The sequence below is a fragment of the Pseudomonas sp. GW821-FHT01A09 genome (assembly GCF_058986725.1).
In genome coordinates this window covers 171,458-229,128 of sequence record NZ_JBYSWB010000007.1, presented here as the reverse complement: position 1 = coordinate 229,128, position 57,671 = coordinate 171,458, and the positions used below count along the sequence as shown (strand labels likewise).

Here is a 57,671-nt window from a genome sequence, read left to right as displayed (position 1 = left end):
GGTGCCGACCAGTTGCAAGCAGTTCACCGTCACCTTGCAGCACCCGGGCGAGATGCCCAAGAACGTCATGGGCCACAACTGGGTGCTGACCAGGGAAGCGGACATGCAAGCGGTCACCGAGGCCGGTGCCAAGGCCGGTGAGGCCGACGACTATATAGAGAAGGGTGACAAGCGCGTGCTGGCCCATACCCGACTGATCGGCGGCGGCGAGGAAGACTCGGTGACGCTGGATACCGCGACGCTGAAAAAGGCCGATGGGCCGCTGGTGTTCTTCTGCTCGTATCCGTTCCATTCAACGATGATGAAGGGAACGCTAACCCTAGGCGGCTAATACCCTGTAGCGAGGGGGCTTGCCCCCGAAAAATCGTGTCAGCAACAGCACCTTGGCTGACACACCGCAATCGGGGGCAAGCCCCCTCGCTAAAGGGAACGGCTACTTCAACTCCAAGACCTCACTTCCACCATCGGCCTCGATCTGCGCCGGTGTAAAGGGCAACGAGCGCCATTGCTGCGCCGAGAACAACTGCGTCTGGTCCTTGAAGTGCCTGGACGCCGGGTCGCTGGACTGGGAAAACGCCAATAGCCCCTGGGCCACCGGACCTGCCTGATCGAAGCTGACCAGCTGGATATAACTGCTGCCGCCATCGACATCGAAACCCCGCCCGTCCGGCGTGGTGGTGATCGCGTTGTAGATCCCCAGCTTGCCGTCACCGCCGGGGATGGCGATACGCTGCTCGCCACGGCGCACGGTCTGCAATTCACCCCAGCGGGTATCCGCCGGCAAGCCCATGGCCGCAACCCGCGCCTGGGCATCGGTCAGGCTCTGCGCCAGGCGCTTGGCGACATCGGCGCGCTCCCAGGCGATGCCACGCGGCGTATGGATCGGGTCGCTGGCCGAGAACGGCTGGCGCCAAGGTTCATGACCTTTCTGCAGGGCGGCCATGGTCAGCTGGAAATACACCAGCCCCAGGCCGCTGTCGACCTGTGCGCGACGGTCCCAGCGGCCCAACGCCGTGCAGGCCGGGCGCAACGCGCTGCCGCGCTGGGCACGGCAGAAGGCGAGGATGTCGTCCAATGCCAGATCCGCCAGATGCACCTGGTTGCCCTTCACCAACCCCGCCAGAAACGCCCCGCTCAGCGGACCGCCCGCGTGCTGTTGCAACTGGCTCAGGGCAAAGCGCGCGCGCAGCCCCAAGGGCCGATCGCTGCGGCTGATCAAGGGCGAAAAACCCACCAGCGCAGCGGCGGGCTGAGTCATCCAGGCGCTGTCGTTGGAGTTCTGCAACACATCGCTGCGCAGCAGTTGCGGCAGATGCTGCGCGGCGACGATGCCCTTCTGACGCGCGCCGGGGTCATCCTGCCAATTGCATTCGCTGCGGCTGCCGTCCAGCCCCGGCAAACCGGCCTTCAGCAACTCGGGATCGGCACATTGGGCCAACTGTGTGGTGGGCACGTTGGGGATGACCGAGGCGTTCATGTACAGCGCATCGCCCTGATCGTCGACCGCCAGGGTGTTGACCCAGGGGATGCCCTGGATCGAGGCAACCACCTGCTGTAGCTCCCTGACGCTGTGGGCGCGGTTCATCGCATCCCATTGCGTGAGGATTCGATCGTTACCCAGGTTGACGTCCTGCAGCGCATAGGCGCGCTGCCGGTCCCACGGCAACAGGCCGGGGATGGTCACCAGCGGCCCGAAGCGCGACTCGTACAGGTCGTGGCTGACCGTTATGACCTTGCCATCGGCGCCCCGGACCTGCACCTGCAGGCTGCGCTTTTTCAGGGCCTCACGTTGACCGTCGACGCTGTAGCTCAGAGCGTCCCGAGGGTCCAGTTCGAGGCGATGCAAGGTGAAGTGGCTGGACTGGTCGACCGTGTGCGTCCAGGCCAGATGCTGGTTGAAGCCGATGTTCACCAGCGGCAAACCCGGTAGCGCCGCGCCCATCACATCCAACTGGCCGGGCAGCGTCAGGTGCATCTGGTAAAAGCGCAGGCCGCCGCTCCAGGGAAAGTGCGGATTGCCCAGCAGCAGGCCCTTGCCGTTGTCGCTGCGGGCGCCGCCGACCGCAATGGCGTTGCTGCCGTGGGTGGCGGCAAAGGCGTTGAACTCGGCCAGATAGCGCGTGGCCAGGCGGCCTGGTGCCGAGGGCGACAAGGCTGCCATGGGCCGGGCCGCGGCCGGTGGCGCCGCGCCGACCATGGCCGAGGCGAATCGGCCTATGCCGCCTTCGACCAGCAAGCGCCGCGCCAGGCGCACCACGTCCTCGGTCTGCAGCGGGCGCAGCCAGCCGGCATTGCGACACAAGGCCGGCTGCTGGCTGACTGGGGTCTGCGCCAGGTAACGATTGAAACCGGCGACGTAGCCGCTGATGCGCTGCTGCATGGCGGGCGACTGCGCACGCCAGAACGCTTGCACCTGCTCATCGCTGTTGAGCCAGTGGAAAAAGATATCCGAGGTCAGGTTGTCCAGTCCGGTGGAGGAATGACCCGCACGGCCCTGTATCAGCGAGCGCTGACCACTGACGGTCAGCACCTCATCGGCCAGCAGGCACAGGTTGTCCCGGGCGTAGGCATAGCCAATGCCGTAGCCCAGGCCATGTTCATCGGCGGCCTCGACATGCGGTACCCCCAGTGACGACCAGCTGATGCGGGAAATGCTCGGTGCATCGGCAGCACAGGCGGATACCGCCAGCAGGCAGCCAGCGAGGCCGGCCACGGCCCGTAGGGGAATCGGATGCACAGCGGCTCCTTGAATGGAATCGAAAATCGTTGTTGAACAAACGCATGGCCAAGGCGGGAATTTAGTCGCCGGCGACACCGGGAGCACCGCGACCAGATTCAAGCGTTCAAAAACATTCTGGTCGATACCCTCAACACCGCTGTTTTACTGGGCCAAGGTTACTTTTTGTCACTAAAAATGCACTCTTTTAGAGCAAAAAAACGCACAGATAGAACAAATTCTCATTTGACAATGATAATCAACAAACCTATTGTCCACGCCGTCGAAAGGAACCAAACCCTCTGTCAACCCCGGCCGCATAGGTATCTCCATGCAGGAATCAGGCACCACAGACCTCCACCTCAATGGATTTCCGTCCCTTCTCCAGACCTTGATCAACAACCGCGCCGGCCTGATCAAAGCCGCCGCCAGAATCACAGGTTGTTACAGTCGTGCCGAAGATGTCGTCCAGGATGCCTACCTGCGCGTCTCGAACATGCAGGTCGATACACTGCCCTTCAATGCGCGCCTCAACTACATCTTCCGCATCGTGCGCAACCTGGCGATCGACCACTACCGCAAGCAGTCGATGGAGCAGAAGTATTTCGTCAGCGATGACAACGACCTGAACTCAGCGCCGCAACTGTCCAACCCGGAATCGATCAATGTCGATCGTCAGACACTGGGCAGCGTCAACGACGCGCTGCTGCAGCTGCCGGAGCGCACGCGCTATGCGTTCATCATGTATCGCGTGCACGGCAAGCAGCAGAAGGACATTGCCGCAGAATTGGGGGTCTCACCCACGCTGGTGAACTTCATGATTCGTGACGCGCTGGTGCACTGCAAGAATTCGCTGGGTGCTCAGTTGCATTGAGCCAGGGGGCGTCTATCGGGGCATGGCCTTGTCGGGGGCGAGCCCCCTCGCTACAGGGACTTTGTCCAGCCGCTGAGTTGATGGCACCTAGACATCGGCCGGCCTTGATGAGCTACACTAGGCAGCATGATCAATTCTTATCCGCATTGAACGATCTTCACAGCAGCGCCCAAGACTGCTGCATAAAATGCCCAGCTCAGCCCGACCGGTAGCCCGTGATGTCCAGCCCCAGCGCCCCCGATCCATCCAGCTCGCGCCTCAGTGATGAAGCGGCGCATTGGTGCATGCGGCTGCATGAAGAGGACTTCGCCGACGAAGAACGCGCGCAGTTCGATGCCTGGCTCAAGTGCGATCCGGCCCATCAACGCGAGTTCGACGCGATGATGGAAATCTGGGCCCTGAGCGCCTATCTGCCCACCCCCGCGCCCCCCGTACCGATTGCCAGACGCCGCTCCCGGCGTCCGCTGCTGGCCGCAGCGCTGCTGGTACTGGGCTTGCCGCTGGCAGGTTTCATCGGCTGGCAGCTAAGCTGGATCCCGGACAGCTATCACCGCTACCAAAGCGATGCCAGCGTCAGCAGCGTCACCCTCCCGGATGGCTCCAAGGTGCAGCTCAACCTCGCCACGCGCCTGTCGTTCGCCAACTTCAAGGACCGGCGCAGCGTGACCCTGAGCCGGGGCGAGGCGTATTTCGAGGTCAGCCACGACGCCAGGCATCCGTTTCTGGTCGACGCCGGGCGCGGGCAGATCCGCGTGACCGGGACGCACTTCAACGTGTGGACGTATCAGGATCAGGTGGTGGTGACGCTGACCGAAGGCTCGGTCAAGGTCATCAACGACCGCGGCCGCCCCGATCAGGTCGCCTACCTGACGCCGGGGATGCAGGCCCGCTACGACGCCCAGAGCGACCTGGCGCAAGTCAGCCTCGCCGCCCCCACCACGGCCCTGGCCTGGCGCGATGGCAAGTTGATCCTCGACGACCTGCCCCTCGGCGAGGCCCTGCCACGGATCAATGCCTATCTCGAATCCCCGGTGCACCTGGCGGATCGCAAAACGGCGCAGCTGCGCATCGGCGGTATCTACAACACCGGCGAGATCGCCGGGCTGGTGCAGAACCTGCCCAAGGTGCTGCCGGTGCTGTTGAGTCGCAACGATGAGGGCGCCACGGTGATCCGCGGCAAACCGCGCTACGCGCGCTGATCTTGCGCCAGGGCTTCGGCCTGCCACTTCTGCATGCGTACACGACAGTGCTTCATGGCATTGACGATGTGCTTTTCGACCATGTGCAGGGAGACGTCCAGCCGCGCGGAAATTTCCGGATGCGACAGGCCTTCGAGCTTGCGCAGCAAAAAGCACTGGCGACAGGGCTCGCTTAGCTCGGCCAGAGCCCGTTGCAGCAGGTCGAGATTCTCGTCATGGCTCGAGCGCGTGTAAGTGGGCGCCTGGAAGAAGCGCTCGTCGCGGTCGAGGATATCCAGCGACTCATTGCGACGCACGCGGTTGCGCCGGTGGCCGTCGACGATCAGGTTGATCGCGGTGCGGTACAGGAACGCCCGAGGGTGGGTCACCTGCGTGTCCTCGCGCAGCTCCAGTACGCGCACATAGGCATCGTGGGCGACGTCCTCGGCGGCGTGGCGGCTGCCCATGCGAGCACTGAGATAGCCCACCAACTCACGGTAGTAATGTTCGAACAGGACACCGGGGGCAGCCATCGACGACGCCTTCCTTGCAGTAGAGATCCATGGGGTGAATGCAGTGCAGGCGAAATGATAGCGCCGCAATGAAGCTAAATTATAATAATTATCATCAAGTTTAAAGCCGTCGTTACATTTTTACCGGAACCGGCCCCCTCGCGCGTCTTGATCCCGTGCCTAAATTTGCGCGCTTTACCCTCGTCTACTCGACAGCCTCCCGCGCTGCTCCGAGCAGACGGCGTTACCCTCCACCGGCCGGAACCCTGCATGACTTCCCCTCGCCTGACTCGCCGCATTGCAACCGCCGTACTGTGCCTGATCCCCGTGGCCGCGCTGGCGGCCTGGCGGTTGCTGCCGGATGACGCTGCGCAACGGCCCTTCGTCAGTGTCACCCGCGGCGATATCGAATCCAGCGTGACCGCCCTCGGTACCCTGCAGCCGCGCCAGTACGTCGATGTCGGCGCCCAGGCGTCGGGGCAGATCCGTACCCTGCATGTCGAAGTCGGCGACACGGTCAAGCAAGGCCAACTGCTGGTGGAGATTGACCCCTCCACCCAGCAGGCCACTCTGGATGCCGGGCGGTACGCCATCGACACCCTCAAGGCGCAGGTCAAGCAGCAGCGCGCCGAACACCTGCTGGCCGAACAACAGCTGCGCCGCCAGCAACGCATGGCCAGCGACGGCGCGACCCGCGATGAAGACGTCCAGACCGCCCAGGCCAAGGTGCTCACCACCCAGGCGCAGATCGACATGTTCCAGGCGCAGATTCTCCAGGCCCAGGCCAACCTGCGCAGCGCGCAAGCGGAACTTGGCTACACGCGCATCTACGCGCCCATGAGCGGCACCGTGGTCGCCCTCGATGCGCGCGAGGGCCAGACCCTCAACGCCCAGCAGCGCACACCGCTGATACTGCGCATCGCCAGGCTGTCGCCGATGACCGTCTGGGCCGAGGTCTCGGAGGCCGATATCGGCCAGGTCAAGGCTGGCATGCAGGCGTACTTCACCACCTTGAGTGGCGGCGCACGGCGCTGGACCAGCACCGTGCGGCAGATCCTGCCGATCCCGCCCAAGCCCCTCGAGCAACTCAGCCAGGGCGGTGGCAGCCCGGCGGCTGCCAGTGGCAGTTCGGGCAATGGCGCAAGCAGCAGCGGCAGTGGCCGCGTGGTGCTCTATACCGTGCTGCTGGATGTCGACAACGCCGACAACGCGCTGATGGCGGACATGACCGCACAGGTGTTCTTCGTGCACGCCAGTGCCCAAAACGTGCTGACCGCGCCCATCGCCGCCTTCGCAGGCCCTGGCAATGCCGAGGGCAGGCAGCAGGTGCAAGTCCTCGCCGCCAATGGCCAAGTGGAACACCGCCAGGTGCACACCGGTATGAGCGACCGCCTGCGCATCCAGATACTCGACGGCCTGACCGAGGGTGACAAGTTGCTGGTCAACCCTGCCGGCAGCGGTGGCTGAATGAATATCCCGCTGATCGAACTGCGCGGCATCCGCAAATCCTATGGCGGCGGCGACAGCCCGCAGGTCGATGTGCTGCGCGGCATCGACCTGGCCATCCATGCCGGGGAATTCATCGCCATCGTCGGCACCTCGGGTTCGGGCAAATCGACGCTGATGAACATCCTCGGCTGCCTCGACCGCCCCAGCGCCGGCCAGTACCGCTTCGCCGGCGAAGACGTGGCCGGCTTCAACGGCGACGAACTGGCCTGGCTGCGCCGCGAGGCGTTCGGCTTCGTGTTTCAGGGCTACCACCTGATCCCCTCGGCCTCGGCCCAGGAAAACGTCGAGATGCCCGCCATCTATGCCGGCCTGCCCGCCGGTCCGCGTGCCGAACGGGCCTGCGCCCTGCTGCAGCGCCTGGGGCTGGGCGAGCGCACCGGCAATCGGCCGCGGCAGTTGTCCGGCGGCCAGCAACAGCGGGTGTCGATCGCTCGCGCGTTGATCAACGGCGGCCACATCATCCTCGCCGACGAGCCCACCGGTGCGCTGGACAGCCACAGCGGCGCCGAGGTGATGAACCTGCTCGACGAACTCGCCAGCCAGGGCCATGTGGTGATATTGATCACCCACGACCGCGACGTCGCCGCCCGCGCCCAGCGCATCATCGAGGTCCGCGATGGCGAAGTGATCAGCGACAGCGGCGCCGCGCAAACCGACCAGCCGCCACCCCACGGCGCTCTGCAGGCCACCGATCTGCGCCAGCGCCTGAGCGGCGCCAACAGCGATCGCGGCGATTGGCTCGGCGAGACCCGCGACGCCTTGCATGCCGCCTGGCGAGTGATGTGGAGCAATCGCATGCGCACCGCCCTGACCCTGCTGGGGATCATCATCGGCGTGGCCTCGGTGGTGGTGATGCTGGCCGTCGGCGAAGGTAGCAAGCGCCAGGTGATGGCGCAGATGGGCGCGTTCGGTTCCAACATCATCTACATGAACGGCGCGCCGCCGACGCCCCGCGCCCCCCCAGGCAATATCCGCCTCAGTGATGTGGCGGCGCTGGCCGAGCTGCCCCAGGTGAAGAACATCATGCCAGCCATGACCGTGTCGGCGCAGGTGCGCTACGGCAACCGTGACATGACCTCCACCATCGGCGGCTACAACCCGCAGTTCCCGACCCTGCTCAACTGGCCGGTGACCGAGGGCAGCTTCTTCACCAACGCCGACATGACCACAGGCGCCGCCGTGGCGGTGATCGGTTCAGAGGTGCGCAAAAAGCTGTTCATCGACGGCCAGGACCCGATCGGCCAGTACATCCTGGTCGAGAACGTGCCCTTCCAGGTGATCGGCGTGCTGGCCAGCAAGGGCTCCAGCGGCGCCAACCAACGCAACGACCTGCGCATCGCCATCCCCTACTCGGCTGCCAGCATTCGCCTGGCCGGCACCGAATACCCCGAGTACGTGATCATCGGCGCCGCCGACAGCACTTTGGTCCATGAGGCGGAACAGGCGATCCGCAATTTGATGCTGCGCCTGCACAACGGCGTGCATGATTTTGAAATCGACAACAGCGCGGCGATGATCCAGGCCGAGGCCCATACCCGCAATGGCCTGTCGTTGATGCTCGGCGCCATCGCGGCGATCTCGCTGCTGGTGGGCGGGATCGGCGTGATGAACGTGATGCTCATGACCGTGCGCGAACGCACCCGCGAGATCGGTATTCGTATCGCCACCGGGGCTCGGCAGCGCGACATTCTGCGCCAGTTCCTTACCGAAGCCGTGGTGCTGTCGCTGGTCGGCGGTGTGATCGGCGTCGTCCTGGCGCTGTTGATTGGCGGCGCCTTGAAGCTGGGCAATATCGCCGTGGTGTTTTCCGCGCTGGCGATCCTCGGCGCCTTTGCCTGCTCGGTCGCCACCGGGGTGATCTTCGGCTTCATGCCCGCCCGCAAAGCCGCCCGCCTCGACCCCGTCGCCGCCCTGACCAGTGAATGACCATGACTAAAGCCCCCTTGCTTGCTCTGCTTGTATTGGTCAGCGCCTGCAGCCAGACGCCTGTGCGGCTCGACAGCGGCATCGCCGCGCCGCCGCATTGGCAGCATTGCCAGTGCGCAGATGGCGGTGATCATGCCGGCCCCTTCGCGGGCAAGCCTTGCTCCCACAGCAAAGCCAACGCCGAACACCTGTGGGAGCAGGGCTTGCCCGCGAAGAGGCCAGCCCAGTCAACGCAAAACACACAATGGTGGACCGCCTTCAATAGCCCACAGCTCGTACAGCTCATCGACCAGGCGCGCCAGGGCAGTTACGACCTCAAGGCCGCCATGGCCCGCATCCGCCAGGCCCGCGCCGAGGTGCGCATCGCCGGCGGCACACTATTGCCCCGACTCGACGGCGGCGCCGACGCCTACCACGAGCGCCTGCTCAGGGGCCAGGGCTACAGCGAGCAGGACGCCACCAGCAGTGAGCGCACCTACAAGTATTTCGACACCAGCCTGACCGCCAGCTACGAGGTGGACTTCTGGGGTGGCAACGCCGCCGCCCGCGACAGCGCGCGACTGGGCCTGAACGCCACGGCCTTCGATCGCGACACCCTCGAGCTGAGCCTGCTGGGCAGTGTCGCCGACACCTACGTCAGCGCCCTCGCCGCCCGCGAGCAGGCGCGCATCGCCGAGCTCAATCTGCGCAACGCCGATAACGTGCTCAAACTGGTGCGCAACCGCTACCAGGCCGGCTCCGCCACGGCGCTCGAGCTGGCCCAGCAGCAGAGCCTGGTGGCCAATCAACAACGGCAACTGCCGCGCTACCGACAGCAAACCCGTGACGCGCTCATCGCCCTGGCCACCCTGCTCGGTCAACCGGTCGAGCAACTGACGCTCAGCGAGCAACCCTTCGAGCAACTGCAAGGCCCCAGTATCGACGCCGGTGTCCCCAGCCAACTGCTGACCCGCCGCCCGGATATCGCCAGCGCCGAAGCGCGCCTGGCAGCGGCGCAGGCGGATGTCGGCGTGGCCCGCGCGGCGCTGTTCCCGCAGTTGACCTTGACCGCGGCCCTGGGCACCGGCGATGCGCGCGCCATCAACCTGCTGCGCAACCCGGTGCTCAATGTCGGCGCCGGCCTCACCGCGCCGATCTTCAACAACGGCCAGCTGCGCGCCGAACGGGACAAGGCAGTGGCACGCCAGGACGAGCTGCTGGAGACTTACCGCGGCGTGCTGATCAACAGTTTCGCTGAAGTGGAAAAGGCCCTGAACAGTGTCGATGGACTTGATCAGCAGACCCGTTGGCAGAGTGAGGAGCTGAACCAGGCGCAACGGGCGTTCGATCTGGCGCAGAGTCGCTATCGGGCTGGTGCCGAGGATTTGCTCACCGTGCTGGAGGCGCAACGCAGCCTGTATGGCGCGCAGGCCGAACGGGTGCAGTTGCGCCAGCAGCGGCTGCAGGCGAGCGTGGCGCTGTACAAGGCGCTGGGGGGTGGGTGGGCCAGCGAGGCGAGGTGACTGGCGCTCCGCCGAGCTGGGGCATGCCAGGTGGCGAGGGGGCTTGCTCCCGATGCGGTGTATCTGACGGAACAATTGCGTCTGAAAGTCCGTATCGGGGGCAAGCCCCCTCGCTACAGGAACATAGCTGCAATACAGGCTTGTCAGAGTGGATGTGTTCGCTTCACAAATGCTCCCTGGTCGGCCCGGCCGCCAGATGCCGGCCATACTGGTGGCGAGGGGGCTTGCTCCCGATGCGGTGTATCTGACGGAACAATTGCGGCTGAAAGTCCGTATCGGGAGCAAGCCCCCTCGCTACAGGGACATAGCTGCAATACAGGCTTGTCAGAGTGGATGTGTTCGCTTCACAAATGCGCCCTGGTCGGCCCAGCCGCCAGATGCCGGCCATACCAAGGCCGGCGCGGCGCCCGACCGGCCAAGCGATCCGCCTCTTCGTCAGGGCTGAAGATCACCTCCAGCGCCAGCTTCATCGTCTCCACGTCCAGCCGCTCACCGCCGCCGCCATTGCCCATCCCCCAAGCCCCACACCCTTGCTTCGACGGCCCCAGCCACGGCTCGGCCACCCGCACCCAAGGCCCCGGCGCAAACCACGGAATGCCGTTCACGGTCTTGGGTTTCACCTCCCCGGGATGCGCCTGCTGATGGGCCAGGAACCAGTCATCCAGGCGATCGTCGATCCAGCCATGAAAGGCCCAGAACACCGGGTTCACATGGGACGAAAACGGATCCCCCAAAAAGTCGTTGTCAGCGCGAAACCAGCGCTCGGCAAAATCATCAGGGCGCCGCGCATACACCATCGGATAGCCAGCGTCCGGGTCGCGCCCCAGCGCCGCCCAGCGCATGTGCAGCCAATCATGAATCCCCAGCTCGATCCGCGAACCCAACTCGCCCAGGCACAGCGTGCTGAGATACTGCGGATCGTGCAGCTGCGCTTCCCACAGCTGAAAATTCGCGTATAGCCCGTCGGCACTCTTGATGTAGTAGAGCCACTGATTGAAATGCTCGTCGTCCTCGGCCACCCAACTGGGCGGCACGCTGTAGCCGCTGCGATTGCTGAGGTAATCGACAAAGGCCGGCACCCCCTGGGCGATGGCCGGACGCGGCGGCGGAATGCTCGCCCACGAACGCAGATCCTGCACCTGCCGCACGCCATGCAGCATGTGCCGATGCATGAACAGAAAATCCTCCCCCGAGCCATTGCGGTGACGGTCATGACCGCGGGCGTTGCGCTCCTTGCCCGGGGTGCCGACCTGCCAGCCCAGGGCGCGAATGGACTGACGCCGCGACTCGTCGATGCGGTGCCAGCGATCGCGACTGGCATGCCACAGCTGGTGAAAATAACGACGTTGGGGGGAGATCAGATCCTCATGCAGCGCCGGCACATACGGCAAGCGCTCACGGGCCTGGACAAAGTGACGACGCACCACCACAAAGCGCGCCCGCGGCCCGGAGTAACCGGCCTGAGTGCCGGAGACACGTACCTCGCCGCTGATGGTCGCGCCACCACCCCCCTCGCTCCACACGCCCCAGATCTCGTCCAGCACCGCCTCGCAGTCGTAGGCCTGGCCCGAAGGCGCGACCAACTTCCAGCGCAGGCTCGGCAGTTGCTCTGCCTCCAGCCGCCCATACAGCTGCATGCCGTCATCACCATAAGGCGCACGCCCCAGATAACCGCGCACGGCACGGGCGTTCTGGCCCACGTCGAGAATCAACTGCAGCGGCTGCGCCAGCTCCGGCAACTGCTGCGTATCGCCCAGCAGTTGCCAGTCCCAGATGCCCACCAGACGCTCGCTCAGCAAGGCATTGGGCAGGTCGGCCACCGGAATGCCGGGCTCGTCGGAGTTCAGTTCGGCCTCCTGCGCCCGCTGATATTCCTGCCATTGCTGGCGGGCGGCAAACCCCGCCGGCAGCGCTACACCAGCGGCCACCAGGCCAGCCAGCATCCTTCGACGCGACACCTTCATCCACTGTACTCATGACGTGACTACTGCAGCGAAAACGAACGGTTGCCGGGGCGATTTAGCGCAGCGCTAAATTCTCTGTGAGGCGGCTCGTTTCACCCAGACAGTTCGGACGGCGCTGCTGTGGAGCGCGGTCGCACCAACGGGTCGAGACAGTCATGACGAAACACCCTCAGCAATCGCGTAAATGGCCCTATGCCGTGGCACTGATCCTCCTGCTGGCGCTGGTCGCTGGCGCAGGTGCCTGGTGGTACTGGGTGTACCGCGAGGCGCATCCCTATAGCCGCGAGATCGAGCGGCGCGCCAACGCCTTGCAGGAGCGCATCCTCAGCCTCGACGGGCACCTGGACGTGCCGCTGAGCTATGGCACCGACGGCGAAGAAGCCAACCGCGACGGCCCGACGCAATTCGACCTGGTCAAGGCCGGCAAAAGCCGCCTGCGCGGCGCCTCGATCGCCATCTGGTCGTGGCCGGAATTCTGGAGCGGGCCCAACTGGCCACACCGCCCGACCAGCGGTTTTCAAGCAGCCATGGCCAACGAACTGGAGGTGCGCTACCGCATCATCACCAGCATCGCCAAGGACTTCCCCGACCAGGCCGGCATCGCCTACACCCCGGCCGACTTTCGCCGCCTGGCCGCCGAGGGCAAATTTGCCATCGTCCTGAGCATGCTTAACGCGGCCCCCCTGGGCGACGACATCGACCAGCTCGACCTCTGGGCGGCCCGCGGCGTGCGCGTGTTCGGCCCAGGCTATGTGGGCAACAACAGCTGGACCGACTCGGCGCGGCCGCTGCCCTTTCTCGGTGACTCGGTGGACCCACTGGGCGGCCTCTCCGCCCTGGGCCGCCGCGCCGTGGCCAAGCTCAACGACCTGGGCGTGGTCATCGACGTCGCGCAGATGTCCAGCCAGGCCCTGACCCAGGTCACCCAGCTGAGCCGCGCCCCGGTGCTGGTCTCGCACACCGGCGTGCAGGGCCTGATGGATATCCGCCGTAATTTGAGCGATGCCGACCTGGCCAACATCAAGGCCACCGACGGTCTGGTCAACATCGTCGCCTACTCCAAATACCTCAAGCCGTTCTCCCGCGAGACCATCGCCAAGATGAACGAGCTGCGTGCCCGCTACCACCTGCCCGACGTGCAGAACCAGACGCAGATGGGCACCACCACCGACCCGGTGTTCTCGATCTGGTCGGAGAAAAAATTCGGCGAATACCTCACGCCCTTCTACGACATCCTGCGCCAGGAGCCCGAAGCGACCTTGAGCGACTACGTCGACTCCATCGATTACGCCGTGAAGAAAATCGGCATCGACCACGTCGGCATCAGCTCCGACTTCAACGATGGCGGCGGCGTGATCGGCTGGCAGAACAGCAGCGAGAACCGCAACGTCACCGCCGAGCTGATCCAGCGCGGCTACTCCGACGAAGACATCGCCAAGCTCTGGGGCGCCAACTTCCTGCGCGTCTGGGAGGCCGCCCAAAAAGCCGCCAGACCCGCTGAATCGGCGTCCGCCAACCCTGTCGTTCAACATCCGTAAGGACCCTCATGAAACGCCTCAACGCCTTCATCGCCCTCGCCTGTCTGTCGCTGTCGCTCGGCGCCTTCGCGGCCGAGCCCGCCGAGCCTGCCGCACCCGCCGACCCCACCGCGCCCGGCAAGGTCTTCCAGGACTGCAAGGACTGCCCGGAAATGGTCGTGCTGCCCGCCGGCAGCTACACCATGGGCGTGCCCGATGACGAAGTGGGCCGTCAGTCCGACGAAGGTCCGCTGCACCAGGTGACCTTCGCCGAACCCTTCGCCATCAGCCGCTTCCACGTCACCGCCGAGCAGTGGCAGGCCTACACCAGGGACACCGGCCTGGTGATCCCCGACGGCGACGATCGCCCGGGCCGGCGCTGCACCAACGGCAAGCCCAGCTACCCCCAAGGCCCGCGCCAACCGGCGGTGTGCATGGACTGGGAAGAAGCCCGCGGCTACATCGCCTGGCTGGCGAAAAAGACCGGCAAGCCCTACCGCATGCTCAGCGAATCGGAGCGTGAATACGGCGCCCGCGCCGGCTCCACCGGGCCCTTCCCCTTCCCGTTCGACAAGGCCGGCGGCTACCAGATCACCGAGCACGCCAACGGCTACGGCCCCAGGGACGGTTACACCTACACCGCCCCGGTGGGCAGCTTCGCGCCCAACGCCTTTGGCGTCTACGACATGCACGGCAACGTCTACGAATGGCTTGCTGACTGCTGGCACACCGACTACGTCGGCGCCCCCACCGACGGCAGCGCCTGGGTCACCGGCGGCACCTGCGAGCACCGGCAGATCCGCGGCAACGACTGGATCGAACCGCCGATCTTCTCCCGCTCCGGCAACCGCAACGAGCGCGAACCCGACGTCCGTGGCGACTGGTTGAGCTTTCGCGTAGCCCGCAACCTCAACGGTGCCGACAAGGACTGAACACGAACAAGGAGCCCCGCCATGACCGATCTCAGCCGCCGCCATTTCGTCACCGCCGCGACCCTGGCCAGCCTCGCCCCACAGCTCTCTGTAGCGAGGGGGCTCGCCCCCGAAAATATTACGACCGCGGATACCGCAGCGCCTGGCGCGCCGTCTTCGGGGGCAAGCCCCCTCGCTACGCGGGATCCGATCTTCAACGACGATATCGTCCGCCTCGACTACAACGAGAGCCCCTATGGGCCTTGCGCGCCAGCGGTCAAGGCCATGGAGCTGGGCGCACGGCAAAGTGGACGTTACTACTACGAGCAACAACTGCGCCTGATCGAGCTGTTCGCCGAACAGAACCACGTGCCCCGCGACCATGTGGCGGTGTTCTGCGGCTCACGCTCGCCGCTGCAGTACGCCATGGCGCTGTATGCCGGCCAGCGCAGCGTGGTCACCGCCGCGCCCACCTACGATTCGGTCGCCAATGGCGCCGAAGCGCTCGGCGCCAAGGTCCACGAAGTCCCCTTGGATGACCGTCATGCCCACGACGTGCGCGGCATGCTCGCGGCGGACGATCAGGCCGGGGTGATCTACCTGTGCAACCCCAACAACCCCACCGGCACCCTCACGCCCTATGAAGACATCAAGCACCTGGTGGTGAACAAGCCGGCCGGATGCCTGGCGATCATCGATGAGGCGTATATCCACTTTTCCGATGCCCAGCCCTGCCTGGGGCTGCCCATCAAGCACCCGGACGTGCTGGTGCTGCGCACCTTTTCCAAACTCTACGGCATGGCCGGGGCGCGGTTGGGCCTGGCGATCGCAGCGCCTGAGGTGCTGGACAAGCTGCAGACCCTCAACGGGCACAACTTCATCTCGGTGAGCGCCTCGCTGGGCGGCATCGCCAGCCTGCAGCAACCGCAGCTGGTGGCCGAGCGCAAGGAGACCAACCGGCGCGTGCTGCAGGACACCGTCGGCAAGCTGCAAGCCGCGGGTTATCGCTGCACGGAAGCCCAGGCGAACTGCTTCATGGTCGCCTTGAAGCGCCCGGCGGCGCCGGTGATCGAGGCCCTGGCCAAGCGCGGTGTGCAGGTGGGCCGGGTGTTCGAGGCCTGGCCGGACTGGATGCGGGTCACGGTGGGCACGCACGAGCAAATGCAGCAGTTCCTCAAGGCGTTTCATCAGGCCATGAGCAACGCTTAGCGGCGGCCGGGCACGCGTGGCGTCCTGGGTGAAGGCGCTACCCCGGCCGCCGCGATTGACGGTCGATACACGACTAAATCCGATTTCCACCCGCTCGTCTAAACGCCATACCCCCAACGAAGCGGGAAAACCCACATGGATCATCGCGACATCACCGCGCCGGCGCTGGTCGGCCGCTCTCCCGTCCCAGCCCTGCAGGTTCATTATCTCGCCGGCACGCTGACCGTCACCTGGCACCGCCAGGCATTGCTGGCGCTGCACCTGCACCCTGCCGCCGAGCCCCATAGCTTCAATGCGACCGTCACGCTGCTCGACGCCACGCTGGAGCACCCCGCGCTGCTGGCCGCCTGCGAGGGCGTGTTCACCTTGCTGCCCGCCATTCGGCGCCTGCTGCTGGACCTGCCCCCCTCTACGGCGGTCGCTCGGCTCATCGCCGACGGCGTCCTGCGCCCCGCCACTGCGAATACCTTGCTGTGCGAGGCGCAGAGCTTCTGGCAGGTCCCCGAGCCATGGCTGAACAAGCCGTCCTACGGTGCAGCACCGTTGCACTACACAATGACCGCAACGACGCGCCACCCGCAGCGGCCGCCGGCGCAAACCGGCGTGCTGTACCGCCGCTTCATTCCTTGGCTCGGCCAGACGTTCAGCCTCGAGCAGGCCGATCCCGATCGCGACCTGGACGTATTCAGTCGGTGGATGAACACCCCGCGCGTCGCCCACTTCTGGGAAGAACAAGGCACGCCCGAGCAGCACCACGCCTACCTGCTGAAACTGCTGGCTGATGCTCACGCACGCCCGTTGATCGGCCGCTTCGATGACCAGCCGTTCGGCTACTTCGAAGTCTACTGGGCCAAGGAGGACCGCATCGCGCCCTTCTACGACGCCGGCGACTACGACCGCGGCCTGCACCTGCTGGTGGGCGAAGACGCCTGCCGCGGCAAGCGCTACTACACCGCGTGGTTCTCGTCGCTGTGTCACTACCTGTTCCTCGACGATCCGCGTACCGAGCGAATCGTCTGCGAGCCACGCCACGACAACCAGCGCCAGATCGCCAATTTCGACCGCAACGGCTTTGCCAAGCTCAAGCATTTCGACTTCCCCCACAAACGCGCATTGCTGGTGATGCTGACCCGCGAGCGGTTCTTTTCAGAGCGGTTGTACCAACCCATGGACGATGTCCAGCCCACCGAATAAAGGATGCACCTATGAGCACCGCAACGATTCATGACGTCATCGGCGTCGGCTTCGGCCCGTCCAATCTGGCCCTGGCCATTGCCCTCGAAGAGCTCTCGCATAACACCGGCAAGCGCCTGGATGCCCTGTTCGTCGACAAGCAGGTCAACTACCGCTGGCATGGCGATACCCTTTCCTCCCAGAGCGAACTGCAGATTTCCTTCCTCAAGGACCTCGTGTCCCTGCGCAATCCCACCAGCCCTTACAGTTTCGTCAATTACTTGAAGCAACAAGGCCGACTGGTCGACTTCATCAACCTGGGGACCTTTTATCCCTGCCGGCTGGAGTTCAATGACTACCTGGGGTGGGTCGCCGAGCAGTTCTGCGAGCAGGCGCTGTATGGCGAAGAAGTCATTCGCATCGAGCCCGAGTTCAGCAACGGCGCGATTCAGCACCTGAAATTGACCTCTCGCAGCGCGCAAGGCCAGGAACTGAGCCGACGAGCTCGTGCGGTGGTGATCAGCACGGGAGGCTCACCAAAGATCCCCGCGTTGTTCAGCGCCTTCAAGAACGATGCCCGAGTCTTCCATCACTCGCGCTACCTCAGTGCCATGCGCGACCTGCCTTGCGCGCAGGGCAAGCCGCTGCGTATCGCCATCATCGGCTCGGGGCAAAGCGCCGCCGAGGCCTTCCTCGACCTCAATGACAGCTTCCCCTCGGTGAAAGCCGAAATGATCCTGCGCAAATCCGCCCTCAAGCCAGCCGACGACTCGCCGTTCGTCAACGAAATCTTCGCCCCTGACTACACCAGCCTGGTGTTCCAGCAGCCCGCCCAGGACCGCGAAAAACTCATCGACGAATACCACAACACCAACTACTCGGTGGTCGATCCAGAACTGATCGAGCGCATCTATGGCGTGCTTTATCGGCAGAAAATCACCCGCCAGCAACGCCATGCCGTGCTCTGCCGCCAACAGATCGAAGCCGTAGCGGCCACCGAGCAAGGCATCGAACTGACCCTGCGCGACCTGGCCACCGGCACGCACAACACCCGTCGCTACGATGCCGTGATCCTCGCCACCGGTTACGAGCGTCGCAGCCACAGGACCTTGCTCGCGCCGCTGGAAGATTACCTGCACGGCCTGGAAGTCGACCGCAACTACCGCGCCCTGGCCACCGCCAGCCTGCAGGCACCGGTATTTTTGCAAGGCTTCTGCGAAGCCACCCATGGCCTGAGCGACACCTTGCTGTCGGTGCTGCCGATGCGCAGCGCGGAGATCGCCCAGGCGCTGTACCAGGCCCTGACCACGCCCGATGCCGCACGCAAAGCTGCCGCCGTGCCATTGGCCAGCGTCTGATCGCCCACGAGGAACCGCCCATGTCCAAGCCACCCAAAGGTGCGCTGCAAGAATTGCTCGTGCTGCTCCGGCCCTTCAGGTTCACCGTTGCCCTGTCCGTCGTCCTGGGCATCCTCGGCGGCTTGAGCATCACCCTGCTGCTGGCCACCATCAACCGCACGCTGCACGCCGACCAAGGCCTGAGCGCCGGCGTCCTGTGGACCTTCGCGGGCCTGTGCATCCTGGCGCTGGCCAGCTCGATACTGTCCGACATCGGCAGCAACCGCGTCGGCCAGCACATCATCGCCGAGCTGCGCAAGGATCTGGGCGAGAAGGTCCTGTCGGCGCCCATCGAGCAGATCGAGCGCTACCGCAGCCATCGCCTGATTCCCGTGCTCACCCATGACGTCGATACCATCAGCGACTTCGCCTTCGCCTTCGCGCCGTTGGCGATCTCGCTGACCGTGACCCTCGGCTGCCTGGGCTATCTGGCCCTGCTGTCGTGGCCGATCTTCCTGCTCATGCTGGTGGCGATCGCTATCGGCACCGGCGCGCAGTACGTCGCCCGCGCCAAGGGCATCAAGGGCTTCGTGGCGGCGCGCGATGCCGAAGACGAACTGCAAAAGCACTACAACGCGATCGCCGGCGGCGCCAAGGAGCTGCGCATTCATCGCCCGCGCCGCCAGCGCATGTTCAGCCGTAACATCGAAGGTACCGCCGAGCGAATCCGCGATACGCAGATTCGCTCGATCAACACCTTCGTCATCGCCAAGACCTTCGGCTCGATGCTGTTCTTCGTGGTGATCGTACTCGCCCTTGCCCTGCAATCCTTGTGGCCCAGCAACGACAAGGCGGTGATGAGCGGCTTCGTGCTGGTGCTGCTGTACATGAAAGGTCCGTTGGAACACCTGGTCGGCACCCTGCCGATCGTCAGCCGAGCGCAGATCGCCTTTCGCCGTATCGCCGAGCTGGCCGAACAGTTCTCCTCCCCCGAACCGCACCTGCTGCTCGAAGACCAGGCCAGCCAGCTGCCGAACCTGCACAGCCTGGAACTGCGCGACGTGCGCTACAGCTTCCCGGCGGTGGACGGCAACGCGCCCTTCCAGCTGGGGCCGGTGAACCTGCACATCAAGCAGGGCGATATCGTGTTCATCGTGGGTGAGAACGGTTGCGGCAAGACCACGTTGATCAAGTTGCTGCTGGGGCTCTATGCGCCGCAGACGGGGGAGATACGCCTTGATGGTCGCGCGGTCAGCGCCCGGAGCCGCGATGACTACCGGCAGTTGTTCACCACGATCTTTTCCGATTACTACCTGTTCGACGACCCGATCTTCGGTGCCACGCAGCTCCCTGCAAACGCCCGCAGCTATCTGCAGCGCCTGGAAATCGCCCACAAGGTCAGCCTTCAGGACGGCGTGTTCAGCACCACCGACCTGTCCACCGGCCAACGCAAACGCCTGGCGCTGATCAATGCCTGGCTGGAGGAACGCCCGGTGCTGGTGTTCGACGAATGGGCCGCCGACCAGGACCCGACGTTCCGCCGGGTGTTCTACACCGAGTTGCTGCCGGAACTGAAGAAGCTGGGCAAGACCATCATCGTGATCAGCCATGACGACCGGTATTTCGATGTGGCGGATCAGTTGGTGCACATGCACAACGGCAAGGTCGACACCGAGTTGAGCCCCGCCTGATCCCACCTCCCCTGCCCCGCCGCATCCGCGGCGGGGTAGCCCAGCTCACTGTACTGCCGGCAACCGTGCCAACCATTGCGCCACTGCGCCGTAAGGGGCGTCATAGCCGCCGCAGACGCCGCCCATCCGCAGGAAATCATGGGTAAATCCGTGCTCGGTACGCAGGGTTACGGCAACGCCTGCTTGTTGCAGACGATGGGCGTAGGCAACTCCCTCGTCGAACAAGGGATCATACTCGGCGACATTCACATAAGCCGGGGCGATGCTGTTCGAAAGGGGGGCGAGCAGCGGTGATACGCGCCAGTCCTGGCGTTGAACGGGATCAGTCAGGTAGTGGCCGTAGAACCAGTCCATGGTCGCACTTTCGAGCAGATAACCTTCGGCGAAGTCCCGCTGCGAAGGGCGCTCGGTGCTCGCGTCCGTCACGGGATAGAACAACAGCTGCGCCTGTGGCGTGAAGTCGACCTGAGGGTCGGCCGTTGCGGCCATGATCGCCAACACGGTCGCCAGCGTCGCCCCGGCGCTGTCTCCGGCCAGCACCAGTCGCTGCGTGTCCAGCCTTAAGGCGTCCGCCTGGGCGAGCACCCAGTTGGTCGCGTCCAGCGCATCGTTCAACGCCACCGGAAAGCGCTGTTCCGGCGCCAGGCGATACGCCGGGGCCAACACCACATGCCCCGTAGCGGCGGCCAGGCGACGACAGACCATGTCATGGGAATCGAGACTCCCGACCACATAGCCGCCGCCATGGAAATACAGGATCACGGGGCAGCGTTCAGCGGCAGATGTCTTCGCGCGATACCAGCGGGCAGGGATCGCCGCACCATCGCGGGCAGGAATGCTGCAGGCCGATACCTGAATCGATTGCGGACTATCGGGGTCCAGCCAGTCCGCGCTGGCGTCGAACTCGGTGCGCGCCTGGTCGACACTGAGGGCGTGCATGGGCTGGGTGCTGCCCATTTCCCGCCCCAATTCGATCATTTCCAGAAACGCGGCCACATCGGGATGCAACGGCATAAAACGGTTCTCCACTTACTAGACCGGAAAAACGACACCGGCCTGAAATCAGGCCGGCGATTGGACGACTGCCCTTCAGTTGGGCAGTAATGATGCTTGATGCAGGGCCTGGGACGCCGCTTGTAGCAGCGCCTGATTGGCAAGCATGTCGAAGTGTCCCGAGGCAAACTCCGCGCGCTCGCTCTGCTCGCTCAAGCGTTGGGCAAACCGCGTCTGTATGACTTGATCTCCCCCCACCGCCCAATACAGCTTGACCGGCACCCGCACAGGCTGGAGGGTCAGCGGTTGGTGAGCGATGGCTTTGAGGCGCATCGCGACCAGGAATCCACGCGCCAGCTCATCGGCCTCAAGCTGTTGCAAACTGCCGAATGGCAACGCCTGTGACTGCGCTTTTATCGCCTGGATAAACGCAACCAGTTGCGGGCCATCCAGCTCGCCGCTCAGGTCGAGCAAGTGCCAAGGTAACTGAGCTGGAGAATCTGGCAGCACCACCCTGAGGAACGAGCGCAGGTCTTCCTGCCAGCCGCTTGCCGATAAGGCCTCGCCCTGCACGGGCTCAGGAATGAAGCTGTCCACCAGCTGCAGCGATGCCACGGTTTCACCCTGCCGCTCCAGCTCCTGGGCCACCAGTGCCGCCAAGGCGCCGCCCAGCGACCAGCCCAAAAGGTGATAAGGGCCATTCGGCTGCTTTTGCCGCAGGTATTGCGCATAGTCGATAGCCATCGCCGACAGCGACTCATCGTCCCAATGCGGGTCCAGCAGCATCCGGCACTGCAGGCCATAGACGCTGCGCTGGCCCTCGAGCTGACGGGCCAGCGGCTCATAGTCGAACACGGTGCCGAAGCCCGCATGAATACAGAACAACGGTGCCACATCGGTCACCTTGCGGTTGAGCAGCAGCAGCGGATCGAGGGTTTCATTCACCGCGCCGTACCCGGACAGCTCGGCGATCGTTGGCCGCGTCATCAAATCGCGCAGCTTCAGTTCGAAGCCTTCCAGGCGCAGGCCGCGCACCTTTGACACCACCTTGAGACTGCGTAAGGAATCGCCGCCCAGCTCGAAGAAATTGTCGGTCACCCCTACCTGTTCCAGCCCCAGCACTTCGGCCCAGATCCGCGCGAGCTGCTGCTCCAACGGGTTACGCGGGGCCACATAGGCAAGGTGGCTGCCTTGCAGGTCCGGTTCGGGCAACGCGCGGCGATCCAGCTTGCCGTTAGGGCTAAGCGCAAAGCGCTCCACGACCATGATCCGGGTCGGCACCATGTGCTCGGGCAACACGGCCTTGAGCCTGTCGCGCAGCTTGGCTGGTTGATCCGCTGCGTCGCCATGGCAGACGACATAGCCGATCAGGCGCTTGTCGCCCTCCTCGCCCCACACCGCGACCACCGCGTCCCGCACCTCGGCTTCGCGACGCAGGCACGCCTCGATCTCGCCCAATTCGATGCGAAAGCCGCGTATTTTCACTTGGTTGTCCAGTCGCCCCAAATAATCATAAATGCCGTCGGGTCGGCGCCTTACCAGATCGCCCGTGCGATACAACCGCCCGCCTCGGGAAAAAGGATCGGCGACAAAACGCTCTGCGCTGAGGCCGGGGCGCCCGTGGTATCCACGGGCCATACCGGTGCCGCCGATGAACAGCTCACCCGGTACCCCATCGGGCAAGCGGTTGAACTGCGCATCGAGCACATACAAGGTGCGCTCGCCTACCGCCGTACCGATAGGCGCAATCGCCGCGCCACAGCCCTGCTCAACGTCAGCCTTCCATAACAACGGCGTCACCACCGTTTCGGTGGGGCCATAACCATTAGTGAGATAGCGCGGTCGGAGCACACGCTTGACCAATTCGAAGGTGCTTCGAGCCACCGCATCGCCGCCAAAGCAGTAGATTCCGACTGGCGGGATCAGCGGTTGGGTCTGGGCGTATTCGGCCAATTGCTGCAGGTAAGCCGGGGGGAAGCAGGCGATGCTGATGTCGTGGTCGAGCAGCGCCTGGAAGGTCTGCTCGGGCGTCCACAGATGATGATCGCGCATCACCAACTGGCCGCCTCTGATCAGCGTCGATAGCCAGCGCTCCTGGGCACCGTCGAAGGCGAACGACATGAAATGCAGCTCGCGGGTGTCGCTGTCCATCTCATAGCGCTCGACGATCGCGCGGCAATGCATGGCAAGGGGGCCATGACTGACGGCAACGCCCTTGGGCTGCCCGGAAGAGCCCGAGGTGTAGATCAGGTAGGCGAGGTTGTCGGGACTGATCCCGACCACCGGGCAATCGCTGTCGCCGACGCCGGTTAGATATTCAAGCTCATCCAGGTTCAGGTACTCGACAGCGACTGCGGGCAACTGAGTGCGCACGTCACTGTGGGTCAGGAGTACCGACACTTGGGCGTCGTCGATGATCCATGCCAGTCGCTCACGCGGATAGTCGATATCCAGAGGCACGTAGGCGGCGCCAGTCTTGAGCACTGCATAAAAGGCCACCAAGGTATCGACCGAGCGAGGCAACGCCACACCGATTCGGGCCTCCGGCTTCACGCCCTGAGCGAGCAGCCGCCAGGCCAGCCGGTTGGCACGTTGTTCAAGCTGCCCATAGTCAAGCTGCTGGCCGGCGCACTGCACGGCAACGGCATGCGGGCGCAGGCAAGCCTGGGCGGCGATGAGATCGATCAGCAACGGCTGAACGGCCTCGCGCTCGACCATCGCCAGCGGTGGCTCGGGGACCAGATCAAGCGCACCGATACACGCCCCTGGGTGGTCCAGCAGGCCCTGCAGCAGCACCTCGAACGAGGCCATGATCTGCGCGGTGGCCTGTTCGGTAAAACGGTTGCGCAGGTAGAGAAACTCGATACGCAAGGTGTCATCCAGGTGCACGGCCAGGTCCATGGCATAGTTGGTCACATCGCGGCTGGCGGTTTTACCGAAGGTCACCCCGCCCTGGGCGTCTTGCTGCAGACGCTCGTCGACCGGGTAGTTTTCAAAGACGATGATGCTGTCGAACAACGCCTGGCCGCTGCGCCCGCTCCAGCGCTGCACGTCGGCCAGCGAAGTGTGCTCATGATCACGGGCCTCCAGATTGTAGTTCTGCAACGCCCGCAACCAAGGGCCGATCGCCTGCTGCGGCAGCGGAGCCTGGATGATCGCAACGGTGTTGATGAACAACCCGAGCATGCTGTCAGCGCCCGCCAGATCGGCCGGCCGACCCGCTACGGTAGCCCCGAAGCAGACCACATCCTGACCGGTATAGCGTTGCAACAGCAGTAGCCAGGCCGCCTGTATCAGCGTGTTGGGGGTCACCCGGACCTGCTGGGCGCTGCGCCGCAACGCTGCCGTTCGCGCAGCATCCCACTGCAGATAAAGGGCCGCATGCCCCGGCAGATCCGGTGCGGGTTTGACCAGGCAATCGGCAAGCAGCGTGACATCCTGCAACCCCACCAGCTTCGAGCGCCAGAAATGCTCGCTTAGGGCATTGTCCTGGCGCTGCAGCCAGGCGATGTAGTCGCGGTAACGATGGGCGGTGGGCGCTATTTCCTGCCCCGCATAGCGGGCCAGCACCTCGCCGAGCAGCTGTGAGTTGCTCCAGCCATCGAGCAGGACATGGTGGCTGGTCCAGATCAGATGCTGGTGGTCGTCGTCCAGTTGCACCAGCGTCAGGCGCATCAACGGTGCCCGTGTCAGGTCGAAGCCCTTGCAGCTATCGGCCTCGATCAGCGCTGCAAGCTGACGAGCCGTATCGCTGCGGCCGCGCCAGTCGAGTCTGGCGATATCCAGCTCGACCCGACGATGAACCAACTGGATCGGCTCACTCAGCACACCGCCGCTGTGGAAGCTGGTACGCAGAATGTCATGGTCGCGGACCACCTGCTCCCAGACGGCCACAAAGCGCTCCACGTCCAGGCCGCGGATCGGCACGCTGGTCTGATTGATGTAAAGGCCCGATGCATCCTCCAGACTGTGGAACAGCATGCCCTGCTGCATCGGCGACAAGGGGTAGACATCGACGATATCGCTCGCCGCCACGGGCAGGCTGTCGAGCTGCTGCTGATTCAGGCCGGCCAGCGGGAAGTCGGAGGGTGTCACCCCCGCCGCTCGTTCATCCAGGCAATGATCGATCAATGCCTTGAGCTCACTGGCGAAGGCATCCGCCAGCGCCTGCAGGGTATCCTCTGCGAACACTTCACGACTGAACGTCCAACTCAGTACCAACTCCCCGCCATAGACCTGGCCATTGATACTGATCAGCGCGTCGAGAGGCGCGTCGTCGCTGCGGCCCCTGCCCGAATCTTCCGCTGAGGGATGCAGCAAGCCATCGGCGGCCTCGAAGCTGTGATCGAACTGACCGAGGTAATTGAAGACGATTTCGCCCTGTGGCAGAGCGGCCAGGCTCGCCTGGGCCTCGGTACTGCCCAGATAACGCAGGATGCCGTAGCCGATACCCTTGTCCGGCACGGCACGCAGTTGCTCCTTGACCGACTTTATCGACCCCGCAAGATCGGCCTGCGGGGTCAGTCTTACCGGGAAAGTGCTGGTAAACCATCCCAGCGTCCGGGTGATATCCAGGTCGTCGAAAAGGTCTTCACGACCGTGTCCCTCAAGCCGGATCAAGGTGCTGTCGGCGCCGCTCCAGCGGCAGATCACCCGCGCCAGCGCCGTGAGCAGCAAGTCGTTGATCTGGGTGCGGTAGGCACTGGGCGCCGCGTGCAGCAGGCGCTCGGTGTCGGCGGCCGATAACCTTGTGCTGACGGTGGCGGCCTGCCGGCCTTGGCGCCCGCCGTGTGGATTCATGCACGGCAAGGCGTCGCTGGCCTCAGCCAACTGCCGTTGCCACCAGCCCAGCTGTTGCTGCAAGTACGCCCCCATGGCGTACTCCTGCACGCGCTGAGACCAAGCCTGAAACGAACTGCTCTTGCTCGGCAACGCAATTCGACGGCCCTGCATCTGCGCCCGACAGGCCCGCTCCAGGTCCTCCAGCAGGATCCTCCACGAAATGCCATCCACCACAAGATGATGAATCACCAGCAGCAACCGCTGACTGCCATCGAACATATCGACCCAGAGCGCGCGCAGCAGTTGACCGCGCTCCAGCACCAGGCTCTCCTGAGCGGCCTGACACAAGGCAGTCAATTCTTCGCTGCTGGCGGCCTGGCGGGTCCATAGCAGCGCTGGATCCATAGGCGACGAGGCTGGGTCGGCATGATGCGCAAACCAGTGCCCGGCCTGATTGACGAAGCTCAAGCGCAACGCATCATGGTGCATCAGCAGGGCGTGCAGCGCCCTTTCCACCTGCTGCGGCTGCAGCCCTTGGCCAACGTGCAGCAGTACCGACTGATTCCAGTGGTGACGCGCGGGAATATCCGTGGCGAAAAACTCGCGCGCGATGGCGGTGAGCGGCAACTCCCCCGTAACGGCGCCCTGCTCGATAGCGCTGCTTTCGCTGAGCCGGGCCACCCGGGCGAGCCCCTGAACCGTCTGCTGCTGGAACAACTCCTTGGGGGTGAAGACGATGCCCGCCTGGCGCGCGCGACTGACGACCTGAATCGACGCGATCGAGTCGCCCCCCAGTTCGAAGAAATTGTCCGTCGTGCCGATGTGTTCGACCTTGAGTACCGCCGCCCAGATCGCGGTGATCCGCTGCTCCAGCACAGTGCCGGGGGCCACCGGGTGCTGGCGTGCCAGGCTGGCGTCAGGCACCGGCAAGGCTTTGCGGTCCAGCTTGCCGTTGGGCGTCAACGGCAGCGCGTCGATGAACAGCAGATGCGCCGGCACCATGTAGTCCGGCAATACGGTTCCCAGGTACTCGCGCAGCGCCCCGCGCAAGGCGATGGTGTCTGCGAAATCGTCCGCCGCCGCGGCCTCGACGACCAGGTACGCCGCCAACTGCTTGCCGTTGGCACCCTCCACGTCAATCACCACAGCGGCGCCGACGGCCGGGTGTTCCTGCAGGCGAGCCTGGATCTCCTCCAACTCGATACGGAAGCCGCGAATCTTGACCTGATGGTCGATGCGCCCGACGTACTCGATGACGCCGTCATCGGCGAAGCGCGCCAGGTCACCGCTACGGTACAAGCGCCCACCTGGCGCTCCATAGGGATCGGGAATGAAGCGTTCGGCGGTCAACCCGGGCCGATTCAAGTAGCCGCGCGCGAGACATGCCGGTCCGCCGATCAGCAATTCGTTGACGGCCCCGGCCGGGGCGATCGCCAGGTCAGCATCACAGAGGTAGACCGTGCGTCCCTGCAACGGCCTGCCGATGGGGACGATCGAGGGCGTCCGCTGACCGCTGTTGTGCGCAGGCTTGCTGCCGATGGCCGCGCAGTCATACACCGTCGTCACCACCGTGGCTTCCGTAGGGCCATAGGTGTTCAGCAATCGCGCCCCTTGCAGACCTGACCTGGCCCAGTCATCGAGCACGTCACTGGGCATGGCTTCGCCGCCCACATGGACCTGACGCAAAGTCGGGCAAGCGCTCGCCCCCCCAGTGTCGGTCGCCAGCATCCGCCAATAGGCGGTCGGCAGGTCAGCCACCGTAACGCCATACCGACCGATCGCAGACTTGAGCGTGGCGATATCCCACAAGCCATTGCCGCGCATGATGACTTGCGCACCGCAGCACAGCGCCGGGTACAGTTGCTCGACGAAGCCATCGAAACTGACCGTGGCGAACTGCAACACCCGGTCACTGGCAGACAGCTGCGAATAACGCGCCGCCACGCCGCAGAACATCGCCAGCTCCCGGTGCGCCATGGCCACGCCCTTGGGCTTGCCGGTGGAGCCAGAGGTGTAAATCACATAGGCGAGGTTGTCCGCGACGGTGAGATTGACCGGGTTGGCGGCACTGTAGGCATCGAGCCAATCAGCTTCCTGATCCAGGCAGAGCGTATGCAATCCGTCGAGCAAGCGCAGTTCAGTGAGCAGTGACGTCTGCGTCAGCACCCAAACCAGCCCGCTGTCCTCAGCCATATACGCCAAGCGTTCCTGGGGATATTGAGGATCGAGCGGCACGTAAGCGCCACCGGCCTTCAGAATCGCCAGCAGGCCGATCACCAGGTCCAGCGAGCGATCCATCGCGATGCCCACCAACACGTCTGGCCCCACACCCAGCTCGCGCAGCTTGTGCGCGAGCTGATTGGCACGCCGATTCAGCTGCTCGTAGGTCAGGAACTGCTCGTCAAATACCAGTGCGGTGGCGTGCGGCGTGCTGGCGGCCCGAGTTTCGATCTGCAGGTGCACGCAGGGAGGCTCTGCAGACGGCCCAGGCTCGAGGTTCCAGTGACAGACCATCTGGCGCCGTTGCTCATCGCTCAACAGTGTCAGCTCGGCGATACGCCGATGGGGTTGCGCGACGATGCTGGCGAGCAACTGGCGCCAATGCGCGGCCATGCGCTCGATGGTCTGGCGATTGAACAGTGCCGAGGCGTAGCTCAAGGTCGCGCCGACCTGCTCATTGCGCTCATGGGTATCGAGGCTCAGGTCGAAATGCACCGAGGCGCTGTTCCAGCCCAGGCTTTCGACGCTCAATTCGGGTAAACGGCGACTCTGCCCCGTGGCCTCGGTCTGGTGGTTGTACATGACCTGGAACAGCGGGTTATGGCTCAGACTGCGCTCTGGCTGCAGCGCCTCGACCAACTGCTCGAACGGCAAGTCCTGATGGCTCTGCGCATCGACGACCGTGCGCTTGATGTCCTGCAACAAGCCGCTGAAGGTCGTGTGCAGCTCGAACTGCGCCTTGAGCACCTGAGTATTGACGAAAAAGCCGATCAGGCCCTGGGTTTCAAGCCGCGTGCGATTGGCGATGGGTACGCCGACGCGGATATCCTGCTGGCCGCAATAGCGATGCAAGAGGGTCTGAAAGCTGGCCAGCAATACCATGAACAAGGTCGCGCCCTGTTGCTGTGCCAACTGCCTCAGAGAGCGCGCCAGCTCGATGTCGAGATTCATCTCCACGCGCCCACCGCGATGATCCTGCTCGACGCCTGCCGGGCGATCGTTCGGCAAGGCCAGCACGGGCTGCTCTTCGCCCAGCTGCGACTTCCAGTAGGCCAGCTGGCGCTCCTGCTCCCCGGCTTCCATCCATTGTCGTTGCCATTGCGCATAATCGGCGTACTGGATCGCCATAGGTGCCAGCACCACCGGCTGCCCGAGGCGATGCCCTTCGTACAGCTGGACCAGCTCGTCCACCATGATCGGTATCGACCAACCATCCGTGACGATGTGGTGCAGGGTCAGCACCAGTACATGCTCCTCCTCGGCCACGCACCATAACTTCACCCGCAGCAGCGGCCCCTGCTGCAAGTCGAAGGGCTGGCGGGTTTCGGCGTCGATCAACGCCTTTAGCAGGGCCTGCCCAGCCTCGCCCTCCGGCAGCACCAGCGGCTCTGCCCTCAGTAGCGGCGGCTGCGACGCGTGGATGACTTGCAAAGGCTGGTCCCCATGCATTTCGAAGGTGGTACGCAGGGTTTCATGGCGCGCGATGAGGCTGGCAAAACCGGCCCGCAACGCGTCGACATCCAGGGCGCCCTTGAGCTTGAGCGCCACGGGAATGTGATAGGCATTGCTCTCGGGGTCCAACTCCCAGAGAAACCACTGGCGCTGCTGGGCATACGACAGCACCAAAGGCTGTTGCGGGTCCCGCGCAAAGATCGGTGCCACCTCGTAGAGGTTCACGCCTTGACGCTTGAGCAGAACAGCCAGAGCCTTGCGCTCTCTGGGAGTCAACGAACTTACCGAGTCGAGCAACGCTTGCACTGGCTTATCTCCTATGAAATCAGGTCATCGATTTCTTCCATGGTTAAACGTTTGAGGGCCTCCAGCGATTTAGCCAAATCCGTTTGCAACGGATCGAGCTCACTGCGGCGCGTATCGACACGCGCCACGAAATCCGCCAGCGTCGGCTGTTCGAAGAGGTCACGCAGACTGACATCGACTCCCGTCACCTGTCGGCAGCGAGCGATCGCCTGGGTGGCGAGAAGCGAGTGACCGCCGGATTCGAAGAAGTCGTCATGACGACCGATAGGCTCGACGCTCAGCACCTCGGCCCAAATAGCCGCCACTTGCTGCTCCAGATCGCTCTGCGGCGCTGTGTAGGCCTTCTGCAGCTGGCTAGAATCCGGTGCCGGCAGGGCCTTGCGATCCAGCTTGCCATTCGGGCTGAGCGGCAGGCCGTCCAGGAAAATCATATGTACCGGCACCATGTAGTCAGGCAGCTGCGCCTTCAGATGCCCACGCAGAGCGTCGCGCAATCCGGCCAGTCGCGCGGGCTCGGCCCCTGGCGCGCCATCGCTGACCAGATAGGCGGCCAGTTGTGTGCCAGCGGCGCTCTGGACATCGACGACCACCGCCTCGCGCACGCTGGCGTGCTCCTGCAACCGCGCTTCGATTTCACCCAGCTCGATACGCAGCCCGCGGATCTTCACCTGGTGGTCGATACGCCCCTGATACTCGATCACCCCATCGGCACGGTAACGGGCCAGATCGCCGGTGCGGTACAAGCGGCCGCCGCCCTGCTCGGAGACATCATGGGGGTCCGGCACAAAGCGCTCCGCCGTCAACGCCGGGCGCTGGTGATAACCGCGCGCCAGGCCGATGCCGCCCAGATACAGTTCGCCGCTGGCGCGAGGCACCATTGGCTGCATGCCGTCATCGAGGATGTGGGTCTTGAGGTTATCGATAGGTCGTCCGATCGGCACGCCGTTCTGCACGCCCGGCAAGCAGGTCCAGTGGGTCACATCGATGGCCGCTTCGGTAGGGCCATAGAGGTTGTACAACCTTGCCTGCGGCAAACGTTCCTGGGCCTGCTGGGCAAGATCGGCCGCCAGCGCCTCACCGCTGCAGATCAAACGTTGCAGGCTGCCGCACTGCTCCACGGCGGCACTGCTCAGCCAGGCCTGCAACATGGAGGGCACGAAATGCAGGGTCGTCACGTCATGTTGCCTGATGGTTTCGACCAACCGCTGCGGGTCGCGATGATCGCCCGGCTGCGCCACCACCAGGCGAGCACCGGTGAGCAACGGCCAGAAAAACTCCCACACCGAGACGTCAAAACTGAACGGTGTCTTCTGCAAGACCACGTCGCTGGCATCGAGCGCGTAAGCGCGCTGCATCCACCACAGGCGATTGACCAAGGCCAGATGACTATTGCCCGCGCCTTTGGGGCGGCCGGTGGAGCCTGATGTATAGATCACATAGGCAAGGTTGTTCGGCTGGGTGAGAACGCACGGATTGTCAGCGCTGTAGCTCGCCAGATCTGCGCCCTCTGGTTGCAGGATCAAGCACTGCAAGGTACCAGGCACAGGCAGCGCCTTGAGCAGATGCGCTTGCGTGAGCAACAAGCGGATGCTGCTGTCTTCGATCATGTACGTCAGCCGCGCGGCTGGATACTCAGGGTCCAATGGGACGTAGGCGCCACCGGCCTTGAGGATGCCCAGCAACGCCACCACCATTTCCACGCTGCGTTCGGCGGCGACGCCCACCAGCACATCAGGCCCCACACCGCACTCACGCAGCTTGTGGGCCAGCTGGTTGGCGCGCTGGTTGAGCTGCCGATAAGTCAGTGCGTGACCTCCAAACACCACAGCCGTGGCCTGAGGGGTCGCAGCGACCTGCCGCTCAATCAACGACTGCAAGCTCCGCTCCTGCGGAAAAGACGCCTGAGTACGATTCCAGTCAGTGACGACGCGCTCGCGGTCAGCGGGCCCGAGCAGGGCCAAATCGCCAATGCGTTGCCGAGAATCGGCCACCACGCCCCTCAGAAGCTCGGTCCAGTGCGCGGCCATCGATTCGATGCTCTCGCGATCGAACAACGCCGTGGAGTAGCGCATGGAGGCGCCAATGCCCTGCGCATGCTCGAAGGTATTGAGGGTCAGGTCGAACTGCGCGACCTCGCGCTCCCAGGTCAGGCCTTCGAGCGTCAGCCCAGCGACTTCGCGTCGAGCGACCGAGGCTTGAACCTGATGATTGAACATCACCTGGAACAACGGCCTGTGACTGAGGCTACGCTGCGGTTGCAGGGCATCGACCAGTTGTTCGAACGGCAGATCCTGATGGGCCTGCGCGGCCAATGCGGTATGGCGAACCTGCTGCAGCAACTCATTGAAGGTCATCTGCCCATCGAACTCGGCCTTGAACACCTGGGTATTGACGAAAAAGCCTATCAGGCGCTCCGTCTCAAGCTGTCCGCGACCGGCGATGGGCACACCAACGCGTATGTCCTGCTGGCGGCTATAGCGATGCAGCAACGTCTGGAAACTGGCAAGCAATAGCATGAACAGCGTGACACCTTGCTCGCGGGCGACCTGCTTCAAGCCTTGGGCCAGAGGCTCATCAAGATCGATCTCCAGGCTCGCACCGGCATGATCCTGACGGCTGGGCCGTACACGATCGAGCGGCAACTCAAGGATCGGCTGTCGATCCCCCAGTTGATGGCGCCAATAGGCCAACTGTCGCTGCCGTTCGCCGGCGTCCATCCAGTGCCGCTGCCACACCGCGAAGTCGGCGTACTGCAGAGGCAATGCGGGCAGGCGTATCGCCTGGCCTGCGGCAAAATGCTGGTAAAACGCGAGCAGTTCGTCCACCAGGATCGGCATCGACCAACCGTCAGTGACGATATGGTGCAACGTCAGGATCAACAGATGCTCGTCCACCGCGAGCTGTACCAGCTTGACCCGCAGCAATGGGCCGCGCTCCAGATCGAACGGCTGCAACGTCTCGGTGCGAACCAACTGCTCGATGCCGGACTCCAGACTGCCGAGCGCGGCATCGATCGACGCTGCCGCCAGCACAAAGGGCGTCGGCGGATGAATCACCTGCACGGGATCGGCATTTGTGGGCAATACCGTCGTCCTGAGGATTTCATGCCTGGCGATCAGTGCCTCGAAACTCAAGCGCAGGGCTTCGTGGTCCAGAGCTCCCCGTAGCTTCAAGGCCATAGGAATGTTGTACGCCGCGCTCTGCGGATCGAGCTGCCACAAGAACCACTGGCGTTGCTGGGCATAGGAAAGCGGCAGAGGCTGTGATCGATCCGCCTGGGTGGGCGAGGATCCATGGTTGCCCACACCTGGTGCGATCGCCGCAACGAAATCGGCCAGTACCGGCGCCTCGAACAAGGTGCGCAAGCTCAGTTCACTGTGCTGGGCCTTGCGTATTCTCGAGACAACTTGCGCGGCGAGCAGAGAGTGCCCTCCGGACTCGAAGAAGTTGTCGTGGCGCCCGATGCGCTCGATCTTGAGGACGTCGGCCCAGATGGCCGCGACCTGTTGTTCCAGGTCAGAAATCGGCGCCTCGTAACGACTTTGCAGTTGACCCTGGTCAGGCGCAGGCAGAGCGTTGCGATCCAGCTTACCGTTGGCGGTCAGCGGCAAGGCATCGATACACATGAGGTGGGTCGGCACCATGTAGTCGGGCAAGGTCGCCTTGAGGGACTCGCGCACACGACCGCGTAAATCCGCAAGGGAAGCCGGGTTGCCGACAGCCTGTGGGTCGGCCACCAGATAGCCCACCAACTGCTTGCCGCTCGGCCCATCGATCGCCAGCACCACGGCCTGTACGACCTGAGGATGCTCCAGGAGTCTGGCTTCGATCTCGCCGGTTTCTATTCGAAAACCGCGGATCTTCACCTGATGGTCGATACGCCCGGCGTACTGGAATCCGCTACCCGCAGCGTAACGGGCCAGATCACCGGAGCGATACAGTCGTGCGCCACCTTGCTCGCTATGATCGAAAGGATCCGGCACGAAGCGCTCCGCCGTCAGCCCCGGTCGCCGGTGATAGCCGCGGGCAAGCCCCGCTCCACCGATATGCAGTTCACCTACGGTGCCGGGCGCACTGGGGCTGAGATCGTTGTCGAGCAAGGCCCACGAAAGATCGGCGATGACCCGGCCGATCGGGCTGCCCGAGGCGCATTGCAGATCCTGCAGACTCAGCGGCCGCCACGTCACATGCACAGTGGTTTCCGTGATCCCGTACATATTGACCAACTGGGGTCGGGCATCACCGAAATGAGCGAACCAGGGTTTGAGCCTACTGACATCCAATGCCTCACCGCCGAACACCACGTAACGCAGCGCCAGCTCGGAGGGTGCATCGCTTGGCGCACAGAGCACCGGAATGAGTTGAGCGAACGCAGTAGGCGTCTGGTTCAGCACCGTAACCCGCTCACGGTGCAGTAGTGAAAACATCGCGTCGGCCGATTGTGCGACGTCTTTGGCAACGATGACCGCCCTGCCCCCATGCACCAGTGCGCCGAATAATTCCCAGACGGAAAAATCGAATGCGCAGGAGTGAAACACCGTCCATACGTCGTTTTCGTTGAAATCGAAACAGGCGCGAGTCGCTTGAAAAAGACGCGTCACATTGTGATGGGGGATCAGGGTCCCCTTGGGTTTTCCCGTCGACCCGGAGGTATAGATCACATAGGCGAGGTTATCGGGCCGGGTCAGGACTGACGGGTTGCCGCTGCTGTAATCGGCTAGCCAGGTATCGTCCGCGATCATGGGCAGGCAGGTGATGTGCTCGGCGAAAGGCAGCTGCGCCTGCAAATGGGCATGGGTCAACAACAGCCGTATCCCGCTGTCCGTTGCCATGTAGGCGAGACGTTCCGGGGGTGAATGCGGGTCGAGCGGGACATACCCGCCACCGGCTTTCAAGATCGCCAGAATGGCGACTACCATGTCGAGGCTGCGCTCCACGGCAAGCCCCACCGGCGTCTCGGCGCCAACGCCCAGTTCGCGCAGCTTATGCGCCAGACGATTGGCTCGGGTGTTCAGTTCGCCGTAAGTCAGGCGCTGCCCGGCAAATGACACGGCGACCGCCTGTGGCGCCCTGTCGACCTGGGCTTCAATCAATTGATGCAAGCACTGGTCATGGGCAAACACGGCAGGATCGGGGTTCCATTCTTTCAAAAGCCCGCGCCGGTTGTCTTCGCTCAACAGTCGCAACGAAGCAATACGCTGGCCGGGTTCGTCGACAAGGCATTGCAGCAGGTTCAGCCAATACTGGCCGAGCCTGGTGATGTCTTCAGGCGTGAACAGGGCGCAGCGGTACTCGAAGACGGCATTCATCCGGGTGGTCAGATAGTCCACATCCACCGACAGATCGAACTTCGCCTGACGCTGACGGGTAGACAAGAACTCGACCTCGATATCTCCCAAGCGCATCGTCCCATCCGCCTCATCGCCAGTGCGCCAGTTGAACAGCGTCTGAAACCAGGAGTTCGCAGCCGGGCCCTGCCCAGCCAGCAACTCCATAGGCCATTCGGCATGCTCCAGTGCCGCGAGCGAATGGCGTCGCAGCGCCTGCAGGAACTCGATGCCTGAGCGCATAGGATCGATATGCACAGGATAGATCTGGGTATTGACGAAATAGCCCACCAGCCCCTGGATGTCGGCGCGGTTTCTACCGGCGTTGGGTACACCTACCGCGAAGTGGTCCTGACCGCTATAGCGCGCCAGCAACAATTGCCATGCGCCGAACACGAACACAAACGGGGTGAGGCCCAGCGCCTCGCATCGCGCCTGGATGCTCGCCACCAGAGACGCGGGCAATTGCAGATGAAGCACCCCTGCGGCCCTGTCGTCTCCCGCCTCCGGGCGCCTGTGCGTTGGCAACTCCAGCGCGGGGATGTCACCTGCCAGGCAAGCACGCCAATAGTCGCCCGCGCGCTGGCACTGCTTCGTTTGTGGATAGACGTTGCGCTGCCAGTCGGCGTAATCGGCATATTGCACCGGCAACGGCAGCAAGGGCGTAGCGTCGCCGCCAGTGGTGCGCTCGTACGCCGCAAGCAGGTCATTCAGCAGGATCGGATTTGACCAGGCATCCGAAACGATGTGATGCATATTCAGCAACAGCACATGCTCATCCGCCTTCAAGCGCAGCAGCACACAGCGCAGCAATGGCGCTTGTTGCAGATCGAATGCATGATCGGCTTCACGCTGGATGAACTCATTGAGTTGCCGCTCGCGCGCCTGCTCGGTGATTTCGGCGAGGTTGTGGTACTGCAGCAAAGGCCCCTTCAACGACACCACTTGCTGGATGAGAACTCCCTCTACCTCGACAAAGCGAGTGCGCAGGATCGAGTGTCGCTCGACGACCATCAGCAAGGCGGCTTCCAGCGCCGCGATGCTAAGTGCACCCTTGAACCGCAAGGCGCGGGGCAGATTATAGGCCGACCCATTGGGGTTGACCTGCTGCCATAGCCACAGACGCTGTTGAGAGAAGGACGCAGGGGCTTGTTGCCTTTGAACGCTGTGCTGAAGGGGGGCTGGGTCAAGCTCTTCGGCCAGCATCAGGGCCAGCAGGTCATCATCGGTGAGGGGGCAGGAAGACATGGTTATCAGCCTCGTTTCTTGAGCACAGGAAAGACATCGTCCTGTGGAAACGAATAGCCAGCCGATAAGTTTAGCGAGGGTACCAGCGTGCAACGCTGGCTGCGCAACGGCGACGTGCCCAGCACGACAGGCTGGCAGCCCATCCATACGGCTGCCAGCCTGAAGACACCAAGCGTTAGAACTCGCCGCGAACGGTCAGCGCAAAGTTGCGAGGCTCGCCGTAGTAGTTGCCATTGGCCGCACTGGATACCGTTTGATAGTAGGTTCTATCCAACAGGTTGTTGCCGTTGAGGGCCACGGTCCAGTTCTTGTCGACGCGATACTTCACCAACGCATCCCAAACGGCATAACCGCTCTGGCTGTAATCGAAGGGGATATTGCGCTCGACGACAGCGCCGGTACCGTCCACCCGGACGCTGGTGCCACTGACGTACGTAGCGCTTTGCAAGCTTACCCCGCCGCCGATCGTCCAATCGGACAGTTGCTGAGGCAACTGGTACGTGGTCCAGAGTTTGACTTCGTGCTTAGGCGTGATAGTGCTCAAGGCAGCGCCGTCAGTCTTGTTCTTGTTGTTGTTATAGACGTAGCTGGCCATCACCATCCAGTCTTTGCGCAACTCGCCGGAGGCGGTCAACTCCAGGCCCTTGCTGATGACCTGCTCCTGATTCACGTAACAGCAGCTGCCGCCGAACAGGACGTCGTCCTGGGGGTAGTTGGCATCCAGTACCGCGCCGTTCTCACGCTTGGTATAGAACACTGCGGCGCTGGTGTTGAGGGCACCGTCGAACAGCTCACCCTTGATCCCGACTTCCATGGTCTTGCCCAACATCGGATCGACCACCGAGCCGCTGCCGATAGGCCCCTTCAGGTAGCTTTGCTGCGGCTTGTAGATTTTCGAGTAACTGCCGTACAACGACCATTGATCGTTGAGGTCATAGACCACTCCCCCATAAGGGGTGAAACGCGTCGGCTCGCGCATGTCGACGTTGCTTTGCACCACGCCTGCATTGGTATAGATCTGCTCGAAGTGATAGCGGGCCAGGCGACCGCCGAGGATCAGCTTGAACGGGTCGGCCAATTGCAAGGTTACCCGCGAATACAACCCGTACTGCTCCTGGGTGTTGGGGCTGTAGACACGCGGCGTGGCCTTGGAGACAGGGTTCGGGTCCCAGTAGACAGGGTCGAATACATTGACCGGCTGACGAATATTGGAGAGCACCCCCGACCCGCGCCATTCGCTGGTCACCCGCTGATAGTCCGCACCGAACACAAAGTCGTGCTGGTGACCGAAGGCCTCGAAGCTGCCGGACAGGTTGGTGTCCAGCAAGTTCTGATCGCTCCACGATTTGTTGTAACTGCCATTGCGTGTCGGGCCGGTCATGGTCACCGGGTTGAGCGCATTGAGGGTTACCGCCGCCAACGACTCGCTGTCGTCGTGGGTGTTGGTGTAGGCGACGTTGAGCTTCCAGCCATTGGCGAAATAATGGTCGAGTTTGCCGTAGATTTCCTGGGAGGTGTTGTCGATATAGGACCAATTTTGCCCCAGGCTGGTATGACGCGGCAGACCGATATCGGCGCCGGTGGTATAGCGCGGCAGGCCCAGCGACACATTGGAGTGCTTGCGTTCGTAAAGGCCGCCGATGGTCAACGTGGTATCCGGTGACAGATCGCCCTCCAGCACACCGAAGATCGACGGTTTTTGCGTCGCCTGATTGTCGGTGAAGTACTGACGGTCGGTATAGGACACCGCGACGCGTCCACGCAGATTCTTGCTTTCGGTCAGTGGCCCGGTGACGTCTATCTGCGAGTGGTAGTTGTCCCAGGTCCCTGCCGACGCCTCGACGCTCATCTTGAAATCAGGCAAGGCCCGCTTGCGCACCAGATTGATGGTACCGCCGGGGTCGCCGACACCGCCGAACAGCGCGTTGGCGCCTCTGAGCACCTCGACATGGTCGAACTCGAGCATGTTGTACTGGCGCTCGGAATAGAACGCCGAGGCTACCGAGGACAGGGCCATCGGCGACGCACCATCGATCTGGATACTGTCGATGTTGAAGCCGCGGGAATAGTAGTCGTAGGAGTCGCTGGTCGAATTCTGTACGGTGATGCCCGGTGCCCGCCGTAACGCTTCTGGCAAGGTCGTTATGTTCTTGTCTTCAATGAACTGGTGCGTCAACACCGACACCGACTGCGGCGTATAGCGCAGGCTGGTGGGCGTCTTGGAGCCGACACTGACCGCCCCGGTGGTATACGACCCGGTGCCCTCGGTCATCTCCCCCATGCCCTGGCCTTCGATGGTAGTCGTTTCCAGCGAAATCGCACCCGCGGCATCCGCCTCTTTGTCGAGAATCACCGTGCCGTTCTCGATGCGAAACCGGTAACCCGTGCCTTGCAGCAACGTGCGCAACGCCGCGTCCGACTCCAGACTCCCTGCCACCTTGGTCGAACGCGAGCCGCGAATCAGATCGGCCGAATAGATCACCTGCAATCCGGTTTGCTCGCCGAAGGCTTTCAACGCCTGGTCAAGCGATTGCCCCGGAATGTCTATATCGACCGGTTTTGCGAAGGCGACGTTCGCCAATGCCAATGTCATCACGGCAGTCGATACTGCCGCTGCCAAACGACGCGTCCCGTTCGCAGCGCGAACGGACGTGCCAACTCCTAGCGAATCCCCGAGTTTCATTTTTTTATCCCGTATGTGGCAGATGCCCTGATTAATGCTCGCGGTAAGACGCAGACCGGCGAGCGAACCGGAACGCAAATCACTATCAAACGTGACAGCTGGTTTTTAGCGCCGGATAGCGAGCTATCCGGTTACGGCCCCTCACTCGCCCTGGTTACGCCGTTGCCTGGCCTGTTCTTCCAGGGCCGCACGCTGCGCAGGTGAGAGCCCTTCGAGTTGCAGGGTGACGCGCGCCGTCGCTTCGAGCTGTTGCTCATCGACATCGGGCAGGTCACGCAACGCCTGGGCGAGAGTGGCCACGCTGGGAGAGTCGAAAATCACTGCCGGGCTGACGTCGCGCCGCAGCAGCTTGCGCAAGCCCGCCGCCAGTTTTATCACCAGCAGCGAATGACCGCCGGCGGCGAAGAAGTCCTGGTGAATACTCAGGGTTTCGCGGCCCAGCAACATCGCCATACGCTTCATCAACAGCGTTTCCAGGGCATTGCGGGGCGCCGCCTGATGCTCCTCTCGTTCCAGCAGTGCACACTGCGTAAGTGCCCCCCGATCGACCTTGCCATTGGCCAGGCGCGGCAAACCCTCGAGGACTTCAATGCGGCGCGGCAGGGCTGCGGCAGGCAGACGCCGACTCAAGGCCTCGCGCAACGCCTCGGGCGCCCCAGGCCACGCCGCAGCCAATACGACAAAGGCCACAGGTTGCGCTGCCTCGCGTGTGCCGGCGTTGACGACCCCCGCTTCCTTGACGCCTTGCTGACTCAGCAGCTCGGCTTCTATCTCGCCCAGTTCGATGCGATAGCCATTGACCTTGACCTGTTGGTCCTTGCGTCCTTGCAGCACCACGCTGCCGTCCAGGCGATAACTCGCCAGGTCACCCGTGCGATACAGCCGCTCCCCTGAGTGAAACGGGCTGGCGATGAAGGCCTGCGCTTGCAGCGTCGAATCCAGATAGCCACGGCTGAGCTGGCGCCCGCCGATAAACAGTTCGCCCTGCACCCCGGCAGGCACCAGACGCCTGTACGAATCCAGCACATACACCTGATTGCCGGGCAGCACACGGCCCAGCGCGATAGGTGCCAGGCCAACATGTGCCAAGCTCAAAGCCTGCACCATGACCCCGACGGTGGCCTCGGTCGGTCCGTAATGATTGAACAACCGGCAATCCGGGCGAATCGTCAGAATACGCTCGATCAGGCTCGGCGCTGGCGGCTCGCCCCCCAGGATCACCGTCCCTGGCAAGGTGGGATGTTCAACATCCAGCAGCGCGGCAAGATGCGACGGGACGATTTTCAGACAATCGATCGGGGCGCCGGCCAGGTAGGCGGCAAATCGCTGCGGCGCGCGTACCGTTTCATCATCGGCTATATGCAGACAGGCACCGTTGTACAGGGAACCGAACAAGGTGGTGTGGCCCAGATCCGCCGCGACGCTAGAGGTGCAGGCGAAATGCGCACACTGCTGCAGGTCCAGGGTTTCGCTGACGCCGGCCAGGTAACCCGCCAATTGACGATGCTCGACGACCACCCCCTTCGGAGCGCCGGTGGAGCCCGACGTGAACAGCACATAGGCGGCTTGGTCTGCGTCCAAAGCTGGCAGGGGTTGAAGCGGTTCGTTCAAGGCGTCGATTGGGGTAGCCGGGTCGATGATGAGCAATTCCTCGGCCTGGAACAGCGCTCCCACCTCGGTCCGGCCGACCACGACTGCCACGCCCGCCTGCTGCGCCACCGTCAATTGCCGGGCTACGGGCCACTGCGGATCGAGCGGCACATAGGCGGCGCCCACGCGCCAGATGGCCAAGGCGGCCACTAGCCAGTCGGCGCTGCGGGGCAACGCGATCGCCACGTAGTCACCGGTGGCCACGCCCTGCTCTGTCAGGCGACCCGCCAGCCGGCTCACTTGCTGAGCCAACTGGGCATAGGTCAACCGCTGCGCGCCGCAGACCACCGCGCAATGATCGGGTATTTCCTGGAACCAACGCTCGATGCGCTGCACCAGTGAAGGCACCGGCGAGTCTTCGTGCGGCGGATTGAGGGCCAGGGCCAGCGCTTGCTCGGCAGCGCTGGCCAGATGCATGTGTTCGAGCGCGGTGGTGGCGTCGCCGATGATGTCATCGAGCAGTGCACGGTACTGCTCGAGAAGGCGCTCCATGCCCTGCTGCGGGTAGCAGTCGGGCAGAAAATCGAGCCAGACCTGGCCGGCAGCCGAAGCGCCACCCTGGACCTGCAGTAACAACTCGAATCGGTGCTGAGTCGATGGCAGGTCCGTCAGTTTCCAGCTGGCCGACCCCATGCGCACCGCTTCAGGCTCGCGCACGATGGCAAACCCATAGGGCGAAGTCTCGGCAGACAGCCGCGCGCTCCAGTACTCCTGCCAGTCGGCATGGTGCTCCAGCGTAGCCTTGAGGCTGGCGGCCCAAGTACTGAAGGATTGCTCGGGGTTCAGCTCGATAGCCAGGGGCAAGGACTTTTCCAGCACCCCGGCGCACTGTTCGAAGTACTCATAATCGCCTCGACCATCGTGACGCCATGCGCCCAGAAACTTCGTCTGCCCCATGACACGGCTCAGCAGCGCCCACCAGGCCGCTTGCATCAGCATCTCAGGCGCGATGCCACATGCCCTGCCCTGACGCTGAAGACCAACCTGCACATCACTGGTCAGCGCCATTCGCAGGCGTCTGACCGTACCGCCCCGCGCATTGCCCAGGCGCCAGGGCAAGCCTGTGGGCCGAAGTGCTCCGCGCAGATGCTCACGCCAGTAACCCTCGCCGGCCGCTGCATCCTCATCGATAACCGTCTCGGCACGCCATTCCAGGTACTGTTCGAAGCTGGCGTTGTCCTCCGGGGCATCTGCATCGGCCGCCTCGTAGAGCTCGATCAGACCTTGCATCAGCAGTGGCAGGCTCGCGTCATCGACCAGGCAACAGGCCACACCTATCACCAAGCGCCACTGGCGCTCCCCCAGGTGCAGCAGCAACGCCTCGGCCCAAGACCCGCTGGCCGCGCAAAACTCGCGCTGGCGCCACGCATCAAGGCGCTGTGAGTGCGGCTCGTGGGCCTCAACGACCACCAACGCTGGAGGTGTCTGCACGCCGGGGCAATACCGCACGCCATGGAACCCCACGACTGGCTTGATCCGCGCACCCAGTGCCGGATGCCGCGAGGGCAGCGCCTGCCAGGCCTGTCGCAGGCGCGCTAGATTCAACTCGCCGTCAATCTCCACCCTGCCCTGCCGGGCGGCCTGCTCCCAGGTCGTCGCCTGCTCGAACACCTCCCATTGCGCTTGTTGTTCCGGGCAAAGGGCAAAGCTGAGCTGTACGTCATCCATGATTGCATCAGTCATGCTTCGATCTCCTGGCACGCGTCGACAGGATCGGCGGACAACGGGGCCAGGCTCGAGCGTTTGAACATGTCCCCCATGGCCACGACGATTTTGCGTGGCCCCTCGAATGGGTCGCGGGCGTGAGCCACCAGCATGTTATCGAGCAAGATCACATCGCCCTGGCGCCAGTCGAAGCGCACGGCGCACGCCTCGTACAGCTCACCGATCAGTTGCATGACCTCATCCTCTATCGGTGAACCGTCGCCGTAGTAGACGTTACGGGGCATGCCCTCGAGTCCGAACATGGCCAACAGGTCTTCACGGACGTCGGCATCCAGGCAATGGATATGGTGCAACTGCACCTGATTGAAGAACGACCGGGCACCGGTCTGCGGGTGGGTGATGATCGCCGGGCTGGGTGTGCGAATCTGCAGGGCGTCGTCCGCCAGCCAACGCCACTGAATACCGGAAGCACGGCAGCGTGCCTCGACCTCGCTGCGCTGATCGGTCTTGAAGAAATGCTGCCAGGTGACATCCAGCTTGCCGGTGAAGGTGCGCACATAGAGCAGCCCCTCGCGCTCGAACTTCTCTCGCAACGCCAGGGGCAGGCGCTCGTACATCTGCCGGCAGTCCACCACTGGCGTGGCCCCACCCACTGGTGAAGGCAGCTCGCAGAAAAACAACTGCTTGCGCGGCCAGCTGTCCTGATGGGCGCTTTCGTTGTGAAAAAGAATCATCTTTTGCTCAGGATACGGGGTGGATCGATACGTATTCTGGCCGCCCTCCTTTTTCGGCAAGTCGCCGTAGTTGCCATAAAGACCCGGCTGAATCGCCTCGGCGAAGGCCTCGAACGCCTGGCTGTCGGCAATGGCGAAGCCACGGAACAGAATGCCGCCATGCCGGGCGAGCTTGTCCTCGAGATAGCCGCGATTGCCTTCGATCCACTGAATGATGTCCAGCGCGGGATCGAGGGGTTCGAGCAACAGAGGGAAATCCTGAGTCGGGACCAGCCGTGATTCGCGAGTCGCCGCCAACGGCGCCTTGAGCGCCTGCGGTTTTTTCTTCAGAAAAGTGTCGAGCTTGTTGGCTTTGCGCACCGCAGCGCCAACGGGCGCCGCCGATACAGGCTGGGTTTCCACAGGCATGTTCATGTCCTCCAGGGTGAGGTTCGGGTCATTGACGATCTGTTCGAGGATCGCGACCCAGCCATCCACGAACCTTTGCATAGCCGTGCGGGTGAACAATGCCGAGGCGTAGCGCCATTGGCCGTGCAGTGCCAGGTCAGGGGTCTGCTCTATGAACAGCGCCATGTCGAACTTCGCATAGTCGGCCTGGCTGGCCAGGGGCTCGACCCGCAACCCGTCGATCCCGGCAACACCCCCCGGTACGTTATTCATCACGAAAAGCACCTGTACCAGCGGTCCGACGCCCTGGTGACGCGGTACCTGGGCCGCCTCCACGATCATGTCGAAGGGCAGGTCTTGATGCTCGAAGGCCTCGAGCAAGGCGTCTCGGACCTGCGTCAGCAGTTGCGCGAAGCGAACGCCATCACGCGCCCGCGAACGCACCGGCAAGACGTTGACGAAGAAGCCGATCAGGCCTTCAAGTTCGGGTTGCTGGCGGCCGGCATAGTCGATGCCCACGACCACATCCTGGCTCCCCGTCAGCCGATGCAGGAAGCCATGGAACGCGGCGAGCAGGAGGTTGTAGAGGGTCACCCCGGCATCGCTCGCCACCCGAGAGAGCGACGCGGCGAGCGCTGCCGACAGATCGAACGACAGGCAATCACCCGCGTGACTGCGCTGCGGCGCCCGTGGCTGAGGCAGCGGTAAAGGCAAGTAACCGCTGTAGCCTTGCAACGCGTCACGCCAATAGCGTGTCTGGCGTTCCAGTACGCCAGTGCGCTCCAGTTCGTGCTGCCAGAGCGCGAAGTCCGAATACTGCAAGGGCAAGGCCGGCAGCGGCCGATCGTCGCCCGCGCGCAGACGCCCATAGAGTTCGACCAGCTCCCGGGCCAGCACCGCCATGGACCAGCCATCGGAAATGATGTGGTGCATGCAACACAGCAGCACGTGGGTCTTGGGTGCCAGGCGCAATACACGCATGCGCAGCAACGGCGCCTGCTCGAGGTCGACCGGCTGACGCTCGTTGTCCAGGACCCAGGCGTCGACCCGCGCTTGCTGAGTGCCGGCATCGAGCGCCGACAGGTCCTCGAGCGGCAGGTCTATGGTCAAGGTCGCACTGATCAAGGCCAGCGGATTGCCCTCCTCGTCCTGGCCGTACTGGGTGCGCAGCACTTCATGGCGGGCCACCAGCGCCTGCAGGCTGGCGCTCAGCAGCGGCACCGAAAGTTCGCCGTGCAAGCGCAGCGCCATGGGCATGCTGTAAGCCGCGGTGCCCGGCGTCAGTTGCTCGATCACCCACAACCGGCGCTGAGCCAGGGACAACGGCGCCGTGGTCTTGGCACCTCGCGGGTTCAAGGCCTGGGATGGCTGCTCCGGTACGCCGCCGCGTTCGACCAACAAGGCGCAAAAACCATCGAGGCGCGGCTGATCGAACAGGTCGCGCAGGCGTACCTGCGGTGCCAGGGGCCTCAGCCGCCCGACCACCTGGGTGGCCAGCAGCGAGTGCCCACCTGACTCGAAGAAGTTGTCGGCGAGACCGACACGTTCGAGCTTCAACAGCTGCGCCCAGATAGCGGCGACCTGTTGCTCGAACGCCGTGCGCGGCGCGACATAAGCCTGCTCCGGCAGCCCGGCCTCAGCCGGCGGCAAGGCCTTGCGATCGAGCTTGCCGTTGGCGGTCAGAGGCAGCGCCCCAAGCAACAGCAGATGTGCCGGCACCATGTAGTCCGGGAGGTTGCGCTTGAGCGTCGCGCGCAGTGTTTCACGCACCGCCGCCTGGCGCTCGGCGCTGTGCAGGACCTTGGCGTCGACCGGCACGATATAGGCCACCAATTGCGTGCCCGCTGGCCCTTCCTGAGCGAGCACGACGGCAGTACCGACCGCGGCGTGTGCTTGCAGGCACGCTTCGATTTCGCCCAGTTCGATACGAAACCCGCGAACCTTGACCTGCTGATCGATACGGCCGCTGTACTCGATCGCCCGGTCGTTGCGATAGCGCGCCAGATCACCCGTGCGGTAGAGTCGCCCACCCCCTGCTTCACTGCTATCGAAGGGGTCAGGAATGAATCGTTCGGCCGTCAGCCCAGGCCTGTGGTGATAGCCACGCGCCAGACCGGCCCGGCCCACGTGCAACTCGCCGTGACAGCCAGGGCCGACCGGGTCGAGGTCCGGACTGAGCAGGTACCAGGACAAATCGGCAATGACCTCTCCCAGCGGGCTGACGATGTTGCCCTGCAGGTCTGCGAGGGTGATTGGGCGGTAGCTGACATGCACCGTGGTCTCGGTGATGCCGTACATGTTGATCAGCCGTGGCTGGTGATCGCCGAACCGTTCGAACCACGGTGCCAGGCTTTTTACATCCAGCGCCTCGCCGCCGAAGATCACGTAGCGCAAGGCCAAGGCCTGGGGCGCGGCAGTCGCGACCGGTATCAACTGCCTGAAGGCTGAAGGGGTCTGATTGAGCACCGTGACCTTGGCGCTCGCCAACAAGGCATGAAAGTCCTCCGGCGCGCGCGCCACGTCCTTGGGCACGATGAGCGCCTTGGCACCGCTTACCAAGGCACCGAACAGTTCCCATACGGAAAAGTCGAACGCGTAGGAATGGAATACCGACCACACATCGCTGGCATCGAAGCTGAACCAGGCCTGGGTGGATTGAAACAGGCGCATGACGTTGTGGTGCGACAGCAGCGTGCCTTTGGGTTTGCCGGTCGAGCCTGAGGTGTAGATGACATACGCCAGGTTTTGCGCTGCCACACCCGTGTGCAGATCAGTTTCGCTATGAGCGCTGAACCAGTCTTGCGCGGCGCCCAGTTCCAATACCTGCAAGCTATGCAGCGCAGGCAAGCGACTTCGCACCGACGCCTGGGTGAGCAACAAGCGGATGCCACTGTCTTCGAGCTGATAAGCCAGACGGTCTTGCGGATAATCAGGATCCAGCGGCACATAGGCGCCGCCTGCCTTGAGGATCGCCAGCAGGCATACGACCATTTCCAGGCCGCGCTCGAGGGCTACCCCGACACGCACGTCGGGCGCCACGCCAAGCTCACGCAGCCGATGCGCCAACCGGTTGGCGTGACGATTGAGCTGTGCATAACTCAGCTGCTCGGCGCCGAACAGCAGCGCAGTCGCGTGCGGGGCATTACGCACTTGCCGCTCGATGGCCGCATGCAGGCAGGTGTCGGCGAGATAGGTGCACGGCCGCGCGTTCCAGTCCCGCAGAATCCGCTGACGCTCATCCGCGCCCAGCATCGGTAGATCACCGATTCTCTGCTGCGGTTGCGCGACGATGCTCTGCAGCAGCGTGAGCCAGTGCCCACTCAGGCGCACGATGGTATCGGCATCGAACAGGTCCGTGGCATAGGTCCAGGAGGCCAGCAACCGGGCATCGTCTTCGCAGGTATCCAAGGTCAAATCGAACTGTGAGGTACGCTGTTCTCGCGGCCAGTCTTCCAGCGTCAGCCCCGGCACGCTGCGCATGGCGCCCGGGCCTTGCGCCTGATGGTTGAACATCACTTGAAACAACGGGCTGTGGCTCTGACTGCGCTCGGGCTGCAAGTACTCGACCAACTGCTCGAACGGCAGATCCTGATGGGCCTGGGCTTGCAAGGCATGCTGCTTCACCTGGGCCAGCAGGCTGGCGAAGGTGGTGCTCGGGTCGAACTCGGCTTTCATCACCTGGGTATTGACGAAGAACCCGATGAGCCGCTCGGTTTCCAGCCGCGTGCGGTTGGCGACTGCGACACCGACCCGAATGTCCTCCTGACCACTGTAGCGGTGCAGTACGCTCTGCAGGCTCGCCAGCAGGACCATGAACAAGGTCGCCTGGTGCCGCTGCGCCAGGCGTTTCAAACTTGCCAGCAACACCTGATCCACCACTACGCCATGACGCGCCCCGGCGTCACGCCGAACCGCCGGACGCGGCCGATCGGTAGGCAGTTGCAGTACCGGCTGTTCGCCGCCCAGCTGCGCCAGCCAGTAATCGGTCTGACGCTGGCGCTCGCCACCGTCCATCCAGCGCCGTTGCCAGCGCGCATGATCGGCATACTGGAACGGCAACGGCGGCATCTCGATCTCGTGCCCGCGGCTGAAAGCCGCATAAAACGCCAGCAGTTCGTCGACCATGACCGGCATCGACCAGGCATCGGTCACGATGTGGTGCTGCGTCAGGACCAGCACGTGCTCGTCCTCGCTTCGTTGCAGCAGCGTAATACGCAACAGCGGACCTTTCTCCAGGTCGAACGGACGCCGGATATCGGTCTCGATACGCGCCTGCAGGGCCTGCTCGTCGAAAGCCTTCACGTCCTCCAACGTCAGCCAGCACGGCAACTGCCCATGGATCACTTGCAGCGCTTGCCCCTCTTCCTCGCGAAACGTCGTGCGCAACGGCTCATGCCGCGCGATCAAGGCATCGAAACTGCGCTGCAACGCGCTCACGTTCAACCTGCCCTGCAGCCGCAGTACGGCGGGAATATGGTAAGCCGCACTGGTCGGCTCCAGCTGCCAGAGGAACCACTGCCGCTGCTGAGCATAGGAAAGCGGCACAGGCGCCTGGCGACTCACCCGTTCGAATGCCGGTCCCGTCACCCCGCCCGACTGCTCGGCGAGCTGCACAAATGCCGCCAATGTCGGCGCTTCAAACAGACTGCGCAGCGGCAGTTCAATCGCAAGGCGCTGACGCACCCGAGAGATCAATTGCGTCGCCAGCAGCGAATGCCCGCCAAGCTCGAAGAAGTGATCGTTCAAGCCGACCTGGTCGATTTTCAACACCTCGGCCCAGATAGCGCCGACTTGCTGCTCCAGCGCGCTGCGCGGGGCTACGTACTGGTGCTGTAGCGGCGTGGCATCGGGTTTGGGCAATGCCTTGCGATCGACCTTGCCGTTGGGCGTCAACGGCATCGCGGCCAGGAACATCCAATGCGCCGGGATCATGTAGTCAGGCAGGTGGGATGTGAGGTGCTCGCGCAGTTCGGTGCGCAACGCGTCTTGCCGCTCAAGATCGGCGGTCACCAGATAGGCGACCAGTTGCTTGCCGCTTGCACCTTCGATATCCACAACCAAGGTCTCGCGAACGCCAGCATGCTCCTGCAACTTGGCCTCGATCTCGCCCAGCTCGATACGAAAACCGCGGATCTTCACCTGATGGTCGATACGGCCCACGTACTCGATCACCCCGGCGGCGCAATGTCGGGTCAGGTCGCCGGAGCGATACAAGCGGCCCCCGCCCTGCTCGCTGCGGTCGAATGGATCGGGGATAAAGCGCTCGGCGGTCAACGCCGGACGGTTGAAGTAACCCCGAGCCAGCAGGTCACCGCCGATGGTCAACTCGCCGATGGCGCCCTGGACCGTCAGATTGCCCTGGTTATCGAGCAGATAAATCGTGCGGCCCGGCAGCACCGTGCCGATCGGCATCAAGGTCGGCAGCGCCTCGGCGCCCGACAGATAGGCCGCACAGTCGTGGGTGCTGACCGTCACCGTGGCTTCGGTCGGGCCGTAGGTGTTGAGCAAACGCACATGGCCCAGCCCCGCTTGCTTCCAGGCCGCCACGCCTTCCGGTGCCATGGCCTCGCCGCCCGCATGCACCTGGCGCAAGCGCCCGTAGCTGCGCGGGCCGTGGTTGGCGAAGTCCTTGGCCAACATGAACCAGTAGGCGGTGGTCAGGTCGACCACGCTGATGTCCTGGGTCAACAGCTCGCGATAGAAGGTCTCGCTGTCCCATAGTTCCTTGCCGCGGATCACCACCCGCGCGCCGCAAATCAGCGCCGGGTACAGTTGCTCGACGAAGCCGTCGAAGTTGAAGGTGGCGAACTGCAGGATGCAGTCCTCGCTGCCCAGCCCGAAGAAGCCCAGCGACACCTGCGCGTGCTTGCTCAGCGCGTCATGGGAGATCGCCACGCCCTTGGGGCGTCCGGTGGAGCCGGAGGTGTACATCACGTAAGCGAGGTTGTCGGGGTGGGTGAGGTTGCGCGGATTGGCGGTGCTGTAGCCGTCCAGCCAGTCGCCGTCCCGTTCCAGCAACAGGCAGCGCACGGCCGCCGGGATCGCCAGTTGGGTGAGCAGATGGGATTGCGTCAGCAGCAACGGGATGCCGCTGTCTTCGATCATGTAGCTCAGGCGGTCCTGCGGGTATTCAGGATCGAGCGGTACATAGGCGCCACCGGCCTTGAGGATCGCCAGCAGGCCGACGATCAGCTCCAGACCGCGCTCCACGGCCACACCGACTCGGGTATCGGCACCGACGCCCAGCTCACGAAGCTTGTGGGCGAGCTGGTTGGCTTTGTCGTTTAGCGCCTGGTAGGTCAGTTCGTGCTCGCCAAATACCAGCGCGATGGCAGTCGGTGTCCGCTCGGCCTGGATCTCGATGAGGCGGTGGATGCAACGCTCGCCCGAATACCTCACCTCGCTGCGGTTCCAGTCGCCAACCATCTGCTGGTGCTCCTCAGCGCCCAGCATCGGCACATCCACCACTCGTAGATTCGGAGCCTGCCCAATCGCTTGCAAAACGTTGAACCAATGCCCCGCCAGGCGCTGGATCCGCTCGGCATCGAACAGATCGCACGCGTAGCCAAACGATGCCATGACGCCATCGGAGCGTTCGAGCGTATCCAGTGACAGATCGAACTGGGCGCTGTGCTCTGCCAGGTCGATTTCCTCGACCCTCAGCCCGTGCAGGCTACCGGTCGATACCTGATCGCCGACGTCACGCAGGTGGTTGTACATGACCTGGAACAACGGGTTGTGGCCCAATCCGCGTTCGGGCTTCAACGCCTCGACCAACACGTCGAAGGGCATGTCCTTGTTGGCTTGTGCCTCCAGGGTGGTGTCCCTGACGGTCTCCAGCAGCTGCGCGAAAGTCGCCGCAGGGTCGACCGCCACCCGCACGACCAGGGTGTTGACGAAAAAGCCGATCAGACCTTCGAGCTCAAGGCGATTGCGGTTGGTCACGGGCACGCCGACGTTGATCTTTTCCTTGCCGCTGTAGCGCGTCAGCACCAGGGCGAAGGCTGTCAGAAACACATGGAACAGGGTGGCATTGGCGGCGACGGCCAGATGGCGCAAGCGCTGCGCCAGATCGGCAGGCAGGCGCAGGTCGATACGCCCACCTTGATAGCTCTGTACCGACGGCCGCGGGCGATCGGCGGGCAGTTCAAGCACATCGAAGTCGGCCTCCAGCTTCTCGCGCCAGTAGGTCGATTGCGCTTGCAGCTGTCCTTCGGCCAGGCACTGATGCTGCCAACCGGCGTAATCCGCGTATTGCACCGGCAACGGCGGCATCTCCAGCAAGCTGCCATCGACCAGCGCGTTATAGGCCGCAGCGAACTCGCGGACCATGAGGCTCATCGACCAGCCATCAGAGACGATGTGGTGCAGCACCACCGCCAGCACGTGCTCCTCGGCGGCGATCTTGAACAAGGTGACGCGAAGCAGCGGCCCCTGAGCCAGATCGAAGCGGTGGCTGGCAGCGCGTTCGAGATGTGCGTGCAGGGCATCCGGCGTCGCGCTCAGGTCCACACGATCGACAGGCACGGCCGCTACGGGCAATACGCGCTGCCAGGTCTGGCCGTCCTGTTCGTCGAACACTGTACGCAGCGACTCGTGGCGGGCGACCAACGCATTCAACGCGCTCTGCAAAGCCTGCACGTCGAGCGCGCCTTGCAGCTTGACCGCCAGCGGTGTGTTGTAGGCCGTGCTCTGTGGATTGAGCTTCCAGAACAGCCACTGCCGATGCTGTGCGTGGGACAGCCTCAACGGTTGGGTGCGGTCGAGCCGCGGAATTACCGGCAGCGTCGCCTGCTCGGCGCCTTGCAGGACAGCGCTGAAGCCGCGCAGATCCCGCGTATCGAACACCACCCGCAACGCCACCTCCCGCTGCAACTGATGCCTGATGCGCGACACCACCTGAGTCGCCAACAACGAATGCCCGCCCAGCGCGAAAAAATTATCCTCCAGCCCGACGCGCTCGACCTGCAGTACCTGCGCCCAGATCGCCGCCACCTGCATCTGCAACTCGGTCTCGGGCGCGCAATAACGCGCCACCGCGGCGACCGGCGGCGGCAGCGCCTTGCTGTCCAGTTTGCCGTTGGCGGTGACGGGCAGGCGCTCCAGCGCCAGCCAATGCTGCGGCTGCAGATAGTCCGCCAGCAGCGGTTCGAGCCCAGCGCGCACGCGCTCGATAAAGGCAAGCTGTGCGGCCTGCTCCGGCGCCCAGATCGTCGGCACCAGCCAGGCTGCCAATTGCCGGTGCTCACCTTCGCCCACCTGCTTGACTACAGCGGCGGCGACGCCCGGCAGCTCAGCCAGGCGGCTTTCGATCTCGCCCAGTTCGACCCGGTAGCCGCGGATTTTTATCTGGCCGTCCCGGCGCCCGATAAAGGCCAGGGCGCCATCGCGCTGACGGCGCACCCAGTCGCCGCTGCGATACATCCGTTCGCCGTGGGCACTGGCCGGATCGGGGACGAAACGCTGCGCCGTCAGCCCTGGCTTGCCCAGGTATCCACGGGCCAGCCCTGCCCCGCTGATATACAGCTCGCCCCTGGCCGCGGCGGGCACCGGCTGCACGCCATCGGACAGCACCTGTACACGAATATTGGCCAGTGCCCGACCCAGCAGCGGCGCCCCGGCCAGCTCATGGGTGAGCACGCCGACGGTGGTTTCCGTCGGGCCATAGTGATTGATCACCCGCAGCACCGGCGCCAATGCGGTGACACGCTGCAACAGCGCCGGCGCCACGGCTTCGCCGCCGAGGATCAATACACGCCGAGGCAGCGCCGCCGCCCCCGCCGACAGCATGGCCTGCAAATGCGCGGGCACGATCTTCAAGGCGTCGATGGCGTGCTCGCGCATGTAGGTGGCGAACGCATCGGCATCCAGCACCTGGCGCTTGTCGAGCAGGTGCAGGGTTTTGCCGCCGCACAGCGCACCGAACAACAGGGTGTGGCCCAGGTCGGCGGCAGGCGTGGTGACCATGGCCAGGCTGCGCACCGCCTCCAGCGGCAGACGCTCGCCGATACCGAGTACATAGTTGAGCAGAGCGCCGTGGCTGACCGCGACGCCCTTGGGCATGCCGGTGGTGCCCGAGGTGTAGATCACATACGCAAGCTGCTCGGCGTGCATCGCCACAGGCGCCAGGGTAGCTGCGGGCCAGTCGAGGTCGAAGGCAATCAGCCGGACGTCGCCGGGCAGCTCGATATCGCGCCCCAGCACCAGTCTCACCTGGCTGTCGGCGAGCATGAAGGCCAGGCGCTGCGCCGGCTGGTCGGGCTCCAGCGGCAGGTAGGCGGCGCCGGCCTTGAGCACGGCGACAATGGCCACGAGCATGTCGATGGAGCGATCAGCCAGCACACCGATGCGCTGGTCAGGCTGCGCACCGTTGTCCAGCAGTACCTGGGCCAGGGCGTCAGAGCGCGCCTGCAGCGTGGCGTAAGTGAGGGTGCGGCCGGCACTGACGCCCGCCAGTTGCTGCGGATGGCGCGCAGCCGCGCGTTCGATCAAGGCGTGGATACTCACCGCCTCGCGCACGATCGGCGCGTCGCCGATGACTTCGCCCAGGCTCGACGCCAGCTCCGCGACGCGCCGGTGTGGCGTAGCGACCATGGCGCGCAGCACTTGCAGCCACTGTTCGCTCATGGCAGCGATGGTGTCGCCCTCGAACAGGTCCAACGCGTAGTTGAACACCGCGTGCAACTGGCCGGCGCTCTCGTAGGTGTCCAGCGCCAGGTCGAAACGCGCGCTGTGCCTGGCCTGGGCCAGCTTCTCGAGGGTCAGGCCGGACTGAGTGCGGATCTGCCCGGCGTCGGCGACAGCCGCCTGGTGGTTGAACAGCACCTGGAACAACGGGGCATGAGCGCTGCGGTCAAGCGCCAGCGCTTCGACCAGACGTTCGAAGGGCAGCTCCTGATGGGCCTGCGCACCCAGGGCGGTGGCCTTGATGCGGTCTAGCAGCTGGTGCACATCGCTGAGTGGATCGATCTCGGTGTGCAGCACCTGGGTGTTGATGAAGCAACCGATCAGGCCCTCGACTTCACCACGGTTGCGGTTGGCCACGGGCACGCCGACACGGATGACATCCTGGCCGCTGTAGCGCTGCAGCAGCACTTTGAAGGACGCCAGCAAGACCATGAACAGGGTCACGCCCTGGGCCTTGGCCAGCCCGCGCAGGCCCTCGGCGAGTGCCCCATCGATCGGGCACGGCAGACGCGCGCCGCGGTAGCTGGGCAGCGCCGGACGCTGACGATCGAGGGGCAGATCCAAGGGCGTATGCTCGTCACCCAACTGGGCCCGCCAGTACGCCAGTTGCCGATCCTGCTCGCCAGCCTCCAACCAGCTACGCTGCCACAGGGCATAGTCGCGGTACTGCACGGGCAAGGCGCCGAGGGCCGCAACGCTGGCGCTGCAGGCCGCGTCGTAGAGGCGCAGGAACTCCTCGATCAGCACGTTCAGCGACCAGCCATCGGCGACGATATGGTGCAAGGTCAGCAGCAGGACGTGCTCTTCGGCGGCCAGCGCCAGCAGTTGGACACGCAGCAACGGGCCCTGGACCAGATCGAAAGGTTCGCAGGCCTCGGCCTCGGCGATACGCGTGACCTGCGCTTCCCTCTCGTCAGGCTGCATGGCGCTGAGATCATGGCGCTGGATGCCCACGGCGAGCGCTTCGAGCACCTGCTGGCGGACCTGCCCATCGTCCTCGTGGAACAGGGTACGCAAGGTTTCGTGACGGGCCACCAGGCGGTTGAAGGCTTCGTGCAGCGCGGCGATATCCAGCGCGCCCTTCAAGCGCACCGCCATCGGCAGGTTGTAGGCGGCGCTGAGCGGGTCGAGCTGCCAGAGGAACCACATGCGCTGCTGCGCGTAAGACAAGCCATCGCGATCGGCGCTGGCGACATCGGCGGGGATGGGCAGCAGGGAAAAATCGACACCCTCTTGCTGCAACCCATCCAGGAACAACCGGCGTTTCTCCTTGGGCAGTTCGATAAAGCGGCGGGCGAGTTGCAGCGAGAGTTCGGCGTTCATGCGTTGCGTCCTTGGTGATAGGAGGCGGGGCCAAAGCCCCCTGATACCTCACAAGAACGAAACAGCGACAGGCTGATTTAGCCTTTGCTCGACAGCGATAAAAACGGTGCCAGATCAGGGGCCGCCCCTTCACATCGTTGGCGATTCCAGCAGTGCCTCGCGCTCATATCGACGCAAATCCACCTCCAGATTGGCCTTCAACAAACGCAGCACCTTGGCCTCGTGCTCATGAATGAAGAAGTGCCCACCGGCCAGCATGTCCAGCGAAAAATTCGCCTGGCCTTCCAACTGCCAGGCCATCAGCTGCGCCTGGTTGGCCTTGTCTTCGGTACCCGCGAGCACATGCAGCGGGCAGTCCAAAGGTGGCCGGGCGCGATACTCATAGCGCCCGCACAGCAAGAAGTCCGCCCGCAGGACGGGCAAGATCAAGGCCATCAATTCGGCGTTGTCGAGCACCTCGGGCGGGGTGCCTTGCAGGTCGCGCAGCTCGGCCTTCAACTCGTCATCCGATTTGGGCTCGGCGAAGCCGCGGTCGTAGTCTTCGCGGCGGGTCGGTGCGGCCGTGCCGCTGGCAAACAGCGCCACCGGTTGCGGCGCGCCGAGTTCACCCAGGGCATGCACCAGCTCGAAGCCCAGCAAGGCGCCCAGACTGTGCCCGAACACGCCATAAGGGCCTTGGATGCGAGGCGCCAGCTCGCGGGCCAGTTGGCGCGCCAAGGCGTGCATGTCGGTCTGCAGCGCCTCGCCGAGGCGCGCGCCGCGGCCCGGCAGCTCCAGCGGCTGCACCTGCAGCCACTCGGGCAGCTTACGGCGCCAGCGGCTGTAGACCATGGCACTGGCCCCTGAATAGGGCAGGCAGAACAGTTGCATCGTTGCCATGGTCGGGGCCTCAGTGCACGGCTTGGTTCTCGCGCAGGCGCGCCTGTTCTTCCATGTGCTTGCGCAGGCTCAGGGGGCGCATGTCGGTCCAGACTTCTTCGATGTAGGCCAGGCAGTCCTTCTTGAAGCCGCTCTTGCCCACGGTGCGCCAGCCGTTGGGCACTTCCTTGTAGTCGGGCCAGATGGAGTACTGCTCTTCGTGGTTGACCACGACTTGAAAGAGGATGTCTTCGCGATCGAATACCGAGGTCATGGTGTTGCTCCTTGAGGTGGATGCGGCGCAGGGGCCGGGTTCAGTCAATACGAATGGCGCTGGCGAAAATTAAGTGCCACTCACCTGTAGCGAGGGGGCTTGCCCCCGAAAATCCTTCGGAGCACGCACAATCTGCGGGGGGGGGGGCTGCCATTTTTCGGGGGCAAGCCCCCTCGCTACAGGGTTGTGGGGGTTGCGGCAGCCACGGCTTTGGCGAAGATCCGCGCCACCTCGTCGATCTGTTCGGCGGTGATGATCAGCGGCGGCAGGAAGCGCACCACGCTGCTGTGGCGCCCGCCCACTTCGATGATCAGCCCGCGCTGGAGGCACTCGCGCTGGATGCGGCTGGCCAGAGCGGTGTTGGCCGCAGGGTGGCCAAGGGGATCGAGGTCGGCGTGGGGGTCGATGATCTCGACGCCGAGCATCAGCCCGCGGCCGCGCACGTCGCCCATTTGCGGCACGCGTTTTTGCAGCGCCAGCAGCTGGCTGCGCAGGCGCTGGCCCATATGGGCGGCGTGGTCGACCAACTGCTGTTCTTCGATGTAGCGAATCACCGCGGAGCCGGCGGCCATGGCCATCTGGTTGCCTCGGAAGGTGCCGGCGTGGGCGCCGGGTTGCCAGGTGTCGAGCCAGTCCTGGTAGACCATCACCGCCAGCGGCAGGCTGCCACCGATGGCCTTGGACAGCACCACCACGTCGGGGACGATGTGCGCGTGCTCGAAGGCGAACAACTTGCCGGTGCGGCCGAAGCCGGTCTGAATCTCATCGACGATCAGCGGGATGCCGGCCTTGGCGGTGATCTCGCGCACGCCGCGCAGCCACATGTCGGCCGCCGGGACCACACCGCCCTCGCCTTGCACCACTTCCAGAATCACCCCGGCCGGAGCCTGTACGCCACTTTCCGGATCGTTGAGCAGGTTGCGCAGGTAACGCAGGTTGACTTCGACCCCCGGCACGCCGCCAAGGCCGAAGGGGCAGCGGTAGTCGTAGGGAAATGGCATGAACTGCACGCCCTGGCTGACCATCGAGCCCAGGGGCGTCTTGGCCTTGAGGTTGCCCATCAGGCTCAAGGCGCCCTGGCTCATGCCGTGATAGCCGCCGTGGAAGGCCAGAATGGTGCTGCGCCCGGTGGCCATGCGCACCAGCTTGAGGGCCGCTTCGACGGCATCGGTGCCGGTGGGGCCGGTGAACTGGATCTTGGCCTTGTGGGCGAACGACGGCGGCAGCGCGGCGAACAGGTCCTGCACGAAGCGATCCTTGACCGGGGTGCTGAGGTCGAGGGTGTGCAGCGGCAGTTCGTCGTCGAGCACCTGGCGAATGGCGTCGATGACCACCGGGTGGTTGTGGCCCAGCGCCAGGGTGCCGGCGCCAGCCAGGCAATCGATGAAGGTGCGGCCTTCGACGTCTTCGACATGGATGCCCCGAGCGCGCTTGAGCGCCAGCGGCAGGCGGCGTGGATAGCTGCGCGCGTTGGACTCCTGCTGCTGCTGCCGGACGAGGATGGGGCTGTCCTCGAAGTGGTAGTCCTTGTCCGCTTCGTGGGCGATGGGGCTTTCGGCTAACACTGTGCTCATGGTTGTGCTCCTGAAAGAGAAGTTAAAAAGCCGAGGAATCTATTCAACACTTACCCTGTGGTGAGGGGGCTTGCTCCCGATGGCTGTGTGTCAGCCATGCAGGTGGCGCTGATACGCCCCATCGGGAGCAAGCCCCCTCGCCACAGGGCTTGCTCCCGATGGCGGTGTGTCAGCCGAGCAGATGGCGCTGATACGCCCTATCGGGGGCAAGCCCCCTCGCTACAGGGTTATTCGTCACAATGCCTCCAGGCGGGCCATCAGGTCGTCGATGTGGCTGACCTTCTGTTCCGTCAGGGCGCTGCCTTCGAGTATCAGCGCCACCTGCACAGCTGACACGCCGCTATCGGGGGCAAACCCTGTAGCGAGGGGGCTTGCCCCCGATAGGGCGTGTCAGCGCCATCTGCACGGCTGATACACCGCTATCGGGGGCAAGCCCCCTCACCACAGGGGTATTCGTCACAAAGCCTCCAGGCGGGCCATCAGGTCGTC

The 57,671-nt window shown here is 64.0% G+C and carries 25 protein-coding genes (2 of these 25 running past the window's edge); 12 read left to right on the top strand and 13 right to left on the bottom strand.

Annotated features, from left to right (window positions below; translation table 11 throughout):
• A protein-coding gene (azu, locus tag AC3WJP_RS11210) for an azurin (RefSeq protein ID WP_493721331.1) crosses the window boundary here: on the top strand, positions 1-331 show its 3' portion. The gene continues 122 nt to the left of window position 1, outside the view; the window shows 331 of its 453 coding nt (coding positions 123-453); the start codon falls outside the window, past its left edge; it ends in the stop codon at positions 329-331.
• Between the two features lie 102 nt (positions 332-433).
• Here the strand turns inward: azu and pvdQ are convergent, their stop codons facing one another.
• Positions 434-2,728 (bottom strand): bifunctional acylase PvdQ, encoded by a 2,295-nt coding sequence (gene pvdQ, locus AC3WJP_RS11205; protein WP_493721399.1) that lies wholly within the window; start codon positions 2,726-2,728, stop codon positions 434-436.
• Positions 2,729-3,047: 319 nt separating this feature from the next.
• On the opposite strand from pvdQ, the gene AC3WJP_RS11200 reads away from it, so the two are divergent.
• Complete coding sequence (locus AC3WJP_RS11200) at positions 3,048-3,590, top strand: RNA polymerase factor sigma-70 (RefSeq protein ID WP_493721330.1); 543 nt, start codon at positions 3,048-3,050, stop codon at positions 3,588-3,590.
• 218 nt (positions 3,591-3,808) lie between these two features.
• Positions 3,809-4,789 carry a FecR family protein gene (locus tag AC3WJP_RS11195; RefSeq protein WP_493721329.1) on the top strand — a complete coding sequence of 327 codons (981 nt, stop codon included), beginning with the start codon at positions 3,809-3,811 and terminating at the stop codon, positions 4,787-4,789.
• On the opposite strand, the gene AC3WJP_RS11190 is transcribed toward AC3WJP_RS11195, so the two are convergent.
• Positions 4,777-5,328 (bottom strand): sigma-70 family RNA polymerase sigma factor, encoded by a 552-nt coding sequence (locus AC3WJP_RS11190; RefSeq protein WP_493721398.1) that lies wholly within the window; start codon positions 5,326-5,328, stop codon positions 4,777-4,779. The genes AC3WJP_RS11195 and AC3WJP_RS11190 overlap by 13 nt on opposite strands.
• 222 nt (positions 5,329-5,550) lie before the next feature.
• Between AC3WJP_RS11190 and AC3WJP_RS11185 the strand changes: the two genes are divergently transcribed.
• Genes AC3WJP_RS11185 through AC3WJP_RS11175 form a run of 3 tightly spaced genes read left to right on the top strand, consistent with a single transcriptional unit; the run spans position 5,551 to position 10,217 of the window.
• Complete coding sequence (locus AC3WJP_RS11185; protein ID WP_493721328.1) at positions 5,551-6,747, top strand: efflux RND transporter periplasmic adaptor subunit; 1,197 nt, start codon at positions 5,551-5,553, stop codon at positions 6,745-6,747.
• Positions 6,748-8,715, top strand: coding sequence for a MacB family efflux pump subunit (locus AC3WJP_RS11180; protein ID WP_493721327.1), 1,968 nt, complete (start codon positions 6,748-6,750; stop codon positions 8,713-8,715).
• Positions 8,712-10,217, top strand: a complete 1,506-nt coding sequence (locus AC3WJP_RS11175) for an efflux transporter outer membrane subunit (RefSeq protein WP_493721326.1) — start codon at positions 8,712-8,714, stop codon at positions 10,215-10,217. The genes AC3WJP_RS11180 and AC3WJP_RS11175 overlap by 4 nt, the downstream gene beginning before the upstream one ends.
• Positions 10,218-10,561: 344 nt before the next feature.
• On the opposite strand, the gene pvdP is transcribed toward AC3WJP_RS11175, so the two are convergent.
• Positions 10,562-12,181, bottom strand: coding sequence for a pyoverdine maturation tyrosinase PvdP (gene pvdP / locus AC3WJP_RS11170; protein ID WP_493721325.1), 1,620 nt, complete (start codon positions 12,179-12,181; stop codon positions 10,562-10,564).
• A 155-nt stretch (positions 12,182-12,336) separates the two neighbouring features.
• On the opposite strand from pvdP, the gene AC3WJP_RS11165 reads away from it, so the two are divergent.
• From AC3WJP_RS11165 to AC3WJP_RS11140, 6 genes are all read left to right on the top strand, one after another.
• A complete protein-coding gene (locus AC3WJP_RS11165; protein WP_493721324.1) occupies positions 12,337-13,719 on the top strand; it encodes a dipeptidase in 1,383 nt (460 codons plus the stop codon).
• 8 nt (positions 13,720-13,727) lie between these two features.
• On the top strand, positions 13,728-14,630 hold the full coding sequence (gene pvdO, locus AC3WJP_RS11160; protein ID WP_493721323.1) for a dihydropyoverdine dehydrogenase: 903 nt from the start codon (positions 13,728-13,730) through the stop codon (positions 14,628-14,630).
• A gap of 21 nt (positions 14,631-14,651) precedes the next feature.
• Positions 14,652-15,818 carry a pyoverdine biosynthesis transaminase PtaA gene (gene ptaA / locus AC3WJP_RS11155; RefSeq protein WP_493721322.1) on the top strand — a complete coding sequence of 389 codons (1,167 nt, stop codon included), beginning with the start codon at positions 14,652-14,654 and terminating at the stop codon, positions 15,816-15,818.
• Positions 15,819-15,953: 135 nt separating this feature from the next.
• Positions 15,954-17,012, top strand: a complete 1,059-nt coding sequence (locus AC3WJP_RS11150; protein WP_493721321.1) for a GNAT family N-acetyltransferase — start codon at positions 15,954-15,956, stop codon at positions 17,010-17,012.
• An 11-nt stretch (positions 17,013-17,023) separates the two neighbouring features.
• Positions 17,024-18,349 carry a lysine N(6)-hydroxylase/L-ornithine N(5)-oxygenase family protein gene (locus tag AC3WJP_RS11145; RefSeq protein WP_493721320.1) on the top strand — a complete coding sequence of 442 codons (1,326 nt, stop codon included), beginning with the start codon at positions 17,024-17,026 and terminating at the stop codon, positions 18,347-18,349.
• Positions 18,350-18,369: 20 nt separating this feature from the next.
• Positions 18,370-20,019, top strand: a complete 1,650-nt coding sequence (locus AC3WJP_RS11140) for a cyclic peptide export ABC transporter (RefSeq protein ID WP_493721319.1) — start codon at positions 18,370-18,372, stop codon at positions 20,017-20,019.
• Between the two features lie 45 nt (positions 20,020-20,064).
• Here AC3WJP_RS11140 and AC3WJP_RS11135 read toward each other — a convergent pair whose 3' ends face one another.
• The 10 genes from AC3WJP_RS11135 to AC3WJP_RS11090 all read right to left on the bottom strand — a co-directional run.
• Positions 20,065-21,033 carry an alpha/beta hydrolase gene (locus AC3WJP_RS11135; protein WP_493721318.1) on the bottom strand — a complete coding sequence of 323 codons (969 nt, stop codon included), beginning with the start codon at positions 21,031-21,033 and terminating at the stop codon, positions 20,065-20,067.
• Between the two features lie 75 nt (positions 21,034-21,108).
• Complete coding sequence (locus AC3WJP_RS11130) at positions 21,109-29,772, bottom strand: amino acid adenylation domain-containing protein (protein ID WP_493721317.1); 8,664 nt, start codon at positions 29,770-29,772, stop codon at positions 21,109-21,111.
• Positions 29,773-29,783: 11 nt separating this feature from the next.
• Complete coding sequence (locus AC3WJP_RS11125) at positions 29,784-36,347, bottom strand: amino acid adenylation domain-containing protein (RefSeq protein WP_493735671.1); 6,564 nt, start codon at positions 36,345-36,347, stop codon at positions 29,784-29,786.
• Positions 36,348-36,522: 175 nt separating this feature from the next.
• A complete protein-coding gene (locus AC3WJP_RS11120; RefSeq protein WP_493721316.1) occupies positions 36,523-38,940 on the bottom strand; it encodes a TonB-dependent siderophore receptor in 2,418 nt (805 codons plus the stop codon).
• 231 nt (positions 38,941-39,171) lie between these two features.
• The gene (locus AC3WJP_RS11115) at positions 39,172-42,363 is read right to left on the bottom strand and encodes a non-ribosomal peptide synthetase (RefSeq protein WP_493721315.1); all 3,192 of its coding nucleotides are present in this window, start codon (positions 42,361-42,363) and stop codon (positions 39,172-39,174) included.
• Positions 42,360-54,476, bottom strand: coding sequence for an amino acid adenylation domain-containing protein (locus AC3WJP_RS11110; protein WP_493721314.1), 12,117 nt, complete (start codon positions 54,474-54,476; stop codon positions 42,360-42,362). Before AC3WJP_RS11110 ends, AC3WJP_RS11115 begins: the two co-directional genes overlap by 4 nt.
• Positions 54,477-54,605: 129 nt before the next feature.
• Positions 54,606-55,355, bottom strand: a complete 750-nt coding sequence (locus AC3WJP_RS11105) for a thioesterase II family protein (RefSeq protein WP_493721313.1) — start codon at positions 55,353-55,355, stop codon at positions 54,606-54,608.
• Between the two features lie 10 nt (positions 55,356-55,365).
• Positions 55,366-55,608: an MbtH family protein gene (locus tag AC3WJP_RS11100; protein ID WP_493721312.1), complete on the bottom strand. Its 243-nt coding sequence runs from the start codon at positions 55,606-55,608 to the stop codon at positions 55,366-55,368.
• Between the two features lie 176 nt (positions 55,609-55,784).
• On the bottom strand, positions 55,785-57,182 hold the full coding sequence (locus AC3WJP_RS11095) for an aspartate aminotransferase family protein (protein WP_493721311.1): 1,398 nt from the start codon (positions 57,180-57,182) through the stop codon (positions 55,785-55,787).
• A gap of 456 nt (positions 57,183-57,638) precedes the next feature.
• A protein-coding gene (locus AC3WJP_RS11090; RefSeq protein WP_493721310.1) for a non-ribosomal peptide synthase/polyketide synthase crosses the window boundary here: on the bottom strand, positions 57,639-57,671 show its 3' end. Its footprint extends 13,158 nt past the window's final position; 33 of the gene's 13,191 nt are visible here — the last part of the coding sequence; its start codon lies beyond the right edge, outside the window; its stop codon occupies positions 57,639-57,641.

Coding starts and splice junctions, on each gene's coding strand:
- AC3WJP_RS11200 (WP_493721330.1), top strand. CDS start 3,048: ATGCAGGAATCAGGCACCACAGACCTCCACCTCAATGGATTTCCGTCC.
- AC3WJP_RS11195 (WP_493721329.1), top strand. CDS start 3,809: ATGTCCAGCCCCAGCGCCCCCGATCCATCCAGCTCGCGCCTCAGTGAT.
- AC3WJP_RS11185 (WP_493721328.1), top strand. CDS start 5,551: ATGACTTCCCCTCGCCTGACTCGCCGCATTGCAACCGCCGTACTGTGC.
- AC3WJP_RS11180 (WP_493721327.1), top strand. CDS start 6,748: ATGAATATCCCGCTGATCGAACTGCGCGGCATCCGCAAATCCTATGGC.
- AC3WJP_RS11175 (WP_493721326.1), top strand. CDS start 8,712: ATGACCATGACTAAAGCCCCCTTGCTTGCTCTGCTTGTATTGGTCAGC.
- pvdP (WP_493721325.1), bottom strand. CDS start 12,181: ATGAAGGTGTCGCGTCGAAGGATGCTGGCTGGCCTGGTGGCCGCTGGT.
- AC3WJP_RS11165 (WP_493721324.1), top strand. CDS start 12,337: ATGACGAAACACCCTCAGCAATCGCGTAAATGGCCCTATGCCGTGGCA.
- pvdO (WP_493721323.1), top strand. CDS start 13,728: ATGAAACGCCTCAACGCCTTCATCGCCCTCGCCTGTCTGTCGCTGTCG.
- ptaA (WP_493721322.1), top strand. CDS start 14,652: ATGACCGATCTCAGCCGCCGCCATTTCGTCACCGCCGCGACCCTGGCC.
- AC3WJP_RS11150 (WP_493721321.1), top strand. CDS start 15,954: ATGGATCATCGCGACATCACCGCGCCGGCGCTGGTCGGCCGCTCTCCC.
- AC3WJP_RS11145 (WP_493721320.1), top strand. CDS start 17,024: ATGAGCACCGCAACGATTCATGACGTCATCGGCGTCGGCTTCGGCCCG.
- AC3WJP_RS11140 (WP_493721319.1), top strand. CDS start 18,370: ATGTCCAAGCCACCCAAAGGTGCGCTGCAAGAATTGCTCGTGCTGCTC.
- AC3WJP_RS11135 (WP_493721318.1), bottom strand. CDS start 21,033: ATGCCGTTGCATCCCGATGTGGCCGCGTTTCTGGAAATGATCGAATTG.
- AC3WJP_RS11125 (WP_493735671.1), bottom strand. CDS start 36,347: ATGTCTTCCTGCCCCCTCACCGATGATGACCTGCTGGCCCTGATGCTG.
- AC3WJP_RS11120 (WP_493721316.1), bottom strand. CDS start 38,940: ATGACATTGGCATTGGCGAACGTCGCCTTCGCAAAACCGGTCGATATA.
- AC3WJP_RS11115 (WP_493721315.1), bottom strand. CDS start 42,363: ATGACTGATGCAATCATGGATGACGTACAGCTCAGCTTTGCCCTTTGC.
- AC3WJP_RS11110 (WP_493721314.1), bottom strand. CDS start 54,476: ATGAACGCCGAACTCTCGCTGCAACTCGCCCGCCGCTTTATCGAACTG.
- AC3WJP_RS11105 (WP_493721313.1), bottom strand. CDS start 55,355: ATGGCAACGATGCAACTGTTCTGCCTGCCCTATTCAGGGGCCAGTGCC.
- AC3WJP_RS11100 (WP_493721312.1), bottom strand. CDS start 55,608: ATGACCTCGGTATTCGATCGCGAAGACATCCTCTTTCAAGTCGTGGTC.
- AC3WJP_RS11095 (WP_493721311.1), bottom strand. CDS start 57,182: ATGAGCACAGTGTTAGCCGAAAGCCCCATCGCCCACGAAGCGGACAAG.